Raw genomic sequence first — 54,759 nt, 5'->3', positions numbered from 1 at the left:
GGTAAACCCTGCATCTGCGGTAAATCCCTACATCTGCGGCAAACCCTAAAACCGAGCTCAAGCCCCGTAGGGTGCGCATTTATGCGCACCGAATCTGAGCACCGCGTTTATTTCAGGATGATAACTTCGATGGCGTCACATCAGCCGGAATCGGGCAGACATAAGGCTGCTCGCGGCGCACGCGCTGGAACTCCTCGCGGCAGCGCGCCAGCGCCTCTTCATCCTGCAACAAGGTCAACGCGGTGGCAGCCATCACCTTGGCGGCCAGGCACATGCCTTTGTGGCCGAGCGAGGTGCGACCTTGTGCCACCAACTGCCAGGTGTGCAGCGGCGTTCCGAACGCAAAACAGGGCGCAAAGCACTGCGCTGTCGGTGTCACCCAGCTCACATCACCGACGTCGGTTGAGCCGTACAACAGCTCACGCGTCACGGCGTAAGGCGCCACTTCGTCCATCAGAATTTTGTCGCCCAATGCCTCGGTCCACGCGATGCCTGCTTCACCACCGGTGCGTGCTGCGTTTAAGCGTGCATTGCGCAGATCGTCCTTGGTCAGCGTGGCGCGGATTTCAGCGGCGAACTGCTGCTCCTCCGGGCTGTACTCGGGCAAGCCAAACTGATGCAAGTTACGCTCCATCACTGCTTCCAGCGCGCGATTAGGCACGTAATTAGAGCAGGCTTTATCGAAGCGCACCGTCATGGTGGTGTCCGTCATCAGGGCCGCGCCTTTGGCGACGTTGATGACGCGCTGATAAATATCCTGTGCCTGATCGAGCTGTGGAGCACGGATGAGGTACAGCACTTCGGCATCGGCCTGCACCACATTGGGGGAGACGCCGCCGGTATTGGTCACGGCGTAGTGCAACCGCGCTTCCTGCACGATGTGCTCACGCAAGAAGTTGGCACCGGTGTTCATTAGCGTCACGGCATCCAGTGCGCTACGGCCGAGATGTGGCGAGTTGGCGGCGTGCGCGGCCACGCCTTTGAAGTGAAACGCCGCCTGAATATTGGCAAGGGTACTGAGGTTGAACATGCCGCTGAAACCTTCTGGATGCCAGGTCACCGCCGCATCGACATCATCAAACAGCCCTTCGCGCACCATAAAGGTTTTACCAGAACCGCCTTCTTCACCGGGACAGCCATAAAAACGCAGCGTGCCGCGTTGGCCGTTCTCCGCCCACCAGCCTTGATGGCGAAGGCAGCAGCCAGTCCGGCGGTGCCCAGCAGATTATGACCACAGCCATGGCCGTTGCCGTTCTCCACCAGCGGCTGCGGCGTGGCGCAGCCTGACTGCTGGCTCAACCCGGCCAGCGCATCAAATTCGCCGAGGATGGCAATCACTGGTTTACCGCTGCCAATGCTGGCGATAAAGGCGGTGTCGATATTGCCTACACCGCGTTCCACGGCAAAGCCTTCCTGCTCAAGCGCATCGGCGAGGATAGCGGAGGACTGCGTCTCTTCAAAACGCGTTTCCGGCACGTCCCAAATCGCATCGCTGAGGGCAGTAAAGCGCGGCTGATGCTGGTTGATGTAATGATCGATAAAGTCGTGATGGCTCATCGCTGGCCTCCAAACTGTGCCTGGTTCAGCGCAAGGGTTGCCAGCGTTTGCACCGCCGTTGCCATAATGGCTTCGTCAAAATCGAATTTAGCGTTGTGGTGACCCGCCGCTAGGTCGCAGCCAAAGATCACATACGAAGACTGGCCGCCGCGTTGTTGTACGCGCTCCAGCATGTAGGTGGCGTCCTCAGAACCGGCGGCTTGCTGTTTGGTATCGATCACTGAAGAGAAAATGCCCATCGCATCAGCCTGCTGGTGGATAAAATCGACCCACGGCTGGCTTGGCGTACAGCTACGCGCGCCGCCCATCAGTTTGATGTCGTACTCAACGCCATACATCGCAGCGGCACCGGCGATAACGCGCAGGGCTTGCTGGTAGATATCGTCGTTGACCTGATTGCTGACGCCACGCGTTTCCACTTTCATCAGGGCATAATCTGGCACCACGTTGCGTCCGGATCCCGCCTGTAACACGCCCACATTGACGCGCGCCACGCCGCCGCTGTGTTGTGGTAGGTTATGCAACGCTAATGTGGCCTGCGCGGCGGCCAGCAGGGCGTTGCGGCCTTCTTCTGGTTTGCCGCCCGCATGGGCGCCGACGCCGGTGAAATTAACGTCCAGCTTGGTGGTGGCGAGGAAGGTATCGCTGCCGCAAACGATTTCGCCTGCAGGCACGCCTGTACCGAGGTGGATGGCGGTAAACAGGTCGACATCATCAACCACGCCCGCAGCCACCATGGCTTTCGCACCGCGCACGCCCTCTTCGGCAGGCTGGAAGATGATCTTAATGGTGCCGCTAAGCTGATCTTTCATCTCCATTAAAACGCCCGCCAGCGCCAGCCCGATGGTGGTATGACCGTCGTGGCCGCAAGCGTGCATCATGCCAGGATTGCAGGAGGCAAAGCCTTCGCGAGTGGGGATATGTTTGGCATCGCGGCTTTCGTTCTGGTCCAGCGCATCCATATCCACCCGGAAACCCATCACCGGACCGGGACGGCCAGTTTCCAGCGTGGCGACCACGCCGCAGAAGCCGCCGGAGAAATGCGAGATCCATTGTGGCAGTGCGCCTTGCTCCAGCGCCCGAGCTTCCTGCTGTGCCAGCACTTCATCCGAAGGCAAACCCATGCGTGCATCGGCATCGATCACTTCTCGCCCCAGCTTGAGTTGATAACCAAGACGATGCAGCTCTTCTGCCACTATCGTAGCGGTACGAAACTCCAGCCAGCCGGATTCGGCAAAATGGTGCAGATCGCGACGCCAGGTTTGCATCTGTGGAATCCGCGCGTTGACGAGGTCGGAGAGGGTATTCATCGGCATATCCTTTGTGTTGGTTTTTTATGCATTAACCCGAATCTACACAATGGTATTGGTGCGCATAAGATGCGAATATCTTGTCACTGATAAACAACGGTTATCACAAAAATCATGTCTGCCAACCTTAAACTTCATCAGCTGCGCGCTTTTGTTGACGTAGCGCGCCAAGGCAGTATTCGCGCGGCCAGTCGCTTATCGGGGCTCTCTCAGCCCGCGCTGACCAAAGCGATCCAGGAGCTGGAACTTACGCTTGGGGCGCGCTTGTTCGAACGACGCCAGCAAGGTGTCACGCTCACCGACATTGGTGATAACTTTTTCCGCCATGCCAGCCTGGTATTGGAAGAGCTACGCGTGGCGCAGGAAGATATTCAGCAGCGGTTGGGGTTGGCCGGAGGAAAGGTGAATATTGGCGTGGGCGGCAGTATTGCGCGCACCATCATGCCGCAGGTGATCACCCAGTTTCATCGCGAATATCCGCAGGTAAAAGTGCGCATTGTTGAGGGACAGCTGGTTTCGATGGTGCATGAGTTGCGGCAAGGTGCGCTGGATTTCACCATCAACACCTATGATCAACATCATCTGGATCAGGAGCTGATTTTTGAACGACTTATGCAGCGAGATTATCAAGTGGTGATGCGCAAAGGCCATCCAATGGCGCATGCTCGCTCACTTAATGAATTGCAGCACTGCGACTGGACCATGCCGACGCCGCAGGGCAGTTACTATCGGCTGCTGCACGATCTGTTTGGCGAGCGGGGCATGGCACCGAAGATTGTGGTGACCTGCGAAACCTTTATGGCCTGCACCAGCCTGGTGGCGAAGAGTGATTTTGTCAGCATTATCTCGCGTGACGTCATTGAAGATCCTACCCACGGCGGGCAACTCATCGCCCTCGATCTTGACGATCCTTTGCCGAAAGCCACCTTCTATTTGATCCAGCGAAAAGACACGGCGCTCACGCCAATGAGTGCGTATATGGCCCAGCTGTTCCGCCGCTATTGTCAGCAAAGGTAAGAGTGCGGCCTGGCTCGCAGCGAATGAAAATGATTATGTGTGAAACCGCATAAAACCACAAAGTAACTGTGTGTTATTGGTTGCTTTTGCTTTATATTAATGAATCTATTGATATTAACAATAAATTTTCATCCTGGAATTTTCAAATTATATGATGGTGCAAGCTTCATGGGGTCACCCGCTTGGTAGAAAATGAGTGTTTAATGGACTTTCACTCGGTTGTAAACGCAAGGAGCGACAAATGCAGTACAGGACTGAAGTTATTTCTTACTTACAATCCAGCAAAATCTTATCTGGAGAACTGACCATGCAAATTACTCCCTACGTGTTTTATAACGGCCGCTGTGAAGAGGCGATCGCCTTCTATCTCGCGGCCACCGACGGCGAACTGCTGTTTAAAATGACCTTTGGCGATATGCCCGATGAAACCACCGTCGAAGATGAAGGTTGCCCCTCAGGCGTGAGCTTCTCGCCTGAACAGATCATGCATGCGCATCTGCGTATAGGGCAGGGCGAACTGATGATGAGCGATGGCGCACCGCAGGCGAACTATGCGGGTTTTTCTATCAGTTTATCGACGCCAGATGAGGCGCAGGGCAAGCGCTGGTTTGATGCGCTGTCGGCAGGTGGAGAGGTAACGAAAAAGTGGGAACCGACGTTCTGGGCACACGGTTTCGGCATGTTCACGGATAAATTTGGCGTGCCATGGATGGTAAATGCGGACAAGCCGCAGAGTTAATATTGAGGTTCAAAATGCGTAGCGGCGCAATTTATTGCGCGTCTATCAGCGACTCTGCCGCTGTAGACATGCGCGATAAATCGCCCCGCTACGTTATGTGCAAATTAGAAGTTGTAACCCACGACCAAGTAGTAACCCCAGCCCGTCGATTTCACTTCAAACGGACCGTTGCCGAAGTTCAGCTCCTGACCATCCGCCCATTGGCCGCCGTTATGGAAGTAACGCGCCACGGTGGAAACGTGCCAGTGATCGTAATTCAGCGACAGAATGTGGCTGGATGCAATCGAGTTGCTGGTACGTGATGGGCCAGTCTCATCGCGAAGATCTGAACCCCAGTCGAAGTTGGTGAAGCCGATGTAGCTCAGCTTGCCGCCCCACAGGTCAGTGATCGGCACAAAGTATTTCACCTTGAAGCGATAACCATCCCAGCTATTCTCGTTCGCCGCACCGTAGTTCTGCCACTGATATTTGGCATACACGTTTAATGACAGGCCGATATCGCTATGGGTATCAATGTCGGTACCCAGACCCATGTACCAGGTGTTTTGACGCTGTGAAGCGTTACGACCCATGTCATAGATATAGTTGTTGGCGAAGTACCACTCTTTAAACGGACCGAATGCCAGGCTGGTGCCGGTCAGTTTATCGATTGAGAAGCGCGGCTCAATTTCCATGAACAGCGGCGAACCGTGGTCGAAAATACCGTTTGCGTTGCTGTTACCCACACCAAAGAAGTTGGTCAAATCCGCGTAGCCGTAGAAATCGAACCAGTCTTTTTTAGCAAAGGCTTCGTATTCGAGATACACGTCGTTGTTGAACTGCGGTCCGAAGCGAGTGTGGGTGCTGCCAACCACGTTAACGCTCTGGTGCCACCAATCTGAAAGATACTGTGGGTCGCTGTCTGCCGCTTGTGCCGCGCCGGTCCAGCTGCTGGCCAGTAAGGCCCCTGCTATCAATGCTTTAAATTTCATTATTGTATTAACCACTTGCTAGTGATCGCCGCGAATGCGCCGCGATCGGGTGAAATCGATCCCAGGGGATGGGCAGTGAGTTGTTTTAACCGGTCTAAATCGCCGAATTTTCAAGTGTGCGTAATGTGCCTGTAACACAGCGATAGGAAATAGATTTTGATCACGTTTGTCAAAATGTGTTGCATTTTGATTCATCTGAAATGTGATGATGATCACATAAATGCGCTGTATCGAACGGAACCCCGCAACCGTTTACGTTGTCGCGTACTGTCGCAAAGATGTCAGATGAGGAAAAAGAGGTAGCAGTACGATTCATCGTGCGCTTTTGAAATGTGATGCCGTGACAAATCAGCAATTCATCACGCATTTGGAAACAGATGAGAGTGAAAATCTGCGATTTATCATGTGCATGTGGAAGTGGATAGCGTGGAATAACGCGAGATACACTGCGCCGCTACCGCTTGATATTCAAGACGGTAGCGGACAAGTGGTTATGGCAATGTCACACGCACCTGCAAGCCCGAAACCGCACCTTGCGGATTATGGCAATTCGAGAGGGCAACCTGCATCTGATGTTTCTGCGCCACGCTGCGCACAATGGAGAGGCCCAAGCCACTGCCTTGTGCCTGAACGTCTGGCGAGCGCGTGAAGCGGTCAAATGCACGTTCGATAAACGATTCCGGCATGCCCGGGCCATTATCAACAATATCCACTACGGTGTGATTGCCTACGCGATGCAACAGCACATCCACCAGGCTCCCTTCTGGCGTGTGCAACATGGCGTTGCCGATCAGATTATCAAACAGGCTGCGCAAGTCTGAACGACTGGCGTGCAAACGGTAATGGGTGGTGCCATTGAAGCCGATGTCGATACCGCGTTTATCGGCCACCACCATCAGTTGCTCAATACTCTCTTTAAGCAGGTCATCAAGTTCAATCGCTTCCACGGTGGCCACAACGGATTGGTCTTCCTGACGTGAGATATTGAGCAGTTGTGTCACCAAATGGCGGGTGCGCGTCACTCCGGCTTCTAACTGATCGAACTGTCGGCTGGCTTCGCCTGGCTGAATATGCTGACGCAGGTTCTCCAGTTGCAGGGTCACGGCGGTCACGGGTGTACGCAATTCGTGCGCGGCATCTTCCAGGAACTGACGCTGTGATGACCAAGCCGCACGCAGCTTATCTAACAAGGCGTTATAAGCCGCGACCAGCGGCAAAACTTCATCTGGTAGGCTATCCGGTGAAACAGAGTGAGGATGCAGTGTTTCCTGCGCGGCAATCTGACGCGACGCCACGCGCAAATCGCGGGTAATGGCCCGCACCACCAGCCAAATAACCAGCAGAGAGAGCGGCATCATCAGCATTAAGGGAATGATGGCGGAGAGGACCCGTTTCACCATCAAGCTCTTCATATAGCCGATGTTGTGCAACACCTGAATATTGCCGATTTCACTGCCTAGCTCGCCCGGCCGCGTGTAAACACGCCATTCACAGTCATCACCACAATCGCCGACTTTTAAGTCGGACCAACCTTTTTTGGACTGAAGTGGTGCTTGCAATGCTGGCCATGAACTGGCGCGCAGATGGTTATGATCATCCCACAGCTGAACGATATAGGTACTTTTCAGTTTCTCTTGCTGCATCACCATCGGCATCAGCGCGGGCATGCGCTGGCTGGAGGACCAGGCATCAGCAATCTTGGCGAGCTGATCGTCCTTCATGGTGCCCATCATGTCACCGTAGCAGTGATAAAAATACCAGGTCACACCGCCAATCATCGCCAGGTGCAACAACACCAAGGTGACGAGCAGTTTATTACGTAAGGAGCGCATAAAAGTGAAGGGTTTCATATTGCAGGTACCCGCCAGCCCAAGCCGCGCACGTTACGAATCACTTCGTTATCGAGCTTGCGGCGCATGCCGTGGATCAACACATCGACGGCGTTGCTGGTGACTTCTTCACCCCAGCCGTAAATGCGGTTTTCTAATTGTTCGCGTGACAGGATGGCACCAGGACGTTCCAGTAGTGCATAAAGTAGAGCATATTCGCGCGCGGTGAGCTGCTCGCGCTGGCCTTTGTACAGCACTTCACGCGTCATCATATCTAGCTGCACATCGCCGCTACCTAACAGGGAATCCGCCGCACCGTGACGACGTCGGGTGATTGCACGCATGCGCGCCAGTACCTCTTGCAGATCAAAGGGTTTGAGCAAATAGTCATCGGCACCGCTGTCCAGGCCCTGAATACGTTGCTGTACCGTGTCACGTGCGGTTAACACCAGCACGGGTGTCATATCGCCGCGCGTACGCGCACGTTTTAATACATGAATACCGTCTTCACGTGGCAACCCGAGATCGAGCAATACGCAGGAATAGCCGCCCTCAGCCCAGGCGTTGGTGGCAAACACGCCATCGCGCACCCAGTCTACTGACCAGCCCGCCGCTTCCAGCGCCTGCTGCAAGTTGGCGCCAATCATTTCATCATCTTCTACCAGCAGCACACGCATAGTGTTCTCCCAAACTCATGGACGCAGTCTAACGCCAGATAATTAGGCCAGAATTACACCCGTTTTCCCCGTTGCTAATTCTGCGCTAATTTTCTGCTAATTAAGGGATAAATTTAACGCGCTACAGTAGCTGCACTGGACATATTGTCGAAGCAGGAGGATCCCATGAATCAGCGCGAATTTATCCGTAGTTTGCTGGACTGGATAGAAGACAACTTAGGGCACGATCTACACCTGGATGAAGTAGCACGCCGCTCGGGATATTCCCGCTGGCACCTGCAACGTCTGTTCCGTCAACACACGGGCTTCTCTCTGGCAGAGTACATCCGCCAGCGCCGGTTGACTGAGTCAGCGCTCACGCTGATTAACAGTGACGAAGCGATTCTGCAGGTGGCGATGAGCTACGGGTTTGATACTCAACAGGCTTATACCCGCACCTTTAAAAATTATTTCAGCGTCACGCCGGGCCAATTGCGTCGTCAACGTCGCGTTGAACAGGAACGTTTGCTGTTCCCACTGGCGGTGGCCAGCTGACCTATGATGCTCATATTGACTGCGCAGGAGATGTAGCGGCGCAATTTATTGCGCAGTGAATCGCGAACGGATGGCGCGATAAATCACGCCGCTATATTGAGCACGGATGAAATTCGGTGCTTATTGCGAGTTTTACTTTTAAGCTGCTGTTCTCACTTTGTTACTTCGCCAGAGAACATGGACAACAGCGATAATCTCACCGCCATGATGCTGTTTGCACGCGTCGTTGAGCGGCAAAGTTTCAGTGAAGCTGCACGGACCTTGGGCATATCTAAATCGCATGTCAGTCGCGAAATAGCCCGGCTGGAAGTGCGACTTGGCATTAAGCTGCTGCAACGCACCACGCGTAAGGTGGTGCTGACAGAACTCGGGCAAGCTTACTATCCATTCTGTACCCGGATGCTGGAAGAAATGCACCGTGCTGATGCCTTTGTGCAGCAGGTCCATCAACTTCCCGCGGGCAACGTGCGCCTGCAAGCTCCCATCACCTTTGGCTGCCAGTGTGTGGTGCCCACTCTTAATGACTTTATACGCCGCCATATTCACATCAATGTCGATCTCGAATTAACCACCAGCGACGATCCACAACCCAGCGCGGATGTGGCGATTGTGATTCGTGCGCGCGCGCCGGAAGTGGCCAATTACCGTGAGTTGAGCATGATTGATTGGGGGTTGTACGCCACGCCTGACTATCTGGCTTCGCATCCGTCCATCGACCATCCTGAACGCCTGACTCGCCACGATCTGCTGCTGTTTCATGGCCCAGCACACACCGCGGCGCTGCCGTTTCGTCGCGACAAACAGCGATTGGCGCTGGATGTGCATAGCCGCTTTCGTGCCAACAACAGCATGGCTCTGCTGAATGCTGCACTGGCGGGCACCGGTATCGCCTATCTGCCTGCCTACATGACGCAAGAAGCGCTGGGACGCGGTGAAATCCAACAGGTGCTACCTGAGTGGCAAATGGATCGCCTGCACAGCTACCTGTTACTCAAAGAGCAGCCGCACGCCTCATCACCCGTGACTTTGCTGTGTGACGCGTTGATCAATGCGCTAAGCTAAAGCTGATTGTTGCAGTATGGCAACAATATTGCGCTGCCAGGCAAATATCCTTCCCACCCTGTTTTCTGTGGTTAACCGCTGTTAGCCTGCTAAAAAAGCAAAAACAGGGAAACCACTATGTCGCCATCTTCAACTGTGTTAGCGCCTGACCAGCAACACTGGAAGCGTAATTTGTTCGTCTGCGTGCTGGGCTCGTTCAGCACCATCGTGGCGATGACATTGCTGCTACCGTTTTTACCGATCTACGTGCAGCAGCTTGGTGTGCAAGAACCCGCAGCTATTGCGCGTTGGTCGGGTGCTGCTTATGGCGCCACCTTTCTGAGTGCTGCGCTCACGGCGCCATTGTGGGGCAAACTAGCCGACCGCTATGGCCGTAAGCTGATGTTAATTCGTGCCAGCCTCGGTATGGCGATTGCCATGTCATTGATTGGTATGGCAACCGCGCCGTGGCAGCTGGTGGCGTTGCGCTTGTTAGCGGGTTTGCTGGGCGGTTATGCCTCGGGCTCAACCATTTTAGTGGCGGCACAAACGCCCAAAGAGCAAACCGGCTGGGCGCTGGGCATGTTGTCATCGGGAATTATGGCGGGCAACGTCGTGGGGCCGCTGTTGGGTGGCGTGCTGCCACCGCTGATTGGTATTCGCCATACGTTCTGGTTGACCGGTGCAGTGATTTTTCTCGCTTTCCTGGCCACTACCTTTTTATTAAAAGAAGTGCCGCGTCAGGCGGGTAAAAAGACAGTGCAGAGCAATGTTGAACAGGATAAGCCGGTGAATTTGCCCGTGGTGAGATTGATGTGGCTATCAGGGATGTTGCTGATTTTTGCCAACATGTCGATAGAACCGATCATCACGTTGTATATCGGCCAGTTTGTAAAGGGCGAGCACGCAATCACCGTCACGGCGGGTGTGGTCATGGCCGCTGCCGCACTGGGCAGCATTCTGTCTGCGCCTCGATTGGGCCGCCTGGCGGATCGGGTAGGGCATGGGCGTGTGCTGGTTTATGGCTTAGCGGCCTGCGCAGTGCTGCTGATTCCACAGGCCTTTATCACTGAAGCCTGGCAGTTAGTGGTGTTGCGGTTCTTCATGGGGATGGCGTTGGGTGGCTTGATGCCGTGCGTGACGGCACTGATTCGCCATAATGTGCCGCAAGGGCAAGTGGGTAAGATGCTGGGTTATTCCACTTCTGCACAGTATGTCGGCCAGGTGTCGGGTCCGCTGTTCGGTGGATTTGTCGGTGGCGCCTTCGGTATGCAGCCGGTGTTTCTGGCGACCTGCGTGATTATGGCGCTGTGTGCTTTGATGAATGCGCGGGTGCTGAATAAGCGGTAGCGCTGCGATTAATGACGTATCAGCCAGCGGATAGGCAGGTGTTGAAGCAATAAAAAAGGCGGGCTTCGCAGCCCGCCTTTTCACTCAAACCAGAGGCTTACTTGGCATCTGGCAGTGCATAGGCAATGACGTAATCGCCCAGCTTAGTACCAAATGAACCGTGACCGCCGGCGGCGATGACAACGTACTGCTTGCCATCCACTTCATAAGTCATCGGTGTCGCCTGGCCACCTGCTGGCAGACGAGCCTGCCACAGCAGTTCACCAGTGTTGGTGTCAAATCCACGCAGATAGTTATCCGCAGTCGCACCAATGAAGAACACGTTACCGGCGGTAGTGATTGGGCCACCTAACATCGGCATACCCATCTTGAACGGAACGGGAACCGGTGCGCTGTCGCGAACGGTACCAATACGTTTTTTCCACACGGTTTCGTTGGTTTTCAGGTCAACCGCTGAGACATAGCCCCAGGCCGGTTGTTTACATGGCAGACCCAACGGAGACAGGAACGGATTCAGCTCCACGCCGTACGGTACACCGTACTGTGGCTGGATGCCGGTTTCGGTACCTGAACCGCCTTTGTCATCGGCCGGTGGCTCGATCGGGTTACCCGGACCGCGTGGCACCAGTTTAGAGACAAACGGCAGCGCCATTGGGTTAGCAATCGCGATCTGACGATGTGGATCCACCGCGATACCGCCCCACTCGAACATGCCGAGGTTGCCTGGGAACACCAGCGTACCTTGCTCAGACGGTGGCGTGAACGGACCTTCATAGCGCAGACGCTTGAAGATCACGCGGCACACCAGTTGGTCGAACATGGTCGCGCCCCACATGTCCTTGTCCGTCAGGTTATTCTTCGGACGGAAGGTCAGTTCGGAGTACGGCTGAGTAGGAGAAACGTGGTCACCTTTGGCCGCGCCCTGTGGCACTGGGGTTTCCGGTGCTGGAACAACTGGCTTACCGGTACGACGATCCAACACAAAGATATTACCGGTTTTCGCCGGTGCATAAATCACCGGTACGGTGTTGCCATCTTTGTCAGTGATATCGGCCAGCGTCGGTTGTGACGGCAGGTCCATATCCCACAGATCGTGGTGCACGGTCTGATACGACCACACCAGCTTGCCGGTGGTGGCGTTCAGGGCCAGTACGCTGCTCGCGAAACGTTCCTGGTCAGGCGTACGGTTACCACCCCAAATGTCTGGTGTGGTGACGCCCATTGGCAGGAATACGGTATCCAGTTTCGGATCGTATACCGCTGGTGCCCAAGAGTTCGGCGAGTTCATGGTGAAGGTGTGTTCGTCGTCTGGAATCGCGTTAGGATCTTTCGCGCCCGGATCGAACACCCACAGCAGTTTACCGGTGTTGACGTCAAAGCCACGAATGGCGCCAGACGGTTCACGGGTAGAGTAGTTATCGGTGACCGCACCGGCAATCACGATAGTGGTATCCGTGATAATCGGTGGTGAAGTCGGCTCATACTGACCTGGGGTCAGAACCGGCTGTTTGTGCTGCAGATCCAGTTCACCGTTGTTACCAAAGGCGGCACAACGTTCACCGGTTTCGGCATCCAGCGCGAACAGACGACCGTCATTCACTGGCAGATAGATGCGACGTGAACACAGCGCAGGCTGGGTGTTAGAGGCATCGGCGGCAGCAGGCATTTCATGATAAGAAACACCACGGCAGGTCACGTGCTGGAAGGTTGGATTCGGTTTTAAGCCCGGATCAAATTTCCACTTCTGCTTACCGGTTTTTGCATCCAGCGCAAACAGAATCTGGTGCGGCGAGCACAGGTACAAGGTGTCGCGGATTTTAATCGGCGTCACTTCGTCGGTGATTTCACCGGGATCGTTCGGGGTTTTCAAATCGCCAGTCTGGAACTGCCAAGCCACCTGCAAATCTTTCACGTTGCCGCTGTTGATTTGCTTCAGAGGCGAGAAGCGAGTGCCTTGCTGATCGCGTGCGTAAGCAGGCCAGTCAGCATCTTTGATGTTGCTCAGTGGCTGCGCTTGCGGTGCGTTATCCGCTGCTGCCGGGATTTCACCGTTCAGCTCCTGCGGATCGTGGAATACTGCCCACGCCAACACCAGCACGCTGGCAATCAGTGCCACGGCCATCAGGCCTAATGCCCCTTTACCGGCATGATTCAGACCGCGATACACAAACGGCAGAATCAGCCAGATGCCGAAGATCACCAGCACATCGGTACGTGGTGCCAGCGCCCAGAAGTCGAAACCAACTTCCCAAACGCCCCACACCAGCGTTGCCAACAGCAGCAAGGCATACAGCATGATCGCTGCGCCGCTACGGCGCCACAGCAGGACAGCGGTGATCAACATAATCACACCGCCAATAACGTAGTACCAGGAACCTCCAATGGCGGCTAACCAAACGCCGCCTACCAGCATAAATGCACCTGTGAGCAGTGCGAACAGCACTGTCAAAAAGCGAATCACGCCAAAAGATGAGGAAGCTTTCCCCATAATATTAACCTCTTTCTTTGCCATAAACTTAAAAGGAAACAACGCATTGGGCTGCTTCCCGACATAGAGTACGAAGTGACATAAGATGTTCGAACGGCGCGCTTCCATGACGCCAGATGATCCCTTTGCGTTAAATTTTATCTTAAAAACGTTAACGGGTTTGATTTTTTTAGTGCTTCGCACTTGTGGAATGGTAGTGGCGCGACATTTTGTGAGGGGATTTGGGCGTTATCCCCGAATAGATCGGGCCATAACGCCGAGGTGCAGAGTTTTGTGTAACCGTTTACACTTCTATAAGAATAGGCTTGGTTCGTTGCTCTTGCCAGCCAGAGAGTTGCAAACCTTCATACTTCACCAAGGGCAGGGACAACTGCTGGGTGCGTAATATCACTTCTGCTTCTCTTTCGCGGCAGGATTCAAGCAGAAATGGAAAGCTGAACTTGAGATAATTATCGTGGAAGAATTCATCGGTCAGAACAATTCCACTAAAGGGAAATGAGGCGATATTCGCCCAGCAGGTGCCCGGCGGAGCCAAATCATAAAGCCAGAAAGAGAAATGCTGAGCGGCTTCACGTAAGGCTGTGCCATACATAACTAAACTCGCATAGTTGATAGCAATACGCACATTCTTCATTTGCAGGCTGGAATAATGTTCCGGTGCCTGTAAGACGCGCGCAAGACTATTTCCCATCAAAGGGATAATTATTAATTCAAGCGCATCGGACAACTGATTTTGGTTGGAAACTATGTTGCGTCCGTTAAGTAATGCTGTGCTTTCCTGCTCAAAATACATAAAGGGTGCTAAATAACACCCACCAATCAGTGTGCCGTCGAAGCGACGGATACGCTCAGTAACATAAGGATGGTATGAACTGTTTTCCATTTATCTCTGCGAATAAATTAATTAACTGGAATGTCTTAATTATTATAAGAAAGGCAAGATTGCCGCGTTCTTTACACTTCCAATATAGACCGATTTGTTTGTAAAAATCACCTCTTTTAGCTGTCTATGATAAAGAGATAACAATCAGGTAAAGGGTGTTAATTATTTTGTTATTGGATTTTCTGGAATGATTCGGATATTTTCAGGGTAAAACAATCAGCCTGCTAATATTCAGAACCCTATGCTTAGTGGAATTTAAGATAAGCAACTGTTTTTAAAGCGCACGGCTAGCCATTGCCTGTCTAAGCAAGATACCGCACTCTGTCACTGTAAAACATAAAGAGAGCCAGAAAACGGCTTTTCACCAGGTAGGTGCCATGACACCCGCCGGAACGTTGATTTAGGATGGGATAAAAACTATGGGTTCACAGGTATCCGCAGCAGATGATTCGCTGCTGCGGCACAGGTCGTTTGTCGCCTTCTGGCTAGCACGCACCTGTTCATCGTTTGGTTTTCAAATGTTTTCCGTTGCAGTCAGTTGGCAGATCTATGCGCTCACTCACAGTGCGATGGCGCTGGGTATGATCGGACTGATGCAGTTCTTACCTTCAGTATTGTTGGCACTGCCGGCGGGTCATCTGGCAGATCAGTATGATCGTCGCCGTATTGTGCTAGTGGGGCAGATCATTGAAGGCTTGGCCCTACTGGGGCTGGTCGCGCTGACGTTGCTGCATTGGGCGGATAAAATTGAAATTTGGGGATTGGTCTTTCTGATCTCTGTTGCAAAAGCGCTGGAGTGGCCGTCGATCACCTCTATGCTGCCTGCGCTGGTTCCTCCGCCCATCCTCGCGCGTGCTATGGCGGCGAGTTCAGTGGGTGGTCAGGCCGCGGTGATTGTGGGCCCAACCTTAGGTGGTCTGCTCTATGTTGCCGGTCCCGATGTGGTGTACGGCGTCTCCGCACTGTTTTACCTGTTCTCCATCGTGCTGGTCAGCCGCTTACGTTACGAACGCCCTCCACAGGTACGTATGCCGATGAATCTCACCACCATGTTTGCGGGCGTGCGTTTTATCCGTGAGCGTAAAGATGTGCTCGGCGTGATTTCACTCGATCTCTTCGCGGTGCTGCTGGGTGGGGCTACCGCGCTGTTACCGATTTTCGCGCAGGACATTCTGCACACTGGGCCTTGGGGATTGGGCATGCTGCGTGGTGCACCTTCCGTGGGCGCGCTGCTTGTCGGCGTGTGGCTGAGCCGTCATAAGCTGGAAAAGCATGTCGGCATGATCATGTTCGGCTCTGTCGCGGGCTTTGGTGTCGCAACACTGGTATTTGCGCTCTCCACGCAGCTGTGGTTATCGCTGTTGGCGCTGGCGGCACTCGGTGGTTTTGATATGGTCAGTATGGTGATTCGCGGTGCGCTAGTGCAGTTGGATACGCCAGATGACATGCGCGGCCGAGTTAACGCGGTGAATGCCATCTTTATTAATACATCCAATCAGCTCGGGGAGTTTGAGTCTGGCATGCTGGCAGCGTGGATGGGTGCCGTGCCCGCAGCGGCCCTTGGCGGTATCGGAACGTTGGTGGTGGTGGCAGTATGGATGACGATTTTCCCGCACCTGCGCAAACGGCAGAAGCTGGAGAATGAAACGGTGGTTTAACACCGGCACAAAAACGTAGCGGCTTGATTTATCGAGCTTACCTGAAGCAGCACTAAGGCTGCGTCAGGCGCAATAAATTTCGCCGCTACGTTTAGGCTGGCTGATTGACCTTAAGCGGTCGTGGTTTTCCCCAGGCTGGCGTCAAATTGTTTCCAGCTGTCTGTCATGTCCACCACGGTTTTCGACTTTCGCGCTTCGTCGATTTTAATCGCGGTGAGTCCCGCTTCCAGTGCATCCACCACTGAGACTTTCAGTGGCGTTCCCTGTTTAATGTGTTTCACGATCTCTTCTGCCATCAGCGCATCCGCGCCATAGTGGCCGTCGTAGGCGTTGCCGCTGTATGTGGTATCCACTTCACGTTCACCGGTACGGGCGTTATGTACGCGGAAGTAATTGCGCACGAAGTCACCCTCTGCCATGCCATCGGTGCCCATTACGCAGAAGCGGCGGAACTCATCCGGCACGTTGAGGTTAGCGTGGAAGGCGAGCGTTGCGCCGTTGGCGTATTCGATCAATGCCGTTTGGTAATCCACGATATCGGCATCGCCATCAAACACCGCATCGGTGCTTGACCAGCCGCTAGGTTTAACGTGATACACCTCAGATTGCGGCGTCACCGCCCCTTTAGGCGCGTGCTGCGGTGTGAAGTTCTTACGGCCGCCAAAGCTGGCCACGCGCACTGGGCGCTCACCCACCAATCCCTGATAGAGATCGATATCGTGGCAGCATTTTTCCAGAATATAGGGGCCGGCGTATTTCTCCAGACGACGCCAGTCGCGCTGGAAGAACGCCCCGTGATAGGGCTTGATGTGCTCGGTAGCTTCAATTGAGGTGATTTCGCCGAGACGATGCTCGTCACGTGCACGCAACAGATCGTGATACAGCGGGGAATAACGCAGCACTAAACCGACTAAAATACGGTCACGCCCGTATTGCTGCACCAACTGCGCCATCGCCATGGTCTGTTCTTCATTGATCACCACCGGCTTCTCAGTGAACACTGTGTAACCTGCCGCCAAACCCTGACGAATATGCTCAAGGTGCATAAAGTTCGGCGAACCGACCAGCAGCAGGTCAAAGCCGCCATGCTGCAGCAGCGCATCGACGCTGTCGAACGCCACGCCCGCATCAATGCCAAAGGTGTGCAGATTCGGCAAACCAGCAGGCGCTGGATCGACGTAACCCACCACGGAAAACTCTGTGTCGGCTTTGTTGAACTCTTTCACCACGTGGGAAAGACGAAAGCCCAGACCAATAATGCCCACTTTCATGTTGTACCCCTGAAGCCCGTTGCTTGTTCGCTGCCCGACCCATCAGGCTGCTGATAATCTGACCGTTAACTTATTACGGCAGAAAAACTAATGTCAATCTATAACCCCCATCGCAAACTGTGAAAAATTATTATTTATTTGTTTTATGTGGTTTTTAATTAACTATAGGGAATGCGTATTTATTTGTGATTGCGATTTAAGTTTTTTTCCCCTATCTTTCGCACATCTATAGGCGTCTTGCCGTGAGCGGCAGGCAGGAGGAAGCGCGTGCAATCACTTTTGCTGGGGATTGATGGCGGTGGTACGCACTGTCGCGGACGCCTCACTGACAGCGCTGGGCGCGTATTGGCCGAGGCCACAGGCGGGCCAGCCAATGTTTGGTCGCAGTTTGACGCGGCACTTCAGGCCATTGAACAGGTTATCGATGAACTGTTCATGCAAGCCGATTTACCCATTGAGGCACGCGATCGCACCACGCTGGTGGCGGGATTGGCGGGTGCGAATGTGGCATCGGTTCACGCCCGGCTACAAAGCTGGCAGCCGCGCTGTCAGGTGCGTTATCTTTTCACCGACGTTGAAATTGCCTGTGCTGGCGCACACGCCGGTGCGCCGGGCGCGGTGTTTATTCTCGGTACCGGTAGCCAAGCGCCGCATGGGATGGCACACAGTTTACCTTGTTGGGTGGCTGGGGCTTTGCCTTATCTGATGCTGGTTCTGGCGCCATTCTTGGACGTCGTGCACGCCGCCTGGCCCTGCTGGCGCATGAGGGCATTGTTCCTGCCTCAACATTGACTGAACGTATTATGGCTCTCCATCAACATAGCCCAGAGCAGATGCTCATCTGGTCACAGCAGGCCACGCCCGCCGATTGGGGTCGCGTGGTGCCTGATGTGTTCGCGACTGCACAGCAGGGCGATGAACATGCTGTGAGCCTGCTGCAGCAAACTGCTACAGATATTGTGCAAATGGTGCAGCCGCTGCTGGCACGCAGCCATGGCAAGCTGGCCTTAATGGGCGGTTTGGCTGTGCCGATTCAGCCGTGGTTACCTGCCGATATTGCCGCACAACTGGTGTCGCCGCAGGGCGATGCACTCAGTGGCGCATTGCGTCTGGCGAGCCAGTTTAGTCAGCAACCAGCCTAATTCCTTCAACATGCAGATAAAAAGAGGCCCATGAGCGCTCCCAACGTAACCGCCCGCATTTTGCGGCTGATTGTCGAAAATGCGCCCATCAGCCAATCCGATCTCAAGGTGCGCAGCGGCCTTAGCATGTCAACGGTTTCCCAAGCGACCAATCGCTTGTTGTCCGGTGGCATCGTGCAGGAGCTAGGGTTGCGTCGTGTCTCGATGGGACGTCCTAAAACGTTGCTCGGCCTCAATCCTGATCACGCCAGCGTGGTCGGCATTCAGCTTAACGCTGAACGTAACCTGATCGTCCTGACCGATCTCAGTGGCAATATTATTGGCGAGCAGCAGATCCCTTCGGGTGCCATGACGCCAAAACAGCTGGGCGACGCGCTGGCAAAGTTCCTGCGCAGCGTTGAAGGGAAAAAGGTCGGTGCAATTGGCTTGGCGCTCTCTGGCCTGGTGGACGCCGACAACGGTGTTTGCGTGCTGTCACGCGCGCTGGACTGGAACAACGTGCCGATTGCCCGGCTGCTGGAAGAGCGTTTTTCATTGCCGGTGTTTATTGAAAACGATGCGAATGCGTTAGCGATGGCCGCGTTGGTGTTTGGTCAACTTGGCCATGCTCAGTCCGCGGTGATCGCCACCTTTGGTAAAGGCATCGGTGCCGGGATTTTGCTCGATCGTCAGCTGTATCGTGGTCGTCATGGCAAGGCAGGCGAGATTGGTGTTTCGCTGCTGGGTGATGGCTCTGAACGCCTGTTGGAAGATGTGGCTTCATCGCAGGCGATTTTGCATCGAGTGGCGGTGTCCCTGAAAGAAGCTGTTCCCATGACGTTGCGCGATCTGGACACGCATCCGACACCGGACGTGCTCAGTGCGCTAGCGGAAGCAGGGCAGCATCTGGGGATGTCGCTGGCGAATCTGTCGGTGGCTTATGATCCTGATGTGGTGTATCTGGCAATGGAGCCGCAGATGGCCTCGCGTATTTTGCTCGATCACATCACCCAGAGCTTCCAGACCTATCGCCTCAAGCTGACGCCGCACATGACTCCGCTGCAATTCCTCACCGAATCGAATCGTATGTGGGCACAAGGCGCAGCCGGGTTTGCCGTCAATAAATTACTGGATCTGCTGGCTGCACAGGCGGATGACGAAACGGTGCCGTAATCGGTCGTCATAAATGACGCCCCTGCGTTGTCCGGTGCGGTTTTCGTAGGGTGCGCATTCATGCGCACCGTGTTGAATACGCACTCATTGGGTTAAGTGAGCGGCATTACGCCATAAATGACGCCCCAACAAGTGCTTGGCATGGTTTGTAAGGTGCGCAATTATGCGCACCAGGTATAACTAACGCAGCCGCAACCCTTGCTCATCAAACAACATCCCGCGATCAGCACCAATCTGATAACTGACGCGCTCGCCAATCTTATGCTCCGCTGCGTTGCGTTCCTCAATCACCAGTAGCTTCTCTTCGCCGATATCCAAATAGAGATAATTGGTGTGCCCCAGCATTTCACTGAACGACAAATCGGCGCTAAAACTCAGCGCCTCAGCGTCACTGCTGGCAGGGATAAAATGTTCTGGTCGCACGCCGAGCGTGACTTTTTGCCCTTCACGACAGGCTGCGTTGATGTTCATCTTCAGGTTGTGGATGCCCAATGCCGGAACCCGCAACTGAACGGCACCCGGCGTCACCGCCGCGACCTCCGCGGGCAGGAAGTTCATTTTGGGCGAACCGATAAACCCGGCGACAAACAGGTTGTCGGGATCGTGATACAGCGTCATGGGTGCACCGACTTGCTCAATCTTGCCTTGGCGCAGTACCACAATACGGTCGGCGAGCGTCATGGCTTCCAGCTGATCGTGCGTGACATAAATCATGGTGTTACCCAGCGAGCTGTGCAGACGCGCGATCTCAATGCGCATCTGTAACCGCAGCTCAGCGTCCAGGTTAGACAGGGGTTCATCAAACAGGAAAATGCGCGGATGGCGGATAATGGCGCGGCCAATCGCCACACGTTGGCGCTGGCCGCCAGAAAGGGCGCGTGGCAGGCGATCCAGCAGCTCGGTCAGATGCAAACGCGCGGCCGTCTGGTTAATCGCTTGCTCTATCTCCGCTTTAGATTTTTTCATCACCTCCAACGGGTAAGCCAGATTGCCGCGCACCGTCATATTGGGATAGAGCGCGTAGGACTGAAACACCATCGCAATACCGCGCTCGGTGGCGGGCTGGTGCGTCATATCGGCGCCTTCAATCAACAGTTTACCGTCGCTGATCTCCTCCAGTCCGGCAATCATGCGTAGCAGCGTCGATTTGCCGCAACCGGATGGGCCAACAAACACCACAAACTCGCCGCTGTTAATGGTGAGATCGATGCCGTGAATCACGTTCACATGGTCGTAAGACTTCTTAACGCTTTGCAGGTGCAGGCTGGTCATGCGATGCCTCAATCAGAGTAGTTGGCCCATGTAGATGGCGTTACTGCGCAGAATCGGCGTGAAGCGAGGCGCTGATAAAAACCGCACACCTTTTCGTTTTGCAAGCTGACGCCAAGGTAAACCCCCGGCACGCCCGCTGCGCGCAACTCTTGCAGCAGTTGTTCAATCAGTTTGCGTCCCCAGCCCCCCTGCTGTGCTGCTGGCAGTAAGTTGATGTGCAGATGCGCTGGCCACTGCGACACCAATTGCTCTGCGGCTGCATCGGGTTGAAGAATGCCGTCCAGCACTTTGCTGTCTAACGGGGCGCGGGGCGTGTAGTCGCGGTATTGCTGTTGCAGGCGAGGCCACCACTTTGCAGCCAGCACTTGTTCAAACGCGCGCGTATCAGGTGCGGCTACCGCATATCCCACTACCTCGCCCTGCTGCTCGAGCACATAGGCGAATTCAGGCGCAAAGCGCGCGTAAGGGATGACAAAGCGCAGGCCAGGTAAGGCGGGATCGGAGTAGAGCGCGGTGGCGTCGCTGCCCGCGTTAGCTGTTTCTAAGCAAATGCGCGACAGGGCGGGAAAATCAGCCTCGCTGGCGCGACGAATAACACCTTTAGACGTCATGGTGATGCCTCTGTGGTCAGGAGATGAGCAGATTTTACGGTAAAGAAAGCTGACTTAGTTTTCAAGGTGAAATAATTGAGCTGGCTCGCAAAGCTGACGCTAACCCTAACCTTAGGTTATGACGAACCGGGCAATGATAGCGAAGGCAACCGGCCTGCGTCCCTGATTTTGGCTTTAAGACGGCCCGACATGTCGCCATGTCGCTCTATAACTATAGGATTTTCATATGCTGTATCAGTGGCTTATTTAACATCTCGGCCGCGAGTGTTTTATGCTGGGCTATGCGGCACTGCTGTGGTCAGTGCGAGGTTATTACTTTGTCAGGCAGGATTCTCTGCTGTTCAGACCGCTTTTCTTCTGACTTTTTGCACTGCATCACAGAGCAAAGATTCAGCAGAGGTGGTGTTTGACTTTCTTTTGTCCATAAAGTAAGTATGAATTAACGGTGTTATTGCAGCTGAATCAACCTGCCAGGAAACGCAGGTGTCGAGATGAAGGGATGCCAGTCATCTGTTGGAGAAACCGAGCATGATGTGTGATTCAACCAAACGTCCGTCCCGTATGAAAAGTTCACTGCGCAGCGTGTCGCGTCTGGTTTCCGCCGGGATAGTGCTCGGTGTAACCATGGCGGCGGCACAGGCGGTAACGCTTAACGAATGGGACATTTATAACTATCCGCAGCAGACCGAAGCGGTGGATGAAGCGGTCAAAGCGTTCCAGCAAAAGAATCCGGGCATCACCATTCAACGCTCGGTGCACTCCTTTGAAGATACCCGTATTCCACTCAAGCTGGCGCTGACTGCTGGCGATGGCCCGCAAATCGCGCAGGTGAACCAAGGCGGCGGCGATATGGGCTCGCTGGTGAAAGATAAACTGCTGTGGCCGCTCGACGATTATGCGAAGGCCTACGGCTGGACCACACGCTTCCCGGATTCAATCCTCAAGCGCAACCGCTGGTCTGATAAGCAAGACTTTGGCAGCGGAAAACTGTATGGCGTGGCAAGTCTCGGCGAGATGGTTGGGCTGTATTACAACAAAGCGCTGCTGGATAAAGCGGGCATCGCCGTTCCGAAAACCCTGCCAGAGCTGGAAGCGGCGATGGAGAAACTGAAAGCCGCAGGCACACCACCGATGATGCTCGGCCTGCTGGATGGCAACATGGGGCAGCAGCTGCTGAGTACCCTGTGGGAAGCACAGATCGAGAGCAAAGATCGTAAAACACTCGACGATCTGATTTATGACGTGGGCGGCACCTTTAAAGACGACAAGCTGGTGAAAGCCGCAGGCATGATGAAGAGCTGGAAGGACAAAGGTTACTTGTTCCCAGGCTTTGAAGGGATTGGTCATGATGATGCCGCGACATTGTTCCAGAATGGTCAGGCGGCTTTCCTGGTGAGCGGAACGTGGTATCTCGGGCAGTTTAAAGACAACAAAGATCTGCACTTCGCTGCGATGCCGATGGGCGAGGGCGTGCAACATGCATTAATGGTCGGCGGCACCGATTTGGCGTTCTCGATTACCAACACCGCGAAAAGCAAAGAGCAGCAAGATGCCGCCGCCAAGTTTATCGATTACATCGTCTCGGATGAGATGGCTAACCGCTGGCTGAAAGTGGGCTTCCTGCCCGCGGGCACTAGCAAGAATGCACAGATCCCCGCCGATAATCCGTTACTGGCCGAAGCCTATCAGGTCTGGGTCACCCTCAATGAACATGACGGCCTTGGTCATTATCTCGACTGGGCAACGCCGACCATGAATGCTGAGCTGAACCAGAACGTTCAGCTGCTGCTGGCGGGTCGACAGACGCCAGATCAGATGGTCACTAACTTTGACAACAACTACCAACGTTACCTGAAAACCCTTAAGCACTGATGACGTCCGGCCCGGCAACCGCGCCGGGCCGTGAACAGGCCTGCAAGCGAGTAAGGTTATGCTGAACAAATCTGCCTGGCGCAATGCGCTCTATTTATTGCCCGCGGTGTTGGTCTACGCGGTGTTTTTACTCCTGCCGCTGCTGGCCTCACTCGGAATCAGTTTTACCGAGTGGGATGGCACTTCCTGGCCCATTTTTACCGGTGTCAGCAACTATTTGCGTATGTTCCAGGATCCGGTGTTCTGGGTGGCGCTCGGCAACAACGCATTGTTAATGCTGTTTTATACCCTATTGCCGATCGGTGTGGGTTTGCTGCTGTGCAGTTTTCTGTATGACACGCGCAATAACAAAGAGCGTAGCGTGCTGCGCATTCTGTTTTTCCTGCCGTATATCATGCCGATGGCGGTGCTGGGTGTGGTGTGGCGCTGGCTGTATAACCCGGCGTTTGGCCCCATCGATCAGTTTCTGCGCGCGATAGGTTTACCGCAGTTGGCGCTCTCGTGGCTGGGGGATTTCACCTGGGCGTTACCCGCTGTGGGCTTTGTGGCCACTTGGTATTTCTTTGGTTTCTGCCTGGTGTTGTTTATGGCGGGATTGCAGCGCATGGACCCCTCGCTGCTGGAAGCCGCCGATTTGGATGGATCATCGCGCCGTCAGAAATTTATGCGTATTACCTTGCCCTCACTGCGCCCCGAGTTACGTATTGCGCTGTTGTTGACGGTGATAGCCAGCCTGAAAGCGTTCGATCTTGTGTATGTGATGACACAGGGCGGCCCCGGCACCTCAACCATGGTCACCAACATCTTTATGTATAAGCAGGGCTTTGACCTGCACTACTTCGGTTATGCCTCCGCGGTGGCAGTATTCAGTATGTTGATTGTATTGATGATTAACACCGTGATTCATTTTGCCATTCGGGAGCGACACTGATGATGCGTAGCACGCCTATCGCCTCGCGCGCGCTGATCTGGATTGTCGCGCTGATGACTATCCTGCCATTTTTGATGGCGCTGATGACCTCGTTTAAAACGCAAATGGAGCTGTTTCAGGGGGTGTTTACCCTGCCTTCATCGCTGAACTTTAAAAATTACATCACAGCTTGGCAGCAGGGGCACTTCAACGTCTACTTTATGAACTCGGTGATCGTGGTGATTCCAGTGGTCATCAGCAGCATTTTACTGGGTATTCTGGCGGGATTTGGTTTTGCCTGGCTGAAGATTCCTGGCAAAAAAGTGGTGGCGGCGATGTTGGGGCTGGGTATGGTGCTGCCCAGCGAAGCTTTTATTATCCCGCTATATCACGAGTTGCGCTGGATGGGGCTGACTAACACTTATTTGGCGCTGATCCTGCCACAAATCGCTCTGTCATTGCCGTTTACCACCCTGATGATTGCGAGTGCACTGCAGCAGGTGCCACGCGAGCTGGTGGAAGCCTCGGTGATGGATGGCGCATCCCGTCGCAAAATTTTATGGGGCATTCTGGTGCCTGCTATCTGGCCCACGCTTTCAACCCTGGCGCTTTTGCTGTTTATCTGGACGTGGAATGAATTTCTCATCCCACTGATTCTGGTGAACAAAGATGAACTGCGCACCTTACCCATCGGCATGATGTTTTTCCAAAACAAAAACACCATTGATATCCCGGTGCTTATGGCGGGTGCGATGATTGTGATTATGCCGCTGGTGGTGGTGTTCCTGGTGTTCCAGCGTAAATTTATCAGTGGTGTGACGGAAGGCGCAGTGAAATAGGGGGACACGCTTGCGCTGCGGCGTAAGGTGTCAATCAGAGAAAGGTATTTGTCGTGCGGCGCATGCTGCAATGGTGCATCGCTGCTATTCAAGGAGAAGCGTATGCATATTTCACTCGCCGATTTCTATCCCGTTGCGAATGGCGAAACACTCGATACCTACTGCTTCCAGCGTGCGTTGGATCATTTATCTGCACGGGGTGGCGGAACGCTGTCGGTGCCACCGGGTCGCTATCATCTGGGTACACTGGTGCTCGGTTCAAACATCCATCTCCACCTTGAAGCGGGGGCAACGCTACTGGCCAGTACCCGCATTGAGGATTACCAACAGCACCTCACACAAAGCCAGGCGGAGCTGTCGCAGCATGTGCTGTTGTTCGCCGTAGGCCAGCGCAATATTACCCTCAGCGGTAAAGGGGTGATTGATGGTCAGGGCGAGGCCTGGTTCGCAGTGGAAAAGGATGAGCAGGGCTATCGGCTGCCGCGCCCACAGCGACCCCGCATCATCGTATTTGAGGATTGCCAGCAGGTGACGCTGCAGGATTTCACCATTGTGCAGGCACCGATGTGGACCGTGCATCTGGTGAGCTGTTGCCATGTGCATATTGATCACCTGACCATCGACAACAATATGAGCATGCCCAACACGGATGCACTAGATATCGACAGCTGCGAAGCGGTGTTCGTTAGCAACAGCTACTTCAGTGCGGCTGATGACGCTATTTGCATCAAAACCACGCAAAAACCACAGCATCTTCGCCGGACTGCACAGAAAATCATGATTACCAACTGCCTGCTACGTTCCTACAGCTGCGCGTTTAAAATCGGTACGGAAACCTTCGACGATATTGAAGATGTCACTGTCTCAGGTTGTACGATATTCGATTCCAATCGCGCGATAGGGTTGTTGTCACGTGATGGAGGCGCGTTTCGCCGCCTGATGTTCAGCAATCTTACTCTGGCCTGTCGTCATGGGCCCCCGTGTCATTGGGGTAAAGCGGATGCGTTATTTGTCTCAGTAAGAACGCGCGACCCGGCAGTTGTGCCGGGAAACATTGAGCAGTTGCAATTCAGCAATGTGACCGGTGTGATGGAGGGTGCGATTAACCTGCATGCCGAACAACATGGGCAGATTAGGGATGTGATGCTGAGTAATGTGCAGCTGCGTCAGACAGAGGCGCAGGGCGTTGAGCAGGGGCATTATGATGTGCGTCCACCCTGTAATCCGCAATCGCCCACCGGTATGGGGCTGGATAACGCCTACAAATTAGATGCCGTAACGGGACTCGCCTTTGGTGTTGCCGCGTATCCAAATGGTCTGCCGGGCGTGTATGCACAGGGTGTAGAAAATCTGCAGCTGCTGAATCTCTCGATTGCCCGTCCGCAGCCATTGCCGCCGGGATGGTGTATAGAAACGGTGCAAATATTTTCACTTTAATAAACGCAGTAAATTGCGTTGCTACCGGTGCTACAAACGCTGTAGCGACTGTGTTGCATACCATGCGTTAGCAAGGAGCGGCGATGACGGGCACGCCAGGGCTCACTGCCCACAAAGCAATGAGAGCGGCGCGATGTATCGCGCCACTTTTTATTGCTTACAGCGCTGCCGCAATCGCCACACCCAACTCTTCTGTTGAAGCGCTGCCGCCTAGGTCGCGCGTCAGGCTGTTTCCGGCTGCCAGTGTGCGCTCAATCGCATCCAGCACCGCGGCACCCGCTTCGGCGTAACCGAGGTGTTCCAGCATCATCGCACCACACCAGATTTGCCCAATCGGGTTCGCCAGGCCTTTACCGGCAATATCGGGTGCAGAGCCGTGCACAGGCTCAAACAGGCTAGGGAATTTACCTTCAGGGTTAATGTTGGCCGACGGCGCAATACCGATGGTGCCCGTACAGGCGGGACCCAAATCCGAAAGGATGTCACCAAACAGGTTGCTGGCGACCACCACGTCAAACCAATCAGGATGCAGCACAAAGTTAGCGGTAAGAATATCAATATGATATTTATCGACTTTAACTTCAGGGTAACTCGGGGACATCGCTTCTACGCGGCTATCCCAATAGGGCATGGTGATGGCAATGCCATTGGATTTGGTGGCAGAGGTGAGGTGTTTTTTCGGTCGTTTTTGCGCTAACTCGTAGGCAAATTTCAAAATGCGATCCACACCGACCCGCGTCATCACCGTTTCCTGAATCACTACTTCGCGGTCAGTGCCGGGGAACATGGTGCCGCCGACGGATGAATACTCACCTTCTGTGTTCTCGCGCACCACATAGAAATCGATATCGCCCGGCTGGCGATTCGCCAGCGGTGCTTTGACGCCTGGCATCAGACGTACCGGACGCAGGTTGACGTATTGATCGAACTCGCGGCGGAACTGTAACAGAGAGCCCCAAAGCGACACGTGATCCGGCACGACATCCGGCCAGCCCACGGCGCCAAAATAGATGGCATCGAATTGGCTCAACGTGGCGAACCAATCATCCGGCAACATCTTGCCGTGCTGCTGCCAATATTCCGCGCTAGCGAAGTCAAACCATTGCCACTCCAGCGAAATATTGAATTTCTTTGCTGCCGCATCCATCACACGGATGCCTTCTGGCATCACTTCTTTGCCAATGCCATCGCCAGGGATGACGGCGATTTTGTAGGTTTTGCCGCTCATAGGGTCTCTCGCAGGTTGCTGTTGATGTTCTGAACGCAGTATAACCATGCATTACTGGGAAATAATTAGCCTGAGCGGCAAGCCAATGTTGAATAAAAGTAGAGAATCGCGCACCTCGACCGATGACCTCGCCTTTTTCGTGCGGGTGGCGGCGTTGGAGAGTTTAACCGCTGCGGCGCGAGAGCTAGGCCTCTCGTTGCCAGCGGTCAGCAAGCGGCTCAGCCTGTTGGAGCAACGGTTGGGTGTGCAGTTGTTGCGACGTACCACGCGGCGTCTGGAGCTGACCGCTGAGGGTAAGCGCTATCTTGAAGGTGCAAGGCCCTTACTGGATCAGTTGGCGGAGCTGGAAGAGTCGGTCAGTGGGCAGACCGCGGTGCTGCGTGGCTCGCTCAACATCAATGCTTCATTCGGCTTTGGTCGCCGCCATGTTGCGCCCTGCGTATCACGCTTTGCGGCGCTGCACCCAGAAGTGTCGCTGTCGTTACAGCTCAGCAGCCAGCCACTGAACTTCCTTGATGCACATATTGATATCGATATTCGCATTGGCGAGCCGCCCGATGCGCGGCTCATGGCGCGAAAGCTACGTACCAATCCGCGCGTGTTATGCTGCGCGCCAAGCTATGCCGATCGCTGTGGTTTGCCAGCAAGCATCTCCGCTCTGGCGCAACATAACTGCATTTTATTGCGGCAATACGAGAGTGATTTTGCATTATGGCGATTAAGCAACGCTGAGCAGCAGTTGACCCAAAAGGTGCATGGCAGCCTGATCACCAATGATGGTGAAGTGGCGATGCAATACGCGGTGGATGGGCACGGTATCTTGCTTCGTTCATGGTGGGATGCCCAGCACAGCATTGAGCGCGGTGAACTGCTACATGTTCTACCAGAATGGAGTGCAGTAGATGGCGATATCTTTGCCGTATGGCGGCCGCAGCGCCAGCTACCTGCCCGTATCAGCGCCTTTGTGGATTTCCTTCAGTCTTCACTCTCACGATAAAATCATTTTTGATTATTTTTAATCAACATTGACTGTTTGTGAGCATGATCAAACAAATTAACTCGCCATTAGCCTATAAATTGCCCTGCTTATGCGTGAATTTATTCTTGTATGAGTGAAATAAATCACATGATTTAAGCTGGGTAGCCCTGGTGCTAAGACACTAAAATAACAAGATTGGCTACCTCATTAACGGCATGCGCAAAGCCCAGTGCGTGCCACGACCCTACGTTATCGATGAGGCTAAAATGAAAGAGTTCTCTGCTGAAGGGATGGTGATTATTGTTGGGATTGTCATTGCGTACATCCTGTTCACCACTTGGCTGACCTGGCGTCTTCGCAGTAAAAATAGCGGCGACTTTATGGCCGGTTCTAACGTGATGCCGGCTTTTGTCGTGGGCGTCATGCTAATGTCCGAGTACATCGGAGCAAAATCCACCATCGGTACCGCGCAGGCGGCATTTGAGGATGGTTTTGCCGCCTCTTGGTCGGTGATCGGCGCGGCGATTGGTTTTCCGATTTTCGGTTTTCTACTGGTCAAACGCATCTACAATACCGGTAAAATCACCATTTCCGGTGCGATTGCAGAACGTTATGGCAATTCGACTAAGAACATTATCTCCATCATTATGATCTATGCGCTGCTGCTGGTGAACGTGGGTAACTACGTCAGCGGGGCGGCAGCGATTTCGACGGTATTGAACCTTAACCTCACCAGCGCGGCCTTTATAACCGCCATTGTCAGTACCTTCTACTTTATGTTTGGCGGCATGAAAGGCATCGCTTGGGTCACGCTGCTGCACAGTGCCCTGAAATACGTGGGCATTCTGATTATCCTGGGCATTGCGCTGCACATGACCGGCGGGGTCAGCCCAATGATCAAAGAAATGCCGCACTTCTACTGGACCTGGGATGGTAACGTGGGTGGCAGCACTATCTTTGCCTGGATGATTGGCACCATCGGTTCTATCTTCTGCACCCAGTTTGTCATCCAGGCCATCGCATCGACGAAAAATGCCGAATCCGCCAAGCGTGCGACGTGGGTTGCCTTCTTCTTCTGTATGCCGATTGCTATCGCCATCGCGCTGATCGGTGTGGCGGCGAAATTCCTGCATCCTGGCATTAAAAGCCTCTATGCGCTGCCGGTGTTCCTGCAGGATATGAGCCCTTGGCTGGCGGGGATTGTCACAACTTCACTGGTGGCGTCGATCTTTGTTAGCGTCAGTACGGTGGCACTGGCGATTGTTTCGTTGGTGGTAAAAGATTTCTACGTCCCTTACCGCAAGCCTTCGCCAGAGCAAGAGTTCCGCATGACGCGCTGGCTGTCGCTGCTGATTGGTTTCTTGCCGCTGATCTTTGTGCTGTTCGTGCCGGAAGTGTTGAAGCTGTCATTTTTCACCCGCGCGATTCGCCTGTCGATCTCGGTCGTCGCCATTATTGCCTTCTACCTGCCGTTTTATAAGAGCACACGCGGTGCCAATGCGGGCCTTATTGCGGCCTGTGTGGTGACCTCCGTGTGGTATCTGCTCGGTGACCCGTTCGGCATCAATAACATGTATGTGGCGTTGATTACGCCAGCGGTGATTATGGTGATTGACCGCCTGATCCCCTCGCGCCAGACGCACGTGAAAAAAGCACCAAAATCGTCAATGCAAAATAGTGGAGCCTGATATGACCGATTCAACGATTACCGTAGAACGTAACGGTAACCTTCATCCGCACGCGCAGGATGCGCAGCAGCTCACGGCGATGCTGCCTTCGGTCTGTCCGCAGAACCATGCCGCCAATCTGCTGCCGCTGCCAAATGGCGAACTGCTGTGCGTCTGGTTTGGTGGCACGCAGGAAGGGATCGCGGATATCTCGGTCTGGTGCTCGCGCCTGGCAAAAGGCACCACGCAGTGGAGTAAAGCGGAAAAACTCTCGGATGATTCCACGCGCTCTGAGCAGAACCCGGTGCTGTTCCTCGATCCTGACCAAGTGCTGTGGTTGCTGTGGACAGCGCAAAAATCTGGCAACCAGGACACTGCGATTGTGCGTTTTCGACAGTCGCGTGATTTTGGCGGCAGCTGGAGCGAAATTGAAACGCTGCTTGATCAGCCCGGCACCTTTATTCGCCAGCCCGTAGTGGTGTTACCGAATGGCAACTGGTTGTTGCCAGTGTTCTATTGCCGCACCCAGCCTGGCGTAAAATGGGTCGGGAATGACGACATCAGCGCAGTGAAAATCTCCAGCGACAAGGGAAAAACATGGCGTGATGTGGCGGTACCGGAGAGCCTGGGCTGCGTGCACATGAATATTACTGTGTTAATGGATGGCAGCTTATTGGCACTGTATCGCAGCCGTTGGGCGGATTTCATTTATCAAAGCCGGTCCACTGATGGGGGAGAAAGCTGGAGTGCGCCGGTGCCAACCGAGCTACCTAATAACAACTCATCGATTCAAGTCACCACCCTCAGCAACGGCCATCTGGCGTTGGTGTTTAACGCGATGAGCGCCAAAGATGCGAGCGAGCGCCGTCTGTCGCTGTATGACGAAATCGAAGACGAAGATGATGACGTGGCCGTCGTCACCGAACCGGTGGTACACAGCGGACGCACGGCATTCTGGGGAGCACCGCGCGCGCCGATGACGCTGGCGATCTCCACTGATGGCGGTAAAAGCTGGCCATGGCAGCGTAATCTTGATGAAGGTGATGGTTACTGCATGACCAACAACTCGCAGCAGAAGCTGAACCGTGAGTTCTCCTATCCCAGCATTAAGCAGAGCGCCGATGGGGCATTGCACATTGCTTATACCTATTTCCGTCAGGCGATTAAGTATGTGCGCGTCGACGAAGAGTGGGTGAGGGGATAAGCATGAGCCGACATGCGCTGGTTACTGGCGTCAGTTCCGGCATCGGTGCGGCGATTGCCGACCACCTGCTGGCGCAAGGCTGGCAGGTTACTGGCTTCAGCCGTACGCTGGTGAAGAAAGATCATCCTGCTTTTACCTCGATCAGTGTGGATCTGTTTGACGCGAGTTTGCTGAAACAGGCGTTGGCTGCGTTGCCGAGAGTAAATGCACTGGTGCACGCGGCAGGTATGATGGCGGCCGCGCCATTGGGTGAGCTGGATGAGGAGCAAAGTACACGCTTATGGTATCTGCATGTGCAGGTGGCGCAGATTATGGCGAATGCATTGCAGCCACAGATGACCCAAGGCGACCGTATTTTGCTGATTGGCAGCCGCACTTCCCGCGGTGCCGCCAATCGCAGTCAGTATGTCAGCACCAAAGCCGCCATGGTTGGCATGGCGCGCAGTTGGGCAGCAGAACTCGCACCGCAGGGCATTACGGTCAATGTGATTGCGCCAGGCGCGACCGAAACACCGATGTTACTGCAACCGGGGCGCGCCAGCTCACCACCGAAATTGCCACCAATGGGGCGCTTCATCAAACCCGAAGAGGTGGCGGCATTGGCGGGGTTTGTACTGTCGTCCGCAGCGGATGCGATCACCGGGCAGGAACTGGTGATTTGCGGCGGAGCATCGTTATAGGGCTGTTGCTAGGCGAGCGTTAAGGGCGGCGTGATGCGCCCTTACACTGGCGATGCCCACTGCAAACGTGATCTGCCATAATCCGTCCTATCCCAAAAATTCTTATTCCTCTCTACATTTCTTCCGCCGCCAGCCTGTTAATTTAAGCCAGCCCATGTCATTCACTTCAGATGCATCCAATGCCGTATATACGTAAAGTGAACACAACGTGAATTAATCTGTGTTTTCAGGGTTGCTGGGGTTTATTAAGAAAGGGCAATGTTAATAGTGTCAGTTTGGATTGAGTGCGACCGCTGGACGTTTATCAGAGAGTGCGGCATTATCGGCAGTAAGGCGGTAATATCTGCCGTTGTTATTTGTTAGTAATGCGTCATTGGCCCACAGTTTGAGGCTGTCCAGCGGAACGGGTGTGTGAAAGGTTTGTCAGGGAGTGATGAAAGGTGACAATGAGTAAGATCAGCAACGGGAGGTTTTTCAGATTAAACTTAAAAACCCCCTTGGGCTAATCTTAATTAGGACGTTTTTTGAGAACAAGTGAGTTTGAGCATGTTAACACCCGTGTTAAATCGAAAAAGTATTATTCATTTTTTTCCTTGGTTAGCATTTTTAACACTGATAGCTATTTTGCCTGTTGCATTTCTCTATGAAAAAGGTGGTCGCGTACTCTTTTATTATTGCGCTTATTTTTCTTTAATTGGAATGGCTGTTGAATTTTGGCGAAAAAACAAAGTCCAGTTAACAGATAGAAAAGCACTGGCAATGCTCATGTTGGGTATTGTTTATGTTGGATGGTCTCTGTATGCACAGTATCATCCTCATACACAAGATGACCAATATTACACTGCGGGTAAGAGATGCATTCTGGCTTTCATTATCCTCAGCTATATATTTCACCTTTACCGCACGAAATTCTTTAACAAGTCATTGATTATAAAGCTAAGTATCTTGTCGCTTGCTTTGGCTTTCATCACATCAAGCTCCTTTGCGATTTATCAATCAATAACCTCTTCGGAACGCATTGTATTAGGTATAAATAGAGCGACATTGACGGCCTACGCTTATTCTGCAGTCACGTTGGCATTGATTATGCTGATTCTGAAATCTGCTGACACTAGACTGAAAAAGGTCTATTTTTTGTTTGTGTCAATTGTCTCGCTTTATGTGATTATGCTGACGCAAACACGTTCAGCAATGGTAATACACACTCTGTTTTTAGCGTATATGATGTTTAGATTATTTTCCACTACACGGAATGTGAAGTTTTTAGGATGTGTTGCAATATTAATGTTTGTCGCTGCTGGTCTAAGTTATAAAGTTATTGAAGGGCGACTCGAAAGCACTGTGAACGAATATCATGACTATGAGCAAGGTAATGATAAGACATCCTTAGGTTCGCGTTTCACAATGTGGAAAACAGGTGTTATGGCGTTTGAACGTGCACCTTTGGGTCAGACACAATATGAACGTAATAATTTCATTACCACTTATCTTAATGAGCACAATCAATCTGATTCTTGGGCGTTAATTTATATAAATGTCCATTTGCATAATGAATTTATACAGTTTGCATCGTTGTTTGGGGTTATAGGTATCGTTGTGCTGCTGTATTTCTTTTATACTTTTATTGTTGCTGAATTCAGACGCTATCGTTGTGTGACTCCCACCGCAGTCGCAGGAATGGCAATATTGCTGTATGGAATGACCGATGTAGTGATGATCTCGGTTGAATTCATTTCTATATTTAGTGTACTGGTTGCATTGCTTTCATTAGTTGAAGAATCGTAACTTTATAAAGGAAGTTCTTTTTTGAACTTCCTTTTTTTAGTGAGTGGTTTTTTGTTGAGTTTTATTTTTATATATTTCTTCTTGAAGCTGGCTCTGACTTTTGTGTCACCTAGAAAAGAGAAGAATGATATTTTTTGAATGAAATTGTTTACGATTTGCTGTTCGTGCTCATCATTGATAAAAGGTTGGTATTTGTGGGTGATGTTAATCCAGTGGCATGAAAGTAAATTGCGATAACGTTCACCTAAAACCTCATCCATTCTCTCTGTGGCCTTAATGAGTAGTGAGATTTTCTCGGCATTCAATGCAGTCGAAAGACTGGATTTTCGCTTGAAATAGAGATAGGGGCTCTGTTCAGCAAAGTGGATGTTGTCACTGGCTATTAATATAGAAGGAAAAAGGTATGCATCTTCGTAACAGCTGAATTCAGGGAAAGCTTGCTGCGCAAGTATGTCTCGCTTAATGAACTGGCCGATAAAATGTGCCTGGAGTTCGCGATGGATGAGGAATTTTTCTATGACCTGATGTTGAGTCAGTGAACTTACCTTTAACCCATGCCATTTCTCTGGGCGAGACTTATTTTCATACACCTCATTTAAAGGTGCCAATAATAAATCTGGTTGCTCTTTATTTAAATGCGTAACAATTTCTGCGAAAGAGTGACTTAATAATTGATCATCACCATCCAGCATAGTGATGTACTTCCCGCTGCACTGACTCACACCGAAGTTTCGTACCTGACCGATGTTTTGAAATGCCACATCGAATACTTTAGCTTGTGGGTTGTCTTCGCAAAACGCATGAAGATATTGGCTGGTGCTGTCAGATGAAGCATCATTTACCAAGATGATTTCAACATCGTCCTGCACCCCATCGCAAGCACGGTTTAAGCTTTCCAATGTACCTGAAATATATTTTTCACAATTGTGTGCTGTGAGCAAAACACTAATAGTACAAGGTGAAGCCATAGTTATTATCAATCCGCTAATTTTTTATAAAAGCATCAATGTTAAGGATACTATAGCTGTTATAACCGTTGTGAGCTAATCATCAAATCGTGGGGGTTATCATAAAAACCCGGATAAATCTCAGCAGGATGAAGAAAAGTTGAACAATGTTGCGTGTCATTATCAACAACTTTATCACCCTCCAGACGTTGTATCTGCGCAGGGTTCTGGCGGCCCGCTGGGCCGCCGGGGGATTACGCTACACCATTCACTAACAGCACGCGGTAATTAGCGCCTTTCAGGCGATGTGCTTTGGCTTCCTGATAGGCAGGGCTAAAGTACCAGGCCTTGGCGGCTTCCACATCGGCAAACTCCAGCACCACCACCCCTTCTGCATCGCGGCCTTCCAGAACCTGCAGATCGCCATAAAAGGCCAGTGGATTGATCTGATGATCACCACGTGCCTCACCCGCTTTCTGGGCGTAGGTCGCCAGCTCATCTTTATCGAGCGTTTCGTCTTTAATCATGACCACATACGCGCCCATTATTGCTCTCCTCGTGCCTGACGTTTGTCTTCGGTGTTGTTATCAAAGTCAGAGGCATCGTGGCGTTCCAGCAGTTGATCCTGGGGTTCGGCACCGAAAGCTTTGTTCACTTTACGGCCGCGAATCACCGCTGGTCGCTCGGCAATCTCTTTGGCCCAGCGCACCACATTTTTATACGACTGCACATCAAGGAACTCGCCGCCACCATAGATATTGTTCAGCACCAGGTTGCCGTACCACGGCCAGGTCGCGATATCAGCGATGGTGTATTCATCCCCCGCGAGGAAGCGATGATCGGCCAACTGGCGATCCAACACGTCCAACTGACGCTTGGCTTCCAGTGTGAAACGGTTGATAGCGTATTCCACTTTCTCCGGAGCATAGAAATAGAAGTGACCATAGCCACCGCCAAGGTAGGGCGCTGAGCCTTGCAGCCAGAACAGCCAGTTCAGGGTTTCAGTACGACCGGCAATATCGGCAGGAATGAAGTGACCAAATTTCTCAGCCAGATACAGCAGGATGTTACCGGACTCGAATACGCGCAGCGGAGGCGTCACCGAGTGGTCGCTCAAGGCGGGGATTTTCGAATTCGGGTTAACGTCAACGAAACCACTGGAGAACTGATCGCCATCTCCGATGCGAATCAACCAGGCATCGTATTCGGCCTCTTTCGCGCCGACGGCCAGCAACTCTTCCAGCAAAATGGTGACTTTTTGGCCGTTTGGTGTGCCGAGTGAATACAACTGAAGCGGGTGTTTGCCCACCGGCAGGGTTTTCTCGTGCGTCGGCCCGGCGAACGGACGGTTGGTTTTCGCGCCGTTACCTTTGGCTTCCGGGTCCCAGGTCCAGACTTTCGCGGGCTGATACTGATTTTCCGACATAGTAATTTCGCCTTGTTGTGATTGCGTTTTTTGCTGCTACTGAGTGTAGCAGCGAGAGATGAAGGCGATTTAACCGCGCTGGCGGTGAGAAGCAAACTGTGATTAAGCGAAGTTCTCTTGCGTAAAAAGCATAAAGTCTACTTTGCCGGGCTGATAGGTGTCAGGCTGCTCACCCTCTTCAAGATGCTTAAGCAGGAGCGTGAGTGCCAACTGCGCGTGACGCAGGGTGTTTTGATCGAGGGTGAGTGTCAGAACGCGCTTCTCCAACAACTGCCGTGTGGTGCTATACAGCTCATGCGTGACATACACCGTTTTGCCGCTGAGACGATGCCGCGCCAAAGCTTCGTGGATCTGAGTATTTCCCATACCGGTGTTGTATAGCCCAACGATATGTTGCGAGCTGGCGAGGGTTTTCTCCAGTAGACGACTGATACGCTCTCGTTCATCCTGCCCGGCGAGAATCTCGCGCAGACGCAGCAGTGGGAAGCGTTCCGCCAGCACTGACTGGAACCCCTCAATACGCTGGCGATGCGCCGAATAATCGGCGCGACCACTGATCAGCACCACATCACCCGCTTCGGCGATCATGCTGCCAAGCATCAATCCTGCGGTGCGACCGGCCTTGTATTGATCGATACCGACATGGCACAGGCGTGCCGCATTGGGCAAATCCGTGACCATGGTGATGACCGGTACACCGCGCGCTTTACAGGCGGCTAAGGCATCGTAGATTAAGGGGTTTTCATGGGCGAAAACGATCAGTGCATCCCTCTTTTTGCTGCTGGCTTCAATATGTGCTGCCAGCTTCTCAGGCGCGTTTTCCGGAATCAACGTGCGATGCAGACGCAGGCGGCGATAGCCTAGTTCATCGGCCAGCCGGGCAAAGTCCTGCGCCAACTGCTGAAAGAAGAACGAGCCGTTGCCGCTCAGCAGCACTTCTACTTGCCAGGTGTGGCGATGCTCTTCCGGCAAGATACGTTTCAAACCTGCATCCCGTGCCGCCTGCAAGATTTTCTTTGTCATGGCCGGTGACACGCCACCGCGGTCATTGAGTACCCGATCGACGGTGGCAACACCGACTCCAACTTGCTTCGCCAGCTCCGCCAGCGTCAATGCTTTCATATGAGGCAATTCCATCAAAAACCGCGTTCCGATAGCCTGCCAGAAAGCGCTATTTTGACAAGATCGGCTATTCCGAAGTGTGAGCAAAAGGAGCGTTAACATGCAGACTCTGCAACGTTTTGCATTGATTGGCAGTGGATTTATTGGTCAGGTACATGCTGCGAATTTGGCGGCGCATCCTGGCATCGAATTGGCGATGGTGTGCGATATTGATTTATCCCGCGCGGAAGCGGTGGCACAGCGCTATGGTGCACGGGCCGCCAGCGTGCAACAGGCACTGAACAGTAAAGCGATCGATGCGGTATTGATCGCCAGCGCCACGCCAACCCATGCCGATTTGCTGGAGCAGGCCGTGCTCGCGGGCAAAGCGGTGTATTGCGAAAAACCCATCGATCTGTCACTCCAGCGTGCGCGGGAAGTGGTGGAAAAGATTTCCCCGGTGCAGGTGCCCGTCACCGTAGGCTTTAATCGCCGTTTTGATCAAAGCCATCAGCAGCTTAAAGCCCAGTTAAAGCAGGGAGTGATAGGTCGCAGCGAACTGATTCAGATGGTGTGCCGCGCTTCTGAGCTGCCGCCTCTGAGCTATTTGCAAGCCTCGGGTGGCCAGATGCGCGATCAGGCGATTCACTTCTTTGATCTGTTGCGTTGGCTGACAGAAGATGAGGTCAAGACGGTCGGCGCCATGGGGGCGGCGCTGGCGATGCCAGAGATCCGTGACTTTGATGTCGATACCTCAGTGCTGATCATGCGTATGCAGCAAGGGGCCTTGGCGCAACTGGATAACACCCGCCGTACGGCTTATGGCTATGATGAACGCATCAGCGTGATGGGCAGTGAAGGGATGCTGTCCTCTGAGAGCCAATCAGCGCGCGGCGCGACCCTGTATCAGGGCAAAGGGATTACCCAGCCCGGACTGTATGCTGACTGGTTCAGTCGGGTAAAAGAGACTTACTACACGCATCTGGATGCGTTTGTGCGACATATCAATGGCGAGAAGGTGGAAGGCCTACCGGGGTTGATCGATGGTTTGCGCGCGCAGGCGATTGCGGAAGCGGCACAGCTGTCGCTCACTCGGGGTGAGTTTGTGGACGTGGAGTGGGTGAATATTTGATGATGGTATCGCGCGGCACACTGGCCGCGCGATAAGGTTTATTGACTCAGCAGCTCGCGCTCAATCAACTCTCGCGTTTCTACTGCCTGATATTTCATTTTCTCAGGGTAGCCAAACAGTGCCGCAGAGATAATCGACTCACCGCCCACTTTGTAGGTGCGATTGGCAAAATCCATTTCGCGCAGGGCTTCGAACAGCGCGTCGAAGTTCACTTCACCTTCACCCACCGCCACGTGCTGGTGGATCGTCGCATCGACACCCGGTGGATTAACGATGTAGCGACAGTGTTTGGTGTGGTTCATGGTATCGGCAATCAGCATGTGAGACAGATCGTCACCGGCGTAATGCAGCATGTTTTTCACATCGCCCACGCCTTTGTCGTAATAGAAGGTGTGCGGCGCGCTGTAGATGTATTTGACGTTGTCGCTGCGGAATGACTTCACGATATCCGCCGTTTCATTGCTCTGTTCGCAGAAGTCCCACGGATGGGCCTGTATTTCGACGCGAATGCCTTCACGTTCAAAAATCGGTAACAATTCCTCCATGGAACGATAGAACATCTCTTCACAGATTTCCGGCTCGTTCGGATTACCGGACAGCTCGGTGTTAATCACCTGCACCCCCATCTCGACCGAGATCTCAATCATACGCTTCCAGTTCTTCACCGCCGCCTGACGGCGCAGTTCGTCTGGACCCGACCAGCGATAGACGGTGATGAACGATGAGATCTCCACGCCGGTGGCATTCAGCGCATTTTTGTACTCGCGCATGATTTCACGGCTGGCTTTCGGATGTTTATAGAACGGATTGATCTGTGGATGGGGCGATTGCTCAATGTACTTATAACCCCACTCAGCGACCTGGTGCACCATACGCGTGATACCAAGGTCTCTGATGACATCCACATCAAAAGCGATTTTCATTTTGTTCTCCTGAGCGTTAAGCGGTGCGCTCTTCATTAAACACCACACCGATCTGCTTCCTGACGTCATCCATGGCGTGCAGCGTTGCCAGTGAGGCGGCAAGCGGACGAACGGGCGAGTCGAGCAGGCCCTGATGAATACACCAGGCGGTATGTTCGATTTCATGACTGAGCTGAATATAGCGATTTGTCGGTTCTTCCCAGCGCAGCGTGTTTAGGCCGTCGCTGGAGGTCAGACGGAAATTGCCGGGGGCATAGAACTGACCGTCAAGATAAAGCGTGGCATCACGACCGGCGATCACGGCTGTGCCCGGCGTATTGCTGAATAGCGTGGTGTTGAGCACGGCGTGCATGCCGTTACTGTGCGTCAGCAGCATCGATGTCTGGCCATTGACGCCGCCCGATGCGGGCTGGCCTTTGGCCACGATGCTCTCGGGCGCACCGGCTACGAACACGCTCAAGCCAATCAGATAGCTGCCGAGATCCAGCATGGGACCGCCAGCCAGATCAAGATTAAAAATGCGATGATCTTGCGTAAAATGCTCGCCATGATCGGCGATCAAGGTATGAATTTCGCCCAAGGCGCCATCGGCTAACAGTTGGCGTATGACGTCGTATTTGGGCGCGAAGTCGCACCACATGGCTTCCACACACAGACGTTGTTGCTGGCGCGCTTCCTGCTGCAGTTGCAAAGCTTGCTGTGCATTCAAGGCCAGAGGCTTCTCAATCAACACATGTTTACCTGCCTGCAAGGTGCGCAGGCCATCGGGAAAGTGATGATTGTGCGGCGTGGCGATATAAACCACATCGATATCATTGCGGCTGAGCAGCGCATCAATCCCTTCAACGGCATGGGGAATATCCCATTTACTGGCAAAGGTTTGTGCTTTTTCAAGGCTGCGTGAGGACACCGCCACCAGCTGTTGCTGAGTGTGATGACGCAACGCATTGGCAAAGTGATCGGCTATCCAGCCGGGTCCAACAATGCCCCAGCGCAGCGAGGGAATCTGGTTTTCTGGGTGGCGACGCGGGACGGGTAGGGTTGCAGGGAACATATCATCTCCAGGGTTATTTGATACGTAATGAACCGAAAGCCAGCCCTCAAATATAGGAAGCTGCAACCGCACCCTCTAATCTTTTACTGATGCAAATCCATCAACCTCAACCACAGGTGCCGTGCAAATAAATATCAAACATTTATTTCAAATGGTATTGCGGTGAAATTTATCATTCCATTTTTGCGAAGGTGATCAAAATACTGAGAGATTCTCTATCAAATAGTGAGATTTGATGACGACTTGCGCTGCGATGCGTTCGCACTCTTAAGCCGATTCGGGCATTATTCTGATAATTTACTATCAATTCATTGGATGACATCGATGAGAAAAATAACTATGAATGCCATCGCTGATGCGGCGGGCGTGGGCGTCGCCACTGTGGATCGTGTGCTTAATCGGCGTATGCCGGTACGCGCCGCTACCGAGCAGAAAGTACTCGAGGCCGCGAATCGTCTGGGTTATCGCTTCGCACCGGCTATGCCCGTTCATGGCGAATCACAGACTGCACAGGTTAAGCTGCGGATGGGGTTTATCCTGCTATCACAATCTTACTCATTCTATCATTCCCTCACTGATGCGCTGCGGCAAGAGACGCAGCCCCTGCATCCTACGGGCAGTGAGCCGCTGTTTTGCTGGCATGATATTGATGATGTTGCAGCAGTAGTGGCTTCGCTACACAAGCTGGCAGAGCAGGTAGAGGTGATTGGCTTAGTTGCGCTAGATCATCCGCTGATTCGACATGCGATTGAAAGTCTCTCTCGCCAGGGCGTGCGGGTGTACGCGCTGTTTTCCAACTTTTCCCCTTGTGGTCACGCGGGGTATTTTGGCCTGGATAATCAGAAAGCCGGGCGTACCGCCGGTTGGGTCGCCTCTCATCTGCTGCATCAGCCGGGGTCGGTGGGCGTGCTGGTGGGGGACCATCGTTTTACCTGTCAGGAGAGCTGTGAGATTAGCTTCCGGTCTTACCTGCGTGAGCAGGATAGCCGCCGCAGGGTGCTTGAACCGCTAAAAACCCATGAATCGATTGATGGCGGATATCATGCCACGCGCCAATTGCTGGAGGAGCATGCCGATTTAGCCCTCATCTACGCGCCCTGTGGTGGCATTGAGGGGGTGATTCATGCACTACGGCAGCAGCCGCAGCGTAAGGTGGCATTGATTTGCCACGGCCCGGTTAAAGATGGCGAGCTCGCGCTGATAGATGGCAGCATTACGGTGATGATTCGCCATGAGATCGAGGATATGGCACGGCAATTGGCCCGAACGGTTCAGCAGTATCATGCTGAACCGTCGGAACATTTTTCTCAAGTCACGCTGCCGTTTGAGATCATTACGCGTGAGAATCTGTGAATTATCATCCGTTATGGCTGTGCTTTCCGCAGGGGCGCAATTCATTGGGCATGTTGATGCCAAGCTGTCTTTTTAAGGATACGAGATGAATCGCGCCTTGACGATTTAACCTTCTCTGCAAGTCGCGTGGCAGCTACATTTGATAGTTTATCTATCAAATTAATGATGAGAAATATTATGATCGCTATCAAAAAACGAAAATTTCATGATTGATGAAGGTGAAATTTTTATTTGATACTTGCGTTATCCAATACCGCAAGGAACGATCATGACGATTCATATTGCTAATGCCCCCTGCAGTTGGGGTGTGGACGATCCTAAAAATCCCTTCTTGCCGCCATGGCAGAAAGTCCTCAAAGAGGCGGCGCAGGCAGGGTACAAGAGCATAGAGCTGGGTCCTTGGACTTATCTACCGACCGACGCGGCTGAATTGCGACACCAACTGGAAGCGCATCAGCTTTCACTGGTGGCGGGCACGATCTTCGACGATCTGGTCAGTGAGGCTAACTTCCCGGCGATGGTTGAACTTACGCACAACATCTGTCGCAACCTGTCGCAAGTCCCTACTGCTGAGAAAACCCACGCTGATAATCTGCCGGCGCCTTATCTGGTGATTATTGATTTCGGGAATGCTGAGCGTGCCAAATTTGCCGGTCAGTCTGACAAAGCGCCGCGACTCTCCAGCGAAGAGTGGCAGCGCATGATGCAGCACATCACCACCCTGAGCCAGATTGCTCGCGATGAATATGGCGTGCGTGCGGTGATTCATCCGCATGCGGGCGGCTGTATTGAGTTCGCCGACGAACTGGAGCAGCTGGTGCAGGACATTCCGCACGAGGTGGCCGGTTTGTGCCTCGATACTGGGCATCTCTACTACTCCGGCATGGATCCCATCCCATATCTGAGCCGTTACTGGGATCGCATCGATTACCTGCACTTCAAAGATGTGAATGACGCGGTCTGGCGCGATGTCATCGCCCGCGGTGTGGACTTCTTTGCTGCTTGCGCCGAAGGGGTGATGTGCCCGATTGGCAAAGGCGCAATTGACTATCCGGCGGTGCGGGCATTCCTCGCTGAGCGCAATTATCAGGGCTGGATCACCATCGAGCAGGAGCGCGATCCGCGCAACGCCGACACCAGCCTGCGCGACGTTACCGCCAGCCTTCACTACCTGCAATCGGTCGGATTCTGAGGAGAACATCATGATTAACGGCATTAAAGCTCTGGACCGTTCACTGCGTTGGGGCATGGTGGGCGGTGGTGGTACTAGCCAGATTGGTTATATCCATCGTTCTGCGGCACTGCGTGATGGCAACTTCGTGTTGCAGGCGGGCGCATTTGATCTTAACGCTGAACGTGGCCGTGCATTTGGCGTATCGCTCGGCGTCGATGCGGATCGCTGCTATCCGGATTACGAAACGATGTTTGCGGCGGAAGCGGCTCGTGTAGACGGCATCGAAGCCGTTTCCATCGCCACACCAAACAATACCCACTTCACCATCTGCCGTGCGGCGCTGAATGCCGGTCTGCATGTGGTGTGTGAGAAGCCCCTGTGCTTCACCACCGAAGAAGCAGACGAGCTGGAAAAACTCTGTGCCGAGAAGAAAAAGATCATCGGCGTGACTTACGGTTATGCCGGGCATCAACTGATTCACCAGGCGCGCGAGATGATCGCCGAAGGTCTGCTGGGTGAGATCCGTATTATCAATATGCAATTCGCACACGGCTTCCATAACGAAGCGGTTGAGTTGCAGAGCGAGAGCACCAAATGGCGTGTCGATCCGCGCTTTGTTGGGCCTAGCTATGTGTTGGGCGATCTGGCGACCCATCCGCTGTTTATCGCGGAAACTATGGTGCCGAAACTGCAGGTTAAGCGCCTGTTGTGCAGCCGCCAGAGTTTTGTGAAAACGCGCGCGCCGTTAGAAGATAACGCCTTTGTGATGATGGAGTATGACAATGGCGCGGTCGGCACCATGTGGGCCTCCGCGGTGAACAGCGGCTCGATGCACGGGCAGAAGGTGCGTGTGATTGGGGAGAAAGCGAGCCTGGAGTGGTGGGACGAGCAGCCAAACCAGTTGCGCTATGAAGTGCAGGGCGAACCAGTGCAAATTCTGGAGCGCGGAATGGGCTATCTCCACCAGCGTGCATTGGCTGAGGATCGTATCGGTGGTGGTCATCCTGAAGGGCTGTTCGAAGCGTGGTCGAACCTGTATCGCCGTTTCGCACTCGCAATGGATGCGACCGATCGCGGCGATAACGCGTTTCTCGCTGATTTCTGGTACCCGGATGTGCATGCCGGTTTAATGGGCGTGCGTTGGGTTGAGCAGTGTGTGAAGTCAGCGGATGCCGGAGCGGTGTGGGTGGATTGCTAAGGTTAAGTTCATAGTACTAAACCGTAGCGGCATGATTTATCACGCGCATCTGAAGCAGCTTCGTTGCTGTCAGATGTGCAATAAATTGGGCCGCTACGGAAATGTGCATCTGAGATCAATGTGATCTCAAATCACTCAGAAACCGCTGCGCGCGTGGGTGCTGTGGCTGGGTGAAGAACTTCTCGGGTGTTGATTTCTCCAGAATCTGTCCCTGATCCATAAACCAGATGGTGTCGGCGACTTCTCGGGCGAAATTCATTTCGTGCGTCACACACATCATGGTCATCCCTTCCTGCGCCAGACTGCGCATCACCGATAGCACTTCGCCGACCATCTCCGGATCGAGCGCAGAAGTGGGTTCATCAAACAGCATCACTGGAGGCTTCATTGCCAGCGCGCGCGCAATCGCCACGCGTTGTTGCTGACCGCCGGAGAGCTGTGCCGGGTAGGCATCGGCTTTATGGGATAAGCCGACGCGTTCAAGTAGTTCACCTGCTTGCTGTCGTGCCTCCGCGCGTTTCATGCCTAATACTTTCATTGGCGACATCATGATGTTTTCGGCCACGGAGACGTGCGGGAACAGGTTGAAGCTCTGGAAGACAAATCCAATGCGGGTGCGCAGTTGATTAAGGCGTGTGCTGCTACCGTGAATGTCGGTGCCATCAAATACTATTTGGCCATTATCAATGGGTTCCAGGCGGTTAACCGTGCGGATCAAGGTTGATTTCCCCGATCCAGACGGCCCACACACGACCACGACTTCGCCAGTATTAATTTCGGCACTCAGGTCGGTGAGCGCCTGATACGCGCCATACCATTTGTTAACCTGATTAAACATGATCATCGTGCTCATAGTGGTTCCTTATTGCGAAGAGGTCTTAGTCAGCATCACTGCGGGCGCAACGCTGGGATTAGCCTGCGGCGGTTGGCGACGTTTCTGCGCAATATGCGCTTCGAGTTTATTGGCGAGCCAGGTCAGGCTGAAGCAGATGAGGTAGTAGCTCAGCGCCACAATCGCGAACACCTGGAACGGCTTGGTCAACAGTTGGTTGCTGACCTGATTAGCGGCAAAGGTCAACTCCGGCACGTTAATCACGTAGCCGAGCGTGGAGTCTTTGATGATCGATACCAGCTGGCTCACCAGGCTCGGCAGGGTGTTGAACAGCGCCTGCGGCAGAATCACTAAACGCAGGGTTTTGAGGTGGCTCATGCCCAGTGCGCGTGATGCCTCATACTGCCCGTGCGGCAGGGCCTGAATGCCGCCCCGCACGATCTCAGCAATATAGGCACTTTCATAAATCACCAGCGTACACAGCATGGTGGCGAAACCGCTGATGTTATGTCCAATCAGCAGTGGCACACAGAAGTAAGTCCAGAACACCACCATCATCAGCGGGATGCCGCGCAGCAGATAGACCCAGCAGGTGGCAGGCCAGCTCAACCAACGCCAGGGTGACAGACGCGCCAGTCCGAGCAATACGCCGATGGGAAAGGCCAGCAGCACTGCCAGCACGGAGATTAAGAGCGTACAGAGTACGCCGCCAAGCGGACCGTTGGGGTACTGACCCATTAACAGCAGCATGCCGTTGTCATGCAAAATGGTGAAAATCTCAAACATCGCCATTACCTCGCGTAAACGCGCTGGAAGCGGCGGGCCAGCAGCGCGCCCAAGCCCATCAACAGCAGGGAGAAGAACAGATAACCCACGGTTGCCACTAAGTAGGATTCGAAGGTACGGAAGGTTTGGTTCTCGATGTCGCGTGTGACGTAAGTCAGATCGGCCACGCCGATCACCATTGCCAGACTGGTGTTTTTAAACAGCAGCACGGTGTGATTGACCACCGATGGCAACGCGTTGCGCACACCCTGCGGTAAAATCACTGAACGCATGGCGCGTACATAGCTCATGCCGAGCGCGCGCGCGGCCTCATTCTGCCCATCAGGGATGGCGCGCAGGCCGCTGCGGATATCTTCGGAGAAATAAGCGGCCTGACATAACCCCAGCGCGATCAGGGAGAACAGGAACTCGGCGTTGAAATCGACAATGGCCATCTGCACCGATTCCGGTAGCAGAGTCGGGATCGCGAAATACCACATCATCAACTGAATTAACGTTGGCACATTGCGGTGATAAGAGACATAGGCCTTCACCAACCCAACGGCAATGGGATTTTCCGTCAGGCGAATGACGACCAGTAGCAGGGCGATAGCCATCGCCAGCAGCCAGGCACCTAACGCCAGTTCGAGGGTGACCACCGTTCCGTCAACGATCATCTGGCCGTAGTGGCCGGTTATCACACTGCTGAAATCAAGTGCCATACAGTTACCTCATCGTACGGTATTACGCGGTGCGGTCGCCCGGTCGCATAGTGGAAAGACCGCCCGGCACCTGCAGCGTCGGGGTAATTTCGATATTACCGATATTGACCGCTACCGGCGCAGACAGCGCAAAGGCCACGCAGTCGGCGATATCTTTGGCCTGTGGCAGCTCGAATCCGTCGATATAACGGCGGCGTGCGTCATCGTGATCGCCCGAGACATTGCCGAAGATATCGGTAGCAACACGCCCTGGACAGATTTCGGTGATGCGCACACGTTTGCCATAGCAGTCCACACGTAGCTGGCGCGACAACGCGTGCACCCCGGCTTTAGTGGCGTGATACACCGAGTTACCGTTGAAGTTGTAGATGGCGGCAATCGAGGTGATGTTGAACACGTGGCCACGGTCACGCGCCATCATGCCCGGCACCAGTAAGCGGCACAGGTGCAGCACGGCACGCAGGTTGACATCAACTTGTGTCTCCACCACGTTCTCGTCTGCCTCGAGAATCGAACCAGGATGCGAGACACCCGCGTTGTTGACCAGAATGTCGATTTCCAAGTCTTTGCACAGCGCGGTCAGCGCATGGACGTCACTGACATCGACGGCATGGGGAATGCAGCCAGTACGATCGGCCAGTGCGGCCAGCTGTTCCTTGCGGCGTGCTACCGCGTGCACGGTGATCCCCTCTTTGCACAGGCGCTCAACAATCGCTTCGCCCATGCCAGCAGATGCGCCGGTCACCAGCGCCGTTTTGTAATCTGAAAATGGCATTTGTGTTTCCTCGTCTCGCCAGGTGTGTGTCAGGCGTAATGGGTCTTTTTTGACTTTATGCAGTTATGCTGCAAGGGCATAAGACATAAAAAGTGTGAGGCGATAAGTGCCCCTTATAACCGGATTTAAATTTAATTATCCAACTGAAGAATAAGGATTTCTTGGTCGTATTCAACCGGAGAGTGTGAGGAGAGAGAAAGCTGTTGCACGCGGCCTTTAGCAGGGCTGAGCACCGGGACATACAGCGGGCCAACCTGAACCATTGCCAGTAGGTCATGGGGTTCCACCTGTTGACCGGGCTGGACAAAATCCTGCTGGCTGTACGGATGGCGACGCAGCAACGTGCCGGGCAGGGGCGCGCCGATAGCCTGTGAGACAGGTGAGTTATCTTCCTTCGTTAAGACGGCAGCGGGGCGCGGTGGCATTGGGGCAAACGTCAGACGCACTGACCACTGTTTGCCTTCTAACGCCAGACTATTGAGGCCGGATCGTTGCATCTTGCGCGCCAACGCACGCAGCGTCGGCAGCGGTATCGCAGTTTTTTCCATGGGGTTCCCGTCAAAGCGAAACACGCCCGCCGGAGCGGGCAACAGACCGAATCAATCTAGCGCGTTCGTCAGACGGGCAGTAAGAGGGTTTCGCTTTGCGGTGATAAGCGGGTCTTATCCCACGAGGGTCAGCGGATGGTTCTCCAGGTTGCGGCGCGACATCAGCGACAGCAGAATCGATTTCACTGCTTCAGCAGGTTGGGACAGCGGCAGATGGTCTGACATGCAGAACGACAGTGAGGCCTGAACATCTGGCTCAATGATCTTCGCCATCCAGGTATCACCATTTTTCAGCATCGCGCGGGCGGCGGATTCCGGCATGATGGTGGTCCCGAGACCGGCACTCAGCGCCGCGTTTAGGGTGGTTTGCGATTCAATTTCGCACTTCACGCGGTACTGCAGATTGTTCTGCACGAAGGCATCATCCAGCACTTTGCGCATGATGTTGTAGATGCGTGGCAGGAACAGGTCATATTGCGCGACCTGTGACAGCGGGATTTCTTTCACTGGTTTCGCCAGGCTGAACGGGCAGACAAAGCATAAGTCTTCTTTCATCAGCGGCATAAAGCGCAGGCCATGGATGGTGCGATGATCGTAAATCACCGCCATATCCATACGGCCGTTCATGATGAGCTCGCTCAGTGTGGTACCAAAGTTCTCGTTAAAATAGAGCACGATGCCGGGATGCTGTTGCTGTACTTCCATCATCAGCGGTAGCGCCAAATTTTGCGCCGCCGTGCCCGGTGCCAACCCGACAGAGACGCTGCCGCTTAGCGCTGCACCCACCAGATCAATCGCACTTTGCGCCTGTTCGCACTGGCGCAAAATAGACTGCGCATGGGAATAAAGTGTTTTCCCTGCTTCGGTGGGCGTGACGCCGCGTTTGGTACGAATCAATAGCTGTTGATTCACCTCACCTTCCAGCGTAGCCAGCTGTTGGCTCAAGGCGGGTTGGGCGATATGCAGGATATCGGCTGCTTGCGTCAGGCTTCCGACGTCAACAATTTTAACAAAGTACTTCAGGCGACGAAGATTCATGGACACTTCCCTCAAACAGAACGCATATCCTCCTCAAGCAAAGTTGATGCCAGGATAAGCTTTCGTTATTGAACTCAGACAGGAGGGTACGACTACCGGGCCTCCTGAGGCAGGTGCTGAGCTAGTGAGCCGCCGGTATGGCGGGTGTTGAAAAATGCAGCACTGCACCAGCTGAGTGCAGTTGACCCATCAGCATTGCCAATGGCGGGCAAGGAAAAGCGTGGGTTCGAGATGTGGCTCGGGAAAGAAAGTAACACTTTATTAACATGTCGTCAGTTGAGCGGGCGTGACCTGCCGCCCAATTCTGTACCAATTCACCGCCTTTATGGCAAAAGTGTGGAGTCGGTCCAGTCATCGCTTTGTGTTATATCACCACAACAAAGCACTATTATCCGTGGCTTCGGCCCTAATCCTATGCTCAGGGAAAACTGACCTCCCCCGAACCCAGGATTGACCATGCCCGAGATAGCCGATCGATTAAAGAATGTGACCGTTTCCGCCTCCGTTGCCATGACCCAAAAAGCGCGTGATCTCGCGGCACAGGGCGTTGATGTGGTAGCACTTTCTACCGGTGAGCCGGATTTCCCCACGCCGGAACATGCGATTGAAGCCGCCTACGCCGCTGCACGCGCGGGCGACACGCGCTACCCACCCACCGACGGCACGCCTGCACTGCGCAAAGCGATTCAGCTGAAATTCAAACGGGATAACCAGCTGGAGTATGACGTGAGCCAGATTCTCACGGCGGGTGGCGCGAAGCAGATCATCTTTAATGCCATCCTTGCGACCATCAATCCGGGTGACGAAGTGGTGATCCCCACGCCATCGTGGATCAGCTATGCCGATATCGTGAAATTTGCCGGTGGTGTTCCGGTGCCGCTGCCGTGCTCGCAGGAGAACGGCTTTAAACCGCTGCCAGCGGATCTGGATGCGGCGATCACCGATAAGACCAAGTGGCTGCTACTAAATTACCCGAGCAATCCGACCGGTTCGGTAGCCAGCAAAGCCGAGTTACTGGCGTTGGGCGAAGTGCTGCTGCGTCATCCGCAGGTATGGATCATGACGGATGATATCTATGAACATCTGATCTATGACAATGTGCGTTTTTATACTCTGGCACAGGTTGAGCCGCGTCTGTATGACCGCGTGTTGACGGTGAACGGCGTGTCAAAAGCCTATTCGATGACCGGCTGGCGTTTGGGCTTCTGCGGTGGTCCTGCACCGCTAATTAAAGCGATGAGCAATGTGAACACCCAGAACAGTGGCGGAGTCTGTACCCTGACGCAAGCGGCGGCAGTGGCGGTGCTGGAAGGGCCACAGGATTTGTTGCAAGCGCGCGCGCGTATCTACCGTGAACGCCGTGATTTCGTGCTGGAGCGTCTGACCTCGATTGATGGCCTGCGTTGCCACAAGCCAGAAGGTGCGTTTTACCTGTTTGTGAATATTGAAGGGCTGATTGGCAAGACCAGTGCCGGTGGCCGTTTAATCAATAATGATGCCGATTTTGTACTGGCGCTAATTGAAGAGCAGCACGTGGTGACGGTGCAGGGTGCCGCTTATGGTATGAGCCCGTACTTCCGCCTTTCCTACGCCACGAGCATGGAGCGTTTAGAAACCGGTTGTGACCGCATCGCGGCGTTCTGTACTGGCTGCCGATAAGCTGAAAACGAAAAAATGGCTGCCGATGGGCAGCCATTTTTTATTAGGGCGATGCAAAAGTGTTATTGCGCAAGCACCTCAGCCGCAGGCGCAACCTGATGACCGCTGGCTTCAATTTCGCTCCGTACGATAGTGGCGAGAGCCAGTGAACCCGGCGTGTCGCTGTGCACCAGAATCGAACTCGCACGTACGGCAATCACTTCCCCTTCGAAGGTGGTAACCGTGCCATGTTGCAAGAACTGCCGCACGCGGGCACGCAGTGCCGCCTCTTCTTTAATTACTGAACCTGCAATGCCGCGTGGCACTAAACGGCCCTGCGCATCGTAGGCGCGGTCGGCGAGGAACAGCGTCAGGGTTTTCAGGTCCGCCTTCTGGGCAGCGTGCTCAATGATGGTATCCGGTTGTGCGAACACAATCAGATCCGGATTGATGCGTGCCACCAGTAGCATCACTTGCTGCGCCAACGCCTTGTCACGGTTAACGATATTGCCCATCGCGGCATGGAAACTAAAGTGTGACACATGGGTGCCTTCTGCTTTGGCAATGGCTGTCAGCGCGCCGAGTTGATAGGCCACCTGCTGGCAAATCTCCTCAGCACTGAACGGCAGTTCACGACGACCAAAGCCTTGGCGATCGGGCAGACCCGGATGCGCACCAATGCCGACACCGTGTTCTTTTGCCAGTCGCACCATTTTGGTCATGATCGCTGGATCGCCGGCGTGGAATCCGCAGGCGATATTGGCGGAGGAGACCACTTTCATTAGTGCGGCGTCATCGCACAGTTGATAGACGCCGAAACCTTCACCCATATCGGAGTTCACATCAATCTTCATGGTTTGATTCCTTGTGAGGGTTATGCCGTCAACGCTTTGCGCAGCGTGGGGCAACTGAGCCGCAAACGACTAAGCCAGCGTGTGACTTCTTGCTCAATGGCGATCGCTTCACGCGTATCGCTCTGGATCAGTTGGATCGATTGACCGGGAAGCACTTGTCCCAGTCGCCATAGATCCTGCTCGATCACCCCGGCGATCTTGGGATAACCACCCGCGGTGTTGGCATCGCTGAGCTGAATGATCGGTTCACCGCCCGGTGGCACCTGCACAATGCCAGGGATCAATCCGTAAGATCGCATCTCGATGGTTTGCGAAGGGAAAATCGGATCGCCTGCCAGTCGATAACCGGTGCGGTTGCTTTGATTGGAGACCTGCCATGACTGCTGCCAGAAGCGCGGTGCATCGGCAGCGAACAGCGGATATTCGCCCGACGGAATGGCACGCAACTGAATCTCACCCGCGCTGTTACGCGGGAAATGTGAGCGCAGGGCGCTGTCCGGCGGCTCGATGCCGATTCCGCTGGTGGGCAGCGGGGGGGCCGCGGTTTCACCCAGTGTTAGCCGATCGCCGCGCTGCAGTGGACGGCCTTCCAGTCCGCCAAAACCGCCGCGCAGTGCGGTGCTGCGCGAACCCAGCACCAGTGGCACATCAATGCCACCTGCTATACAGAGATAACCGCGTGCGCCACTGCGCGGGTAACGCAGTTCCAGCAGCTGTCCGGCTCGCACACCGCAGCCCCACCATGGCGGCAATGGCGCACCATCCAGGGTGGCGCGGCAGTCAGCGCCGGTTACAGCGATGCTGCTGTCCTGCAAAAAGCGGACGCGAAACGGGAACAGCTGCACTTCAATCGCTGCGGCACTCTCTTCATTGCCCAGCAGCAGATTACCGGCGCGTAACGCCAGCGGATCCATTACGCCGCTGACGGAGACGCCCATATGGCGGAAGTTGAAACGGCCCAGATCCTGTACTGTGTTTAGCGCACCGCTCTGTTCAATCTCAATCACAGTTCTATCCTCTGTGGCAGAAAACGGATGCGGTCGCCTGGTGCCATTAACGCCGGGGATTCTGCAAGCGGATCAAACACTTCCAACTCGGCATAACCGATAGCGTTCCAGCCGTTAGGGCCGGTCAGCGCCGAAACACCGGCCTGAGCGCCACCGATGGTGACCGTGCCTTTGAGCATACTAAGTGACGGCACTTTCTTACGCGGTGTGGCTAATTGCGGATCGAGCCCATGTAAGTAACCAAAGCCAGGCGCGCTGCCCAGCGCAAACACTGTGTATTCGCTTTGATGATGGCGGCGTACCACCTCGCGCGCGCTGAATCCCGTGTGACGACAAACGGCATCCAGATCGCTAGCGTGCTCGCCGCCGTAATAAACGGGAATTTCAATCAGTTTTCCCTGCGGGCTGATCGCTTGCGCCTGCTCCCACGCCGCGTGCAGGCTGGTGCGAACTGAGGCGTCATCACTGGGGATCTGGCGGAACAGCACCAGCAGATTGGTCACACCGGGGATCAAGGCTTCTACCGCCTCATCTGCCTGCAGTAAACGCGCCAGCGACCAGATGCGGCGCTGAGCGGAGAGATCGAATCCGCCCGGTGCTTCCACCAGCCACGCGCGAGCGCCGATGGTGGAGAGCGTAATCGTCGAGGAACAAGCCAGCGCAGAAGCGCTGGCGGGCTGGAGATCCGATTGCGACATCACGGGCATGGTTATTCCAGTGGTTCAAATTTCAGACTGGAGAGCGGCTGTACGCGCTCTTCGCGCACCATTTTGTATTCGGTATTTGGACCAATCCAGGTGTTCCAGATTTTGTCGATGGTGCCGTCATCGTCCATGGCTTTTAAACCGCTGTTGACGCTGGCCAGCAGGGCCGGTTCATCTTTCTTCATGCCGATACCGATCGGTTCCAGCGCCATCGGCTCTTTCACCATCGCCAGATTGATACCGTCTTTTTTCGCCTGGGCGATGGTTTTCATGCCGGTCATGGTGTTGGTGACGAAACCAACCGATTTGTTCTGCTCCAGCGCCAGAAACGCAGAAGCGGAATCCTGGAAGGTGACCGCTTTGCCGCCTTTGATATGAATCGATTGTTCAGAGGTGGTGCCTTTAGTCGCGCTGATGCGCTTGCCCTTAAAGTAGTCCAGTGACTTATCAGCCAACGGCGCTTTCACCAGCAGCATCTCTTTGGCCACATAATAGGGATCGCTGAACTGAATTTGGTTGCCACGGGTTTTGGTGTAGGCAAGGTTGGCGATCAACACATCAGCGCGACCGGTGGCGATCACCGCGATACGCGCTTCAACGGAGGTGGGTACTAAGGTGAGTTTGACGTTCATCTGCTTCGCCAGGGCGGTACACAGATCGATATCCATGCCTGCCAGTTGGCGGGTCTTCGGATCCGGTGAAGAGAAAGGCGGTACGTCAGAGTAAACGGCGCATTTTAGTTCACCGCTCGACTTAATGTTCGCCATCATATCGGCATGCGCCGCCGAAACAGCCAGCAATGGCAGTAGCGCTAACCCGATGTGGGTCACTCTTTTCATGGTCATGTGCATTCCCTCAATGGTGGTTACGGCCTCGCAGCGCAAAATCTCGCTTTTCTGGACTATATCGGCTTTGTTTTGTGCCGAAAAAGAGGGAAAGCGTGTTGTGCAATAGGGAAATAATATGACTGAAGGCGATAAGTTATTTCTATTCAGCTAGAGCGAAAAAGTGTTATCCAGCGCACATTTTTCTCCCTAGTGTAAGCCGCGTTGTCCTCTCGGCAATCCCGCCGATTGCACGTGGTAGAGAGAGAAGAGTGAGAGCATGAATCCCCGATTAGGCGTGTTACTGAAAATCTTTGCCGCCCTGTGTGCCACTTTGATGTTGGCCTGTGTAAAAGGCCTTAATGGCAGCATCCCCACTGGTGAAGTGATTTTTTTTCGCAGCTTTATTGCCTTGTTTCCGCTGCTTATCTGGCTGAAATTTCAGGGCAACGTACTGCAGAACCTGAAAACCCGTAACCTGTTTGGCCATTTCATTCGCGGTTTTTCCGGCACTGGCGGCATGTATTTCAACTATCTGGCGCTGGTGTATATCTCTCTGGCAGATGCCACCGCACTCAGCTATGCCGCACCGCTGTTTACCGTGATGATGGCCGCGATGTTGTTAAAGGAGCGGGTGCACA

The 54,759-nt window shown here is 53.8% G+C and carries 47 protein-coding genes and 3 pseudogenes (1 of these 50 cut by a window edge); 23 read left to right on the top strand and 27 right to left on the bottom strand.

The features are described 5' to 3' along the window. Nucleotides 1-112: 112 nt before the first annotated feature. Both HA51_RS10070 and HA51_RS10065 read right to left on the bottom strand, forming a co-directional pair. A pseudogene (locus tag HA51_RS10070) lies at nt 113-1,557 on the bottom strand (M20 family metallopeptidase). Then, the gene (locus HA51_RS10065) at nt 1,554-2,867 is read right to left on the bottom strand and encodes an amidohydrolase (protein WP_084934384.1); all 1,314 of its coding nucleotides are present in this window, start codon (nt 2,865-2,867) and stop codon (nt 1,554-1,556) included. The pseudogene HA51_RS10070 and the gene HA51_RS10065 overlap by 4 nt, the downstream one beginning before the upstream one ends. 114 nt (nt 2,868-2,981) lie before the next feature. Here HA51_RS10065 and HA51_RS10060 point away from each other — a divergent pair, with 114 nt between their 5' ends. After that, nucleotides 2,982-3,884: a LysR family transcriptional regulator gene (locus HA51_RS10060; protein ID WP_084934383.1), complete on the top strand. Its 903-nt coding sequence runs from the start codon at nt 2,982-2,984 to the stop codon at nt 3,882-3,884. 307 nt (nt 3,885-4,191) lie between these two features. Further along, nucleotides 4,192-4,623: a VOC family metalloprotein YjdN gene (yjdN, locus tag HA51_RS10055; protein ID WP_084934390.1), complete on the top strand. Its 432-nt coding sequence runs from the start codon at nt 4,192-4,194 to the stop codon at nt 4,621-4,623. A 104-nt stretch (nt 4,624-4,727) separates the two neighbouring features. Here yjdN and HA51_RS10050 read toward each other — a convergent pair whose 3' ends face one another. From HA51_RS10050 to HA51_RS10040, 3 genes are all read right to left on the bottom strand, one after another. Beyond that, nucleotides 4,728-5,594: a nucleoside-specific channel-forming protein Tsx gene (locus tag HA51_RS10050; RefSeq protein ID WP_034826809.1), complete on the bottom strand. Its 867-nt coding sequence runs from the start codon at nt 5,592-5,594 to the stop codon at nt 4,728-4,730. A 491-nt stretch (nt 5,595-6,085) separates the two neighbouring features. After that, nucleotides 6,086-7,444: a sensor histidine kinase gene (locus HA51_RS10045; protein WP_084934382.1), complete on the bottom strand. Its 1,359-nt coding sequence runs from the start codon at nt 7,442-7,444 to the stop codon at nt 6,086-6,088. After that, entirely contained in the window at nt 7,441-8,100 is a 660-nt protein-coding gene (locus HA51_RS10040; RefSeq protein ID WP_084934381.1) for a response regulator, read from the bottom strand. The genes HA51_RS10045 and HA51_RS10040 overlap by 4 nt, the downstream gene beginning before the upstream one ends. 165 nt (nt 8,101-8,265) lie before the next feature. Here HA51_RS10040 and HA51_RS10035 point away from each other — a divergent pair, with 165 nt between their 5' ends. The 3 genes from HA51_RS10035 to HA51_RS10025 all read left to right on the top strand — a co-directional run bounded on the left by HA51_RS10035 (nt 8,266) and on the right by HA51_RS10025 (nt 11,025). Next, nucleotides 8,266-8,634, top strand: coding sequence for a helix-turn-helix domain-containing protein (locus tag HA51_RS10035; RefSeq protein WP_034826803.1), 369 nt, complete (start codon nt 8,266-8,268; stop codon nt 8,632-8,634). 177 nt (nt 8,635-8,811) lie between these two features. Beyond that, nucleotides 8,812-9,696 (top strand): LysR family transcriptional regulator, encoded by an 885-nt coding sequence (locus tag HA51_RS10030; RefSeq protein ID WP_084934380.1) that lies wholly within the window; start codon nt 8,812-8,814, stop codon nt 9,694-9,696. Nucleotides 9,697-9,813: 117 nt separating this feature from the next. Beyond that, nucleotides 9,814-11,025 (top strand): MFS transporter, encoded by a 1,212-nt coding sequence (locus HA51_RS10025; RefSeq protein WP_084934379.1) that lies wholly within the window; start codon nt 9,814-9,816, stop codon nt 11,023-11,025. Nucleotides 11,026-11,122: 97 nt separating this feature from the next. Here HA51_RS10025 and HA51_RS10020 read toward each other — a convergent pair whose 3' ends face one another. Beyond that, the gene (locus HA51_RS10020) at nt 11,123-13,513 is read right to left on the bottom strand and encodes a glucose/quinate/shikimate family membrane-bound PQQ-dependent dehydrogenase (RefSeq protein WP_084934389.1); all 2,391 of its coding nucleotides are present in this window, start codon (nt 13,511-13,513) and stop codon (nt 11,123-11,125) included. A 283-nt stretch (nt 13,514-13,796) separates the two neighbouring features. After that, complete coding sequence (locus tag HA51_RS10015; protein WP_084934378.1) at nt 13,797-14,396, bottom strand: hypothetical protein; 600 nt, start codon at nt 14,394-14,396, stop codon at nt 13,797-13,799. Between the two features lie 419 nt (nt 14,397-14,815). Between HA51_RS10015 and HA51_RS10010 the strand changes: the two genes are divergently transcribed. Then, a complete protein-coding gene (locus HA51_RS10010; RefSeq protein WP_084934377.1) occupies nt 14,816-16,054 on the top strand; it encodes an MFS transporter in 1,239 nt (412 codons plus the stop codon). A gap of 110 nt (nt 16,055-16,164) precedes the next feature. Here the strand turns inward: HA51_RS10010 and HA51_RS10005 are convergent, their stop codons facing one another. Beyond that, complete coding sequence (locus HA51_RS10005; protein ID WP_084934376.1) at nt 16,165-17,325, bottom strand: Gfo/Idh/MocA family protein; 1,161 nt, start codon at nt 17,323-17,325, stop codon at nt 16,165-16,167. Between the two features lie 267 nt (nt 17,326-17,592). Here HA51_RS10005 and HA51_RS10000 point away from each other — a divergent pair. Next, nucleotides 17,593-18,467 (top strand): annotated as a pseudogene (locus HA51_RS10000) (glucosamine kinase nucleotide-binding domain-containing protein). A gap of 30 nt (nt 18,468-18,497) precedes the next feature. Beyond that, nucleotides 18,498-19,619 (top strand): ROK family transcriptional regulator, encoded by a 1,122-nt coding sequence (locus HA51_RS09995; RefSeq protein WP_084934375.1) that lies wholly within the window; start codon nt 18,498-18,500, stop codon nt 19,617-19,619. Between the two features lie 180 nt (nt 19,620-19,799). On the opposite strand, the gene HA51_RS09990 is transcribed toward HA51_RS09995, so the two are convergent. Together HA51_RS09990 and HA51_RS09985 are read right to left on the bottom strand one after the other, a co-directional pair. Further along, nucleotides 19,800-20,891, bottom strand: a complete 1,092-nt coding sequence (locus tag HA51_RS09990) for an ABC transporter ATP-binding protein (protein WP_084934374.1) — start codon at nt 20,889-20,891, stop codon at nt 19,800-19,802. Between the two features lie 12 nt (nt 20,892-20,903). Then, nucleotides 20,904-21,502 (bottom strand): annotated as a pseudogene (locus HA51_RS09985) (N-acetyltransferase family protein). A 528-nt stretch (nt 21,503-22,030) separates the two neighbouring features. Here HA51_RS09985 and HA51_RS09980 point away from each other — a divergent pair. The 4 genes from HA51_RS09980 (at nt 22,031) to HA51_RS09965 (ending at nt 26,560) form a co-directional block, all read left to right on the top strand. Then, the gene (locus tag HA51_RS09980) at nt 22,031-23,374 is read left to right on the top strand and encodes an extracellular solute-binding protein (protein WP_139810662.1); all 1,344 of its coding nucleotides are present in this window, start codon (nt 22,031-22,033) and stop codon (nt 23,372-23,374) included. Between the two features lie 58 nt (nt 23,375-23,432). Then, on the top strand, nt 23,433-24,305 hold the full coding sequence (locus tag HA51_RS09975) for a carbohydrate ABC transporter permease (RefSeq protein WP_084934373.1): 873 nt from the start codon (nt 23,433-23,435) through the stop codon (nt 24,303-24,305). Between the two features lie 2 nt (nt 24,306-24,307). Beyond that, the gene (locus HA51_RS09970) at nt 24,308-25,123 is read left to right on the top strand and encodes a carbohydrate ABC transporter permease (RefSeq protein WP_084934387.1); all 816 of its coding nucleotides are present in this window, start codon (nt 24,308-24,310) and stop codon (nt 25,121-25,123) included. Nucleotides 25,124-25,225: 102 nt separating this feature from the next. Next, nucleotides 25,226-26,560, top strand: a complete 1,335-nt coding sequence (locus tag HA51_RS09965) for a glycoside hydrolase family 28 protein (protein ID WP_084934372.1) — start codon at nt 25,226-25,228, stop codon at nt 26,558-26,560. A gap of 157 nt (nt 26,561-26,717) precedes the next feature. On the opposite strand, the gene HA51_RS09960 is transcribed toward HA51_RS09965, so the two are convergent. Next, nucleotides 26,718-27,788 carry a tartrate dehydrogenase gene (locus HA51_RS09960; protein ID WP_084934371.1) on the bottom strand — a complete coding sequence of 357 codons (1,071 nt, stop codon included), beginning with the start codon at nt 27,786-27,788 and terminating at the stop codon, nt 26,718-26,720. Nucleotides 27,789-27,873: 85 nt separating this feature from the next. Here HA51_RS09960 and HA51_RS09955 point away from each other — a divergent pair, with 85 nt between their 5' ends. The 5 genes from HA51_RS09955 (at nt 27,874) to HA51_RS09935 (ending at nt 34,103) form a co-directional block, all read left to right on the top strand. Continuing rightward, nucleotides 27,874-28,785, top strand: coding sequence for a LysR family transcriptional regulator (locus tag HA51_RS09955; RefSeq protein WP_084934370.1), 912 nt, complete (start codon nt 27,874-27,876; stop codon nt 28,783-28,785). Nucleotides 28,786-29,033: 248 nt separating this feature from the next. Continuing rightward, entirely contained in the window at nt 29,034-30,455 is a 1,422-nt protein-coding gene (locus tag HA51_RS09950) for a sodium:solute symporter family protein (protein WP_084934369.1), read from the top strand. A gap of 1 nt (nt 30,456) precedes the next feature. Then, nucleotides 30,457-31,638 carry a sialidase family protein gene (locus HA51_RS09945; RefSeq protein ID WP_084934368.1) on the top strand — a complete coding sequence of 394 codons (1,182 nt, stop codon included), beginning with the start codon at nt 30,457-30,459 and terminating at the stop codon, nt 31,636-31,638. Between the two features lie 2 nt (nt 31,639-31,640). Next, entirely contained in the window at nt 31,641-32,318 is a 678-nt protein-coding gene (locus tag HA51_RS09940) for an SDR family NAD(P)-dependent oxidoreductase (protein ID WP_084934367.1), read from the top strand. Between the two features lie 546 nt (nt 32,319-32,864). Next, the gene (locus HA51_RS09935) at nt 32,865-34,103 is read left to right on the top strand and encodes an O-antigen ligase family protein (protein ID WP_084934366.1); all 1,239 of its coding nucleotides are present in this window, start codon (nt 32,865-32,867) and stop codon (nt 34,101-34,103) included. Nucleotides 34,104-34,105: 2 nt separating this feature from the next. On the opposite strand, the gene HA51_RS09930 is transcribed toward HA51_RS09935, so the two are convergent. From HA51_RS09930 to HA51_RS09915, 4 genes are all read right to left on the bottom strand, one after another. Then, on the bottom strand, nt 34,106-35,071 hold the full coding sequence (locus tag HA51_RS09930) for a glycosyltransferase family 2 protein (RefSeq protein ID WP_084934365.1): 966 nt from the start codon (nt 35,069-35,071) through the stop codon (nt 34,106-34,108). A gap of 233 nt (nt 35,072-35,304) precedes the next feature. Beyond that, nucleotides 35,305-35,595, bottom strand: a complete 291-nt coding sequence (locus HA51_RS09925) for a DUF1330 domain-containing protein (RefSeq protein WP_084934364.1) — start codon at nt 35,593-35,595, stop codon at nt 35,305-35,307. Next, entirely contained in the window at nt 35,595-36,476 is an 882-nt protein-coding gene (gene yghU / locus HA51_RS09920; RefSeq protein ID WP_084934363.1) for a glutathione-dependent disulfide-bond oxidoreductase, read from the bottom strand. Before yghU ends, HA51_RS09925 begins: the two co-directional genes overlap by 1 nt. Before the next feature lie 102 nt (nt 36,477-36,578). After that, nucleotides 36,579-37,598: a LacI family DNA-binding transcriptional regulator gene (locus tag HA51_RS09915; protein WP_084934362.1), complete on the bottom strand. Its 1,020-nt coding sequence runs from the start codon at nt 37,596-37,598 to the stop codon at nt 36,579-36,581. Nucleotides 37,599-37,698: 100 nt separating this feature from the next. Here HA51_RS09915 and HA51_RS09910 point away from each other — a divergent pair, with 100 nt between their 5' ends. Further along, nucleotides 37,699-38,709: a Gfo/Idh/MocA family oxidoreductase gene (locus HA51_RS09910; RefSeq protein WP_084934361.1), complete on the top strand. Its 1,011-nt coding sequence runs from the start codon at nt 37,699-37,701 to the stop codon at nt 38,707-38,709. Nucleotides 38,710-38,747: 38 nt separating this feature from the next. Here the strand turns inward: HA51_RS09910 and HA51_RS09905 are convergent, their stop codons facing one another. Both HA51_RS09905 and HA51_RS09900 read right to left on the bottom strand, forming a co-directional pair. Then, a complete protein-coding gene (locus HA51_RS09905) occupies nt 38,748-39,632 on the bottom strand; it encodes a sugar phosphate isomerase/epimerase family protein (protein ID WP_084934360.1) in 885 nt (294 codons plus the stop codon). Between the two features lie 16 nt (nt 39,633-39,648). Then, nucleotides 39,649-40,686 (bottom strand): Gfo/Idh/MocA family protein, encoded by a 1,038-nt coding sequence (locus HA51_RS09900; RefSeq protein ID WP_084934359.1) that lies wholly within the window; start codon nt 40,684-40,686, stop codon nt 39,649-39,651. A 324-nt stretch (nt 40,687-41,010) separates the two neighbouring features. Here HA51_RS09900 and HA51_RS09895 point away from each other — a divergent pair, with 324 nt between their 5' ends. From HA51_RS09895 to HA51_RS09885, 3 genes are all read left to right on the top strand, one after another. Further along, nucleotides 41,011-42,039, top strand: coding sequence for a LacI family DNA-binding transcriptional regulator (locus tag HA51_RS09895; protein WP_084934358.1), 1,029 nt, complete (start codon nt 41,011-41,013; stop codon nt 42,037-42,039). A gap of 268 nt (nt 42,040-42,307) precedes the next feature. Then, the gene (locus tag HA51_RS09890) at nt 42,308-43,231 is read left to right on the top strand and encodes a TIM barrel protein (RefSeq protein ID WP_084934357.1); all 924 of its coding nucleotides are present in this window, start codon (nt 42,308-42,310) and stop codon (nt 43,229-43,231) included. Nucleotides 43,232-43,241: 10 nt separating this feature from the next. Next, on the top strand, nt 43,242-44,411 hold the full coding sequence (locus tag HA51_RS09885) for a Gfo/Idh/MocA family protein (protein ID WP_084934356.1): 1,170 nt from the start codon (nt 43,242-43,244) through the stop codon (nt 44,409-44,411). Between the two features lie 115 nt (nt 44,412-44,526). On the opposite strand, the gene HA51_RS09880 is transcribed toward HA51_RS09885, so the two are convergent. From HA51_RS09880 to nac, 6 genes are all read right to left on the bottom strand, one after another. Further along, nucleotides 44,527-45,264: an amino acid ABC transporter ATP-binding protein gene (locus tag HA51_RS09880; protein WP_084934355.1), complete on the bottom strand. Its 738-nt coding sequence runs from the start codon at nt 45,262-45,264 to the stop codon at nt 44,527-44,529. A 9-nt stretch (nt 45,265-45,273) separates the two neighbouring features. Further along, on the bottom strand, nt 45,274-46,029 hold the full coding sequence (locus HA51_RS09875; protein ID WP_084934354.1) for an amino acid ABC transporter permease: 756 nt from the start codon (nt 46,027-46,029) through the stop codon (nt 45,274-45,276). 5 nt (nt 46,030-46,034) lie between these two features. Then, on the bottom strand, nt 46,035-46,730 hold the full coding sequence (locus HA51_RS09870; RefSeq protein WP_084934353.1) for an amino acid ABC transporter permease: 696 nt from the start codon (nt 46,728-46,730) through the stop codon (nt 46,035-46,037). Between the two features lie 22 nt (nt 46,731-46,752). After that, nucleotides 46,753-47,505 (bottom strand): SDR family oxidoreductase, encoded by a 753-nt coding sequence (locus HA51_RS09865; protein ID WP_084934352.1) that lies wholly within the window; start codon nt 47,503-47,505, stop codon nt 46,753-46,755. A 131-nt stretch (nt 47,506-47,636) separates the two neighbouring features. Beyond that, a complete protein-coding gene (locus tag HA51_RS09860; RefSeq protein ID WP_084934351.1) occupies nt 47,637-48,053 on the bottom strand; it encodes an acetyl-CoA carboxylase biotin carboxyl carrier protein in 417 nt (138 codons plus the stop codon). A 114-nt stretch (nt 48,054-48,167) separates the two neighbouring features. Continuing rightward, nucleotides 48,168-49,091, bottom strand: coding sequence for a nitrogen assimilation transcriptional regulator NAC (gene nac, locus HA51_RS09855; RefSeq protein WP_084934350.1), 924 nt, complete (start codon nt 49,089-49,091; stop codon nt 48,168-48,170). Nucleotides 49,092-49,547: 456 nt separating this feature from the next. Between nac and HA51_RS09850 the strand changes: the two genes are divergently transcribed. Next, on the top strand, nt 49,548-50,750 hold the full coding sequence (locus HA51_RS09850; protein WP_084934349.1) for a pyridoxal phosphate-dependent aminotransferase: 1,203 nt from the start codon (nt 49,548-49,550) through the stop codon (nt 50,748-50,750). A 62-nt stretch (nt 50,751-50,812) separates the two neighbouring features. On the opposite strand, the gene HA51_RS09845 is transcribed toward HA51_RS09850, so the two are convergent. Genes HA51_RS09845 through HA51_RS09830 form a run of 4 tightly spaced genes read right to left on the bottom strand, consistent with a single transcriptional unit; the run spans nt 50,813 to nt 54,139 of the window. Then, nucleotides 50,813-51,583: a 5-oxoprolinase subunit PxpA gene (locus tag HA51_RS09845; protein ID WP_084934348.1), complete on the bottom strand. Its 771-nt coding sequence runs from the start codon at nt 51,581-51,583 to the stop codon at nt 50,813-50,815. 20 nt (nt 51,584-51,603) lie between these two features. Continuing rightward, nucleotides 51,604-52,590, bottom strand: coding sequence for a 5-oxoprolinase subunit C family protein (locus tag HA51_RS09840; protein ID WP_084934347.1), 987 nt, complete (start codon nt 52,588-52,590; stop codon nt 51,604-51,606). Then, entirely contained in the window at nt 52,587-53,288 is a 702-nt protein-coding gene (gene pxpB / locus HA51_RS09835; RefSeq protein WP_425435720.1) for a 5-oxoprolinase subunit PxpB, read from the bottom strand. The genes HA51_RS09840 and pxpB overlap by 4 nt, the downstream gene beginning before the upstream one ends. Before the next feature lie 11 nt (nt 53,289-53,299). Beyond that, the gene (locus HA51_RS09830) at nt 53,300-54,139 is read right to left on the bottom strand and encodes a transporter substrate-binding domain-containing protein (RefSeq protein WP_084934345.1); all 840 of its coding nucleotides are present in this window, start codon (nt 54,137-54,139) and stop codon (nt 53,300-53,302) included. A gap of 259 nt (nt 54,140-54,398) precedes the next feature. Between HA51_RS09830 and HA51_RS09825 the strand changes: the two genes are divergently transcribed. Continuing rightward, a protein-coding gene (locus HA51_RS09825) for a DMT family transporter (RefSeq protein ID WP_084934344.1) crosses the window boundary here: on the top strand, nt 54,399-54,759 show its start. The gene runs 560 nt beyond the window's last position; 361 of the gene's 921 nt are visible here — the first part of the coding sequence; the start codon lies at nt 54,399-54,401; the stop codon falls past the right edge of the window.

The organism is Pantoea rwandensis, from assembly GCF_002095475.1.
Taxonomy (GTDB): domain Bacteria; phylum Pseudomonadota; class Gammaproteobacteria; order Enterobacterales; family Enterobacteriaceae; genus Pantoea; species Pantoea rwandensis.
Note: the sequence above shows the minus strand (reverse complement) of the source record. Positions and strands in the feature narration are given on the sequence as shown.

Excerpts from the sequence above, each read along its gene's own strand:
- HA51_RS10005 (WP_084934376.1), bottom strand. The coding sequence starts at position 17,325 with ATGAAAGTGGGCATTATTGGTCTGGGCTTTCGTCTTTCCCACGTGGTG.
- HA51_RS09930 (WP_084934365.1), bottom strand. The coding sequence starts at position 35,071 with ATGGCTTCACCTTGTACTATTAGTGTTTTGCTCACAGCACACAATTGT.
- HA51_RS09995 (WP_084934375.1), top strand. The coding sequence starts at position 18,498 with ATGAGCGCTCCCAACGTAACCGCCCGCATTTTGCGGCTGATTGTCGAA.
- HA51_RS10045 (WP_084934382.1), bottom strand. The coding sequence starts at position 7,444 with ATGAAACCCTTCACTTTTATGCGCTCCTTACGTAATAAACTGCTCGTC.
- HA51_RS10065 (WP_084934384.1), bottom strand. The coding sequence starts at position 2,867 with ATGAATACCCTCTCCGACCTCGTCAACGCGCGGATTCCACAGATGCAA.
- HA51_RS10010 (WP_084934377.1), top strand. The coding sequence starts at position 14,816 with ATGGGTTCACAGGTATCCGCAGCAGATGATTCGCTGCTGCGGCACAGG.
- HA51_RS09990 (WP_084934374.1), bottom strand. The coding sequence starts at position 20,891 with ATGACCAGCCTGCACCTGCAAAGCGTTAAGAAGTCTTACGACCATGTG.
- pxpB (WP_425435720.1), bottom strand. The coding sequence starts at position 53,288 with ATGTCGCAATCGGATCTCCAGCCCGCCAGCGCTTCTGCGCTGGCTTGT.
- HA51_RS10030 (WP_084934380.1), top strand. The coding sequence starts at position 8,812 with ATGGACAACAGCGATAATCTCACCGCCATGATGCTGTTTGCACGCGTC.
- HA51_RS10060 (WP_084934383.1), top strand. The coding sequence starts at position 2,982 with ATGTCTGCCAACCTTAAACTTCATCAGCTGCGCGCTTTTGTTGACGTA.
- HA51_RS09940 (WP_084934367.1), top strand. The coding sequence starts at position 31,641 with ATGAGCCGACATGCGCTGGTTACTGGCGTCAGTTCCGGCATCGGTGCG.
- HA51_RS09875 (WP_084934354.1), bottom strand. The coding sequence starts at position 46,029 with ATGTTTGAGATTTTCACCATTTTGCATGACAACGGCATGCTGCTGTTA.
- yjdN (WP_084934390.1), top strand. The coding sequence starts at position 4,192 with ATGCAAATTACTCCCTACGTGTTTTATAACGGCCGCTGTGAAGAGGCG.
- HA51_RS09965 (WP_084934372.1), top strand. The coding sequence starts at position 25,226 with ATGCATATTTCACTCGCCGATTTCTATCCCGTTGCGAATGGCGAAACA.
- HA51_RS09905 (WP_084934360.1), bottom strand. The coding sequence starts at position 39,632 with ATGAAAATCGCTTTTGATGTGGATGTCATCAGAGACCTTGGTATCACG.
- HA51_RS09850 (WP_084934349.1), top strand. The coding sequence starts at position 49,548 with ATGCCCGAGATAGCCGATCGATTAAAGAATGTGACCGTTTCCGCCTCC.
- HA51_RS09830 (WP_084934345.1), bottom strand. The coding sequence starts at position 54,139 with ATGACCATGAAAAGAGTGACCCACATCGGGTTAGCGCTACTGCCATTG.
- HA51_RS09860 (WP_084934351.1), bottom strand. The coding sequence starts at position 48,053 with ATGGAAAAAACTGCGATACCGCTGCCGACGCTGCGTGCGTTGGCGCGC.
- HA51_RS10040 (WP_084934381.1), bottom strand. The coding sequence starts at position 8,100 with ATGCGTGTGCTGCTGGTAGAAGATGATGAAATGATTGGCGCCAACTTG.
- HA51_RS09885 (WP_084934356.1), top strand. The coding sequence starts at position 43,242 with ATGATTAACGGCATTAAAGCTCTGGACCGTTCACTGCGTTGGGGCATG.
- HA51_RS10020 (WP_084934389.1), bottom strand. The coding sequence starts at position 13,513 with ATGGGGAAAGCTTCCTCATCTTTTGGCGTGATTCGCTTTTTGACAGTG.
- HA51_RS09950 (WP_084934369.1), top strand. The coding sequence starts at position 29,034 with ATGAAAGAGTTCTCTGCTGAAGGGATGGTGATTATTGTTGGGATTGTC.
- HA51_RS09865 (WP_084934352.1), bottom strand. The coding sequence starts at position 47,505 with ATGCCATTTTCAGATTACAAAACGGCGCTGGTGACCGGCGCATCTGCT.
- HA51_RS10050 (WP_034826809.1), bottom strand. The coding sequence starts at position 5,594 with ATGAAATTTAAAGCATTGATAGCAGGGGCCTTACTGGCCAGCAGCTGG.
- HA51_RS09880 (WP_084934355.1), bottom strand. The coding sequence starts at position 45,264 with ATGAGCACGATGATCATGTTTAATCAGGTTAACAAATGGTATGGCGCG.
- HA51_RS09980 (WP_139810662.1), top strand. The coding sequence starts at position 22,031 with ATGATGTGTGATTCAACCAAACGTCCGTCCCGTATGAAAAGTTCACTG.
- HA51_RS10035 (WP_034826803.1), top strand. The coding sequence starts at position 8,266 with ATGAATCAGCGCGAATTTATCCGTAGTTTGCTGGACTGGATAGAAGAC.
- HA51_RS09970 (WP_084934387.1), top strand. The coding sequence starts at position 24,308 with ATGCGTAGCACGCCTATCGCCTCGCGCGCGCTGATCTGGATTGTCGCG.
- HA51_RS09925 (WP_084934364.1), bottom strand. The coding sequence starts at position 35,595 with ATGGGCGCGTATGTGGTCATGATTAAAGACGAAACGCTCGATAAAGAT.
- HA51_RS09945 (WP_084934368.1), top strand. The coding sequence starts at position 30,457 with ATGACCGATTCAACGATTACCGTAGAACGTAACGGTAACCTTCATCCG.
- HA51_RS09910 (WP_084934361.1), top strand. The coding sequence starts at position 37,699 with ATGCAGACTCTGCAACGTTTTGCATTGATTGGCAGTGGATTTATTGGT.
- HA51_RS09890 (WP_084934357.1), top strand. The coding sequence starts at position 42,308 with ATGACGATTCATATTGCTAATGCCCCCTGCAGTTGGGGTGTGGACGAT.
- HA51_RS09935 (WP_084934366.1), top strand. The coding sequence starts at position 32,865 with ATGTTAACACCCGTGTTAAATCGAAAAAGTATTATTCATTTTTTTCCT.
- HA51_RS10025 (WP_084934379.1), top strand. The coding sequence starts at position 9,814 with ATGTCGCCATCTTCAACTGTGTTAGCGCCTGACCAGCAACACTGGAAG.
- HA51_RS09915 (WP_084934362.1), bottom strand. The coding sequence starts at position 37,598 with ATGAAAGCATTGACGCTGGCGGAGCTGGCGAAGCAAGTTGGAGTCGGT.
- HA51_RS09975 (WP_084934373.1), top strand. The coding sequence starts at position 23,433 with ATGCTGAACAAATCTGCCTGGCGCAATGCGCTCTATTTATTGCCCGCG.
- HA51_RS10015 (WP_084934378.1), bottom strand. The coding sequence starts at position 14,396 with ATGGAAAACAGTTCATACCATCCTTATGTTACTGAGCGTATCCGTCGC.
- HA51_RS09845 (WP_084934348.1), bottom strand. The coding sequence starts at position 51,583 with ATGAAGATTGATGTGAACTCCGATATGGGTGAAGGTTTCGGCGTCTAT.
- HA51_RS09870 (WP_084934353.1), bottom strand. The coding sequence starts at position 46,730 with ATGGCACTTGATTTCAGCAGTGTGATAACCGGCCACTACGGCCAGATG.
- HA51_RS09895 (WP_084934358.1), top strand. The coding sequence starts at position 41,011 with ATGAGAAAAATAACTATGAATGCCATCGCTGATGCGGCGGGCGTGGGC.
- HA51_RS09960 (WP_084934371.1), bottom strand. The coding sequence starts at position 27,788 with ATGAGCGGCAAAACCTACAAAATCGCCGTCATCCCTGGCGATGGCATT.
- HA51_RS09955 (WP_084934370.1), top strand. The coding sequence starts at position 27,874 with ATGTTGAATAAAAGTAGAGAATCGCGCACCTCGACCGATGACCTCGCC.
- nac (WP_084934350.1), bottom strand. The coding sequence starts at position 49,091 with ATGAATCTTCGTCGCCTGAAGTACTTTGTTAAAATTGTTGACGTCGGA.
- yghU (WP_084934363.1), bottom strand. The coding sequence starts at position 36,476 with ATGTCGGAAAATCAGTATCAGCCCGCGAAAGTCTGGACCTGGGACCCG.
- HA51_RS09900 (WP_084934359.1), bottom strand. The coding sequence starts at position 40,686 with ATGTTCCCTGCAACCCTACCCGTCCCGCGTCGCCACCCAGAAAACCAG.